Source organism: Enterococcus sp. AZ067 (assembly GCF_051715005.1).
Classification (GTDB): Bacteria; Bacillota; Bacilli; order Lactobacillales; family Enterococcaceae; genus Enterococcus_D; species Enterococcus_D casseliflavus.
The window spans coordinates 2,466,030-2,523,700 of sequence record NZ_JBIOSY010000001.1 but is presented as its reverse complement, the minus strand read 5'-3'; the positions used below and the strand labels follow the sequence as shown (position 1 = coordinate 2,523,700).

The 57,671-nt window shown below is 38.1% G+C and carries 48 protein-coding genes (1 of these 48 only partly in view); 44 read left to right on the top strand and 4 right to left on the bottom strand.

Features of this window, described 5'->3' with window-relative positions:
- The 20 genes from IGI82_RS11890 to IGI82_RS11795 form a co-directional block, all read left to right on the top strand.
- Positions 1–327: the final stretch of a helicase C-terminal domain-containing protein gene (locus tag IGI82_RS11890; protein WP_438842266.1), read on the top strand. 2,430 nt of this gene lie to the left of the window's left edge; the window shows 327 of its 2,757 coding nt (coding positions 2,431–2,757); its start codon lies off the left edge, out of view; its stop codon occupies positions 325–327.
- A 48-nt stretch (positions 328–375) separates the two neighbouring features.
- Entirely contained in the window at positions 376–876 is a 501-nt protein-coding gene (locus IGI82_RS11885) for a cell wall elongation regulator TseB-like domain-containing protein (protein WP_010749344.1), read from the top strand.
- A 50-nt stretch (positions 877–926) separates the two neighbouring features.
- The gene (locus IGI82_RS11880; protein WP_005229502.1) at positions 927–2,120 is read left to right on the top strand and encodes a pyridoxal phosphate-dependent aminotransferase; all 1,194 of its coding nucleotides are present in this window, start codon (positions 927–929) and stop codon (positions 2,118–2,120) included.
- 43 nt (positions 2,121–2,163) lie between these two features.
- The gene (asnS, locus tag IGI82_RS11875; RefSeq protein WP_005229504.1) at positions 2,164–3,462 is read left to right on the top strand and encodes an asparagine--tRNA ligase; all 1,299 of its coding nucleotides are present in this window, start codon (positions 2,164–2,166) and stop codon (positions 3,460–3,462) included.
- 201 nt (positions 3,463–3,663) lie between these two features.
- Positions 3,664–4,827: a CDP-glycerol glycerophosphotransferase family protein gene (locus IGI82_RS11870; protein ID WP_081116199.1), complete on the top strand. Its 1,164-nt coding sequence runs from the start codon at positions 3,664–3,666 to the stop codon at positions 4,825–4,827.
- The gene (locus IGI82_RS11865) at positions 4,817–5,563 is read left to right on the top strand and encodes a WecB/TagA/CpsF family glycosyltransferase (RefSeq protein ID WP_181409176.1); all 747 of its coding nucleotides are present in this window, start codon (positions 4,817–4,819) and stop codon (positions 5,561–5,563) included. The genes IGI82_RS11870 and IGI82_RS11865 overlap by 11 nt, the downstream gene beginning before the upstream one ends.
- The gene (locus IGI82_RS11860) at positions 5,544–6,743 is read left to right on the top strand and encodes a CDP-glycerol glycerophosphotransferase family protein (RefSeq protein WP_115232549.1); all 1,200 of its coding nucleotides are present in this window, start codon (positions 5,544–5,546) and stop codon (positions 6,741–6,743) included. Before IGI82_RS11865 ends, IGI82_RS11860 begins: the two co-directional genes overlap by 20 nt.
- Positions 6,744–6,746: 3 nt before the next feature.
- Complete coding sequence (locus IGI82_RS11855; RefSeq protein ID WP_438842265.1) at positions 6,747–10,052, top strand: CDP-glycerol glycerophosphotransferase family protein; 3,306 nt, start codon at positions 6,747–6,749, stop codon at positions 10,050–10,052.
- A 134-nt stretch (positions 10,053–10,186) separates the two neighbouring features.
- Positions 10,187–13,087 (top strand): CDP-glycerol glycerophosphotransferase family protein, encoded by a 2,901-nt coding sequence (locus tag IGI82_RS11850; RefSeq protein WP_438842264.1) that lies wholly within the window; start codon positions 10,187–10,189, stop codon positions 13,085–13,087.
- Positions 13,084–16,437, top strand: coding sequence for a CDP-glycerol glycerophosphotransferase family protein (locus IGI82_RS11845; protein WP_438842263.1), 3,354 nt, complete (start codon positions 13,084–13,086; stop codon positions 16,435–16,437). The genes IGI82_RS11850 and IGI82_RS11845 overlap by 4 nt, the downstream gene beginning before the upstream one ends.
- A complete protein-coding gene (locus IGI82_RS11840) occupies positions 16,434–17,579 on the top strand; it encodes a glycosyltransferase family 4 protein (protein ID WP_438842262.1) in 1,146 nt (381 codons plus the stop codon). Before IGI82_RS11845 ends, IGI82_RS11840 begins: the two co-directional genes overlap by 4 nt.
- Positions 17,580–17,611: 32 nt before the next feature.
- Entirely contained in the window at positions 17,612–19,555 is a 1,944-nt protein-coding gene (locus tag IGI82_RS11835; RefSeq protein ID WP_438842261.1) for a DUF5776 domain-containing protein, read from the top strand.
- A 96-nt stretch (positions 19,556–19,651) separates the two neighbouring features.
- On the top strand, positions 19,652–20,995 hold the full coding sequence (mltG, locus tag IGI82_RS11830; protein WP_332282987.1) for an endolytic transglycosylase MltG: 1,344 nt from the start codon (positions 19,652–19,654) through the stop codon (positions 20,993–20,995).
- A gap of 115 nt (positions 20,996–21,110) precedes the next feature.
- Positions 21,111–21,590, top strand: coding sequence for a transcription elongation factor GreA (gene greA / locus IGI82_RS11825; protein WP_005229556.1), 480 nt, complete (start codon positions 21,111–21,113; stop codon positions 21,588–21,590).
- A 152-nt stretch (positions 21,591–21,742) separates the two neighbouring features.
- Complete coding sequence (gene liaF, locus IGI82_RS11820) at positions 21,743–22,474, top strand: cell wall-active antibiotics response protein LiaF (RefSeq protein WP_325844911.1); 732 nt, start codon at positions 21,743–21,745, stop codon at positions 22,472–22,474.
- Complete coding sequence (locus tag IGI82_RS11815) at positions 22,471–23,538, top strand: sensor histidine kinase (RefSeq protein ID WP_005229561.1); 1,068 nt, start codon at positions 22,471–22,473, stop codon at positions 23,536–23,538. Before liaF ends, IGI82_RS11815 begins: the two co-directional genes overlap by 4 nt.
- Positions 23,539–23,541: 3 nt before the next feature.
- Entirely contained in the window at positions 23,542–24,171 is a 630-nt protein-coding gene (locus IGI82_RS11810) for a response regulator transcription factor (protein ID WP_005236913.1), read from the top strand.
- Between the two features lie 86 nt (positions 24,172–24,257).
- On the top strand, positions 24,258–24,923 hold the full coding sequence (locus tag IGI82_RS11805) for a potassium channel family protein (protein ID WP_005229566.1): 666 nt from the start codon (positions 24,258–24,260) through the stop codon (positions 24,921–24,923).
- Between the two features lie 11 nt (positions 24,924–24,934).
- Positions 24,935–25,234, top strand: coding sequence for a HesB/YadR/YfhF family protein (locus IGI82_RS11800; protein ID WP_005229567.1), 300 nt, complete (start codon positions 24,935–24,937; stop codon positions 25,232–25,234).
- A 57-nt stretch (positions 25,235–25,291) separates the two neighbouring features.
- Positions 25,292–26,230, top strand: coding sequence for a glycosyltransferase family 2 protein (locus IGI82_RS11795; protein WP_176323951.1), 939 nt, complete (start codon positions 25,292–25,294; stop codon positions 26,228–26,230).
- Positions 26,231–26,300: 70 nt separating this feature from the next.
- Here IGI82_RS11795 and IGI82_RS11790 read toward each other — a convergent pair whose 3' ends face one another.
- A complete protein-coding gene (locus tag IGI82_RS11790; RefSeq protein ID WP_438842608.1) occupies positions 26,301–27,296 on the bottom strand; it encodes a phosphoglycerate dehydrogenase in 996 nt (331 codons plus the stop codon).
- A gap of 26 nt (positions 27,297–27,322) precedes the next feature.
- Positions 27,323–28,132 (bottom strand): DUF1189 family protein, encoded by an 810-nt coding sequence (locus tag IGI82_RS11785; RefSeq protein WP_438842260.1) that lies wholly within the window; start codon positions 28,130–28,132, stop codon positions 27,323–27,325.
- A 132-nt stretch (positions 28,133–28,264) separates the two neighbouring features.
- Here IGI82_RS11785 and IGI82_RS11780 point away from each other — a divergent pair, with 132 nt between their 5' ends.
- The 14 genes from IGI82_RS11780 (at position 28,265) to IGI82_RS11715 (ending at position 42,835) form a co-directional block, all read left to right on the top strand.
- Positions 28,265–28,708, top strand: a complete 444-nt coding sequence (locus IGI82_RS11780) for a GtrA family protein (protein WP_438842259.1) — start codon at positions 28,265–28,267, stop codon at positions 28,706–28,708.
- Between the two features lie 76 nt (positions 28,709–28,784).
- The gene (locus tag IGI82_RS11775) at positions 28,785–29,390 is read left to right on the top strand and encodes a superoxide dismutase (protein WP_005229576.1); all 606 of its coding nucleotides are present in this window, start codon (positions 28,785–28,787) and stop codon (positions 29,388–29,390) included.
- Between the two features lie 141 nt (positions 29,391–29,531).
- Positions 29,532–29,732: a cold-shock protein gene (locus IGI82_RS11770; RefSeq protein ID WP_005229578.1), complete on the top strand. Its 201-nt coding sequence runs from the start codon at positions 29,532–29,534 to the stop codon at positions 29,730–29,732.
- Positions 29,733–29,839: 107 nt separating this feature from the next.
- Complete coding sequence (gene tagD, locus IGI82_RS11765) at positions 29,840–30,241, top strand: glycerol-3-phosphate cytidylyltransferase (protein ID WP_115232543.1); 402 nt, start codon at positions 29,840–29,842, stop codon at positions 30,239–30,241.
- A 168-nt stretch (positions 30,242–30,409) separates the two neighbouring features.
- Positions 30,410–31,465, top strand: a complete 1,056-nt coding sequence (locus IGI82_RS11760; RefSeq protein ID WP_015510021.1) for an ABC transporter ATP-binding protein — start codon at positions 30,410–30,412, stop codon at positions 31,463–31,465.
- Positions 31,466–31,510: 45 nt separating this feature from the next.
- Positions 31,511–32,320 (top strand): ABC transporter permease, encoded by an 810-nt coding sequence (locus IGI82_RS11755; protein WP_016610774.1) that lies wholly within the window; start codon positions 31,511–31,513, stop codon positions 32,318–32,320.
- Between the two features lie 185 nt (positions 32,321–32,505).
- Positions 32,506–33,534, top strand: a complete 1,029-nt coding sequence (locus IGI82_RS11750; protein WP_115232542.1) for an LCP family glycopolymer transferase — start codon at positions 32,506–32,508, stop codon at positions 33,532–33,534.
- Between the two features lie 310 nt (positions 33,535–33,844).
- Positions 33,845–35,965 carry a peptidoglycan D,D-transpeptidase FtsI family protein gene (locus IGI82_RS11745; protein WP_005229581.1) on the top strand — a complete coding sequence of 707 codons (2,121 nt, stop codon included), beginning with the start codon at positions 33,845–33,847 and terminating at the stop codon, positions 35,963–35,965.
- 188 nt (positions 35,966–36,153) lie between these two features.
- The gene (locus IGI82_RS11740; RefSeq protein ID WP_015510017.1) at positions 36,154–36,435 is read left to right on the top strand and encodes a hypothetical protein; all 282 of its coding nucleotides are present in this window, start codon (positions 36,154–36,156) and stop codon (positions 36,433–36,435) included.
- 3 nt (positions 36,436–36,438) lie between these two features.
- On the top strand, positions 36,439–38,475 hold the full coding sequence (locus IGI82_RS11735; protein ID WP_115232541.1) for a cation:proton antiporter: 2,037 nt from the start codon (positions 36,439–36,441) through the stop codon (positions 38,473–38,475).
- A 203-nt stretch (positions 38,476–38,678) separates the two neighbouring features.
- A complete protein-coding gene (locus IGI82_RS11730) occupies positions 38,679–40,586 on the top strand; it encodes an ABC-F family ATP-binding cassette domain-containing protein (protein ID WP_438842258.1) in 1,908 nt (635 codons plus the stop codon).
- Positions 40,587–40,602: 16 nt separating this feature from the next.
- Complete coding sequence (locus IGI82_RS11725; RefSeq protein WP_074933007.1) at positions 40,603–41,550, top strand: thymidylate synthase; 948 nt, start codon at positions 40,603–40,605, stop codon at positions 41,548–41,550.
- Between the two features lie 44 nt (positions 41,551–41,594).
- A complete protein-coding gene (locus tag IGI82_RS11720) occupies positions 41,595–42,341 on the top strand; it encodes a hypothetical protein (protein ID WP_438842257.1) in 747 nt (248 codons plus the stop codon).
- A 5-nt stretch (positions 42,342–42,346) separates the two neighbouring features.
- Positions 42,347–42,835, top strand: coding sequence for a dihydrofolate reductase (locus IGI82_RS11715; RefSeq protein WP_005229592.1), 489 nt, complete (start codon positions 42,347–42,349; stop codon positions 42,833–42,835).
- 63 nt (positions 42,836–42,898) lie between these two features.
- On the opposite strand, the gene trhA is transcribed toward IGI82_RS11715, so the two are convergent.
- Entirely contained in the window at positions 42,899–43,552 is a 654-nt protein-coding gene (trhA, locus tag IGI82_RS11710) for a PAQR family membrane homeostasis protein TrhA (RefSeq protein WP_005229593.1), read from the bottom strand.
- Positions 43,553–43,678: 126 nt separating this feature from the next.
- On the opposite strand from trhA, the gene IGI82_RS11705 reads away from it, so the two are divergent.
- The 7 genes from IGI82_RS11705 (at position 43,679) to lepB (ending at position 49,181) form a co-directional block, all read left to right on the top strand.
- The gene (locus tag IGI82_RS11705; protein ID WP_026008095.1) at positions 43,679–44,521 is read left to right on the top strand and encodes a DegV family protein; all 843 of its coding nucleotides are present in this window, start codon (positions 43,679–43,681) and stop codon (positions 44,519–44,521) included.
- A gap of 212 nt (positions 44,522–44,733) precedes the next feature.
- A complete protein-coding gene (locus IGI82_RS11700; RefSeq protein ID WP_266167315.1) occupies positions 44,734–45,720 on the top strand; it encodes an SGNH/GDSL hydrolase family protein in 987 nt (328 codons plus the stop codon).
- Positions 45,717–46,367 (top strand): YpmS family protein, encoded by a 651-nt coding sequence (locus IGI82_RS11695; RefSeq protein WP_010749381.1) that lies wholly within the window; start codon positions 45,717–45,719, stop codon positions 46,365–46,367. The genes IGI82_RS11700 and IGI82_RS11695 overlap by 4 nt, the downstream gene beginning before the upstream one ends.
- Positions 46,367–46,888 carry a peptide-methionine (S)-S-oxide reductase MsrA gene (msrA, locus tag IGI82_RS11690; RefSeq protein ID WP_438842255.1) on the top strand — a complete coding sequence of 174 codons (522 nt, stop codon included), beginning with the start codon at positions 46,367–46,369 and terminating at the stop codon, positions 46,886–46,888. Before IGI82_RS11695 ends, msrA begins: the two co-directional genes overlap by 1 nt.
- On the top strand, positions 46,881–47,102 hold the full coding sequence (locus tag IGI82_RS11685; protein ID WP_005229600.1) for a YozE family protein: 222 nt from the start codon (positions 46,881–46,883) through the stop codon (positions 47,100–47,102). The genes msrA and IGI82_RS11685 overlap by 8 nt, the downstream gene beginning before the upstream one ends.
- Before the next feature lie 68 nt (positions 47,103–47,170).
- Entirely contained in the window at positions 47,171–48,601 is a 1,431-nt protein-coding gene (locus IGI82_RS11680) for a S41 family peptidase (protein WP_087627710.1), read from the top strand.
- 31 nt (positions 48,602–48,632) lie between these two features.
- On the top strand, positions 48,633–49,181 hold the full coding sequence (gene lepB / locus IGI82_RS11675; protein WP_005229602.1) for a signal peptidase I: 549 nt from the start codon (positions 48,633–48,635) through the stop codon (positions 49,179–49,181).
- Positions 49,182–49,309: 128 nt separating this feature from the next.
- Here lepB and IGI82_RS11670 read toward each other — a convergent pair whose 3' ends face one another.
- Positions 49,310–50,803, bottom strand: a complete 1,494-nt coding sequence (locus IGI82_RS11670) for a helix-turn-helix domain-containing protein (protein WP_438842254.1) — start codon at positions 50,801–50,803, stop codon at positions 49,310–49,312.
- Positions 50,804–51,146: 343 nt separating this feature from the next.
- Between IGI82_RS11670 and IGI82_RS11665 the strand changes: the two genes are divergently transcribed.
- The 3 genes from IGI82_RS11665 to IGI82_RS11655 all read left to right on the top strand — a co-directional run bounded on the left by IGI82_RS11665 (position 51,147) and on the right by IGI82_RS11655 (position 57,574).
- Positions 51,147–54,722 carry a SpaA isopeptide-forming pilin-related protein gene (locus IGI82_RS11665; RefSeq protein ID WP_438842253.1) on the top strand — a complete coding sequence of 1,192 codons (3,576 nt, stop codon included), beginning with the start codon at positions 51,147–51,149 and terminating at the stop codon, positions 54,720–54,722.
- A 64-nt stretch (positions 54,723–54,786) separates the two neighbouring features.
- Positions 54,787–56,655, top strand: coding sequence for a SpaH/EbpB family LPXTG-anchored major pilin (locus IGI82_RS11660; protein WP_115232533.1), 1,869 nt, complete (start codon positions 54,787–54,789; stop codon positions 56,653–56,655).
- A 22-nt stretch (positions 56,656–56,677) separates the two neighbouring features.
- Positions 56,678–57,574: a class C sortase gene (locus IGI82_RS11655; protein ID WP_438842252.1), complete on the top strand. Its 897-nt coding sequence runs from the start codon at positions 56,678–56,680 to the stop codon at positions 57,572–57,574.
- Positions 57,575–57,671 lie beyond the last annotated feature (97 nt).

Genomic DNA, 57,671 nt, shown 5'->3' with positions numbered 1-57,671 from the left:
CCTTTTGAGAACCCTAAACAACCCATGGTCCAAGCACGGCACGCCTTTTTGGAAGCAGAAGGCATTGATTCTTTTAAAGAAGATGCCTTACCTAAAGCGATTTTACGGCTGCGCCAAGCATTGGGGCGCTTGATCCGTTCCGAGGAGGATACCGGCGTGATGGTCGTCCTTGATCGACGCTTGCTATCGACAAAGTATGGCAAACGAATGGTCAAAGGCTTACCCAAAAACTTACCTCTGATTGAAGCAAGTCCAACCGAGATCGCCGAAGACATCCAACATTTTTTTGCGCAAGAGGAAAAAGCAGCAGCCGATTTTGAAAAATGAGTTGAACATCTGATATAATGGATTTTATTTAAGATTGGAGTACGAAGTGTGAAAACAAAAGACAAAGAACATCGGCGTGTGGTTATTTTGCTGAGTGCGATCACAGTCTTACTGGTCGTTATTCTCTTCGCTTCTATTTTCTATCTCCGTTCTTCTCGTCCAATGCGACAAGCAAGAAACGAAGCAATCGAAATAGCAGAAAGATACACCGATTTAGCAGAGGTCGAACAATTTTATTGGTTTACCCGTGAGGAAACCTCCTTTAGCATTGTTGGAAAGGATACGAATAACAATGAGATCGTTGTGATCATCCCAAAAAGCGGTGAGAAGGTTTCTGTTTTTAATCAAGCGGATGGGCTGACGGAAGCACAAGCTAAGGCATTTGTTCGCGACAATCATCAAGGTCAGGAAATCCAAAAGGCCGCATTGGGTATTTTTGAAGGCGAGCCAACTTGGGAAGTCATGACGAAAGATGGCGATGGTCGTTTGAACTATTATTTGATTGGTTTCAAAGATGGCGAAGAAATCAAAGCGATCACTGAACTATAGGAAGACGCTTATGATAGAATGAATTTTGGATCGTAGAAAGGATGATAAACATGGTACTTTCAAAAAGAGCAGAAAAATTGGAACCCTCCGCAACGTTAGCGGCATCTGCTAAGGCAAAAGCGTTAGCGGACCAAGGTGTAGACGTATTAAGTCTAACTGTCGGTGAACCCGACTTTATTACCCCGAAAAACATTCGCCAAGCAGCGATCGCAGCGATTGAGAGCGGCAAGGCCAGTTTTTACACAGCAACTGCGGGGATTCCTGAGTTAAAACAGGCGATTCTTGCTTATATGAAAGAGTTTTATGGTGCTGACTATGATTCAAACCAAGTGATCGTGACAGATGGCGCGAAGTTTGCCCTTTATACGCTGTTTCAAGCGCTCCTTGATGAAGAGGATGAAGTACTCATTCCAGTGCCTTATTGGGTCAGCTATGCGGAACAAGTCCGTTTAGCGCAAGGGACACCTGTGTTTGTTGAAGCCAAGCAAGAAGCCGATTTTAAAGTTTCTGTGGCTCAATTAGAAGCTGCTCGTACAGAGAAAACGAAAGCCATCATTTTAAACTCGCCTGCCAACCCTACAGGGGCGATTTACTCAAAAGAAGCGTTAACGGCAATCGGCAACTGGGCAGTGGAAAATAATATTTGGATCATTGCCGATGATATCTATGGTCGTTTGGTTTATAACGGCAATACCTTTACATCGATCGCAAGCTTATCAGAAGAGATCCGCAAACAAACCATCGTGATCAATGGCGTTTCTAAAACCTATTCTATGACTGGGTGGCGGATCGGATTTGCTGTCGGCGATGCAAAAATCATCAAAGCGATGATCGATATCGCTTCCCAAGCTACTAGCAACCCGCCGGCTGCTAGCCAATACGCAGCAGTTGAGGCACTGACTGGGAATCAAGAATCGATTGAAGTGATGCGTCAGGCCTTTGAAGAGCGCTTGAACAAACTATATCCGCTAATTGCCGCTATTCCTGGTTTTCAGGTGACGAAACCCCAAGGCGCGTTTTACTTGTTCCCAAATGTCAAAGAAGCCATGACGATGTGCGGCTATCAAACCATTGATGCCTTCGTGGAGGCCTTGCTGATGGAAGCCCACGTGGCAGTAGTGACTGGTGCTGGTTTTGGTACACCAGATTATTTACGCATCAGCTATGCAACTGATTGGGACACGTTAGCGGAAGCTACCAAACGAATCCATGATTTTGTTGAAAAGAAACGCCAAAAAGCTTAAAATGCTCTATGGTGCCTTTATTAATTAGATAGGAGAGAATCAAGTGGAATCTATTCAAATTTTAGATGCAAAAAAACACGTTGGCGAAACCGTTCAAATCGGAGCATGGGTTGCTAACAAACGTTCTAGCGGCAAGATCGCCTTTTTACAACTTCGTGACGGAACAGCGTATTTTCAAGGAATCGTTGTAAAAAGTGAAGTAGGGGAAGAAGTTTTCCAATTAGCGAAAAATCTAAATCAGGAAACTGCCGTACTGGTCACTGGGGAAATCAGAGAAGACAGCCGCTCAAAATTCGGCTATGAAATTGGTATCTCTGGTTTAGAGGTTGTTGGGGAAAGCCATGATTACCCAATCACACCAAAAGAACACGGAACAGATTTCTTGATGGACCATCGTCATTTATGGTTGCGTTCCTCAAAACAACACGCCATCATGCAAATCCGAAACGAAATCATTCGGGCAACGTATGAATTTTTCAACAAGAATGGCTTCATCAAAATCGATCCACCGATCCTAACCGGATCAGCACCAGAAGGAACGACTGATTTATTCGAAACCAACTATTTCGATCAAAAAGCATATTTGTCTCAGTCTGGTCAATTGTACATGGAAGCTGCCGCTATGGCGTTTGGCAAAGTCTTTTCTTTTGGACCAACTTTCCGTGCCGAAAAATCAAAGACACGTCGTCACTTGATTGAATTTTGGATGATTGAACCAGAAATGGCCTTTATGCACCAAGAAGAAAGCTTGGAAGTCCAAGAGCAATACGTGGCATTCTTAGTGCAAAATGTGCTCGATAACTGTGACTATGCATTAGACGTCTTAGGCCGTGACCGTGAAGTCTTGAAAAAATACACCAAATTACCATTCCCACGAATCTCTTACGATGATGCAGTGGCATTATTACAAAAGAACGGCTTTGATGATATTCAATGGGGCGATGACTTTGGCTCACCACATGAGACCTTTATTGCCAATTCATTCGATCAGCCCGTCTTTATCTTAAATTATCCAAAAGCCATCAAACCTTTCTATATGAAGCCACATCCAACGAGAGAAGATGTCGTGATCTGTGCCGATATGATCGCACCAGAAGGCTATGGCGAGATCATAGGCGGTTCTGAACGTGCCATCGATCATGAATACCTGCTAGAACAAATCCGCGCCCACGGCTTGGACGAAAATGAATATTCATGGTATTTAGATCTACGCAAGTACGGCTCAGTTCCTCACACCGGCTTTGGCCTTGGATTAGAACGGACCGTTACCTGGTTATCAGGAATCGAGCACGTAAGAGAATCCATTCCATTTCCACGGTTGTTGAATCGGATTTATCCGTAAAAAAGATAAAAAGTCAGCTTGATTTGAAGCTGACTTTTTTTGTTTTCTTAAATGTGATGAATAAGATTACTGCTAATTGACTGATGCTAATGAAAGAAAAGCTCAAAAACAGTTAGAGTAATATAACGGTTTTGTTACAATTATTTTCTTTTCACTAATAATCATGTAAAATAAGAACTAATGTGAAAATAGAGGGTAATTATGAAAAAAAATTTTTTTGTTTCATTATCAAAAGAAGTATATTTATTTTTAGTTCGTCTTTGTTCCTTAGGGAAAAGGCGTAAAAATGATAAAATCATTTTTCTTGTCAGTTTTCCTTCAACAAGCAACTACGTTTTGGAAGCTCTGGCTGAAGCCTATGGTGATCGACTGATAATTTGTTACACCAGAAATGCGCGACAAATGGTTTCAGTATTTGAGAAACAAGGATTTAAGAGCTATCTTGTGGATTCCTTTGCAATCCTTTGTTTAAAAATCATACCGATACTAAAGAAGTCAAAATTGATCATTTGTGATAATTACTTTGCTTTTTTGGGTGGTATGATATTAGATAAACAAACGAATGTTGTTCAAATTTGGCATGCCAATGGAGCAATTAAAAAGTTTGGTCTTCAAGCACAGTATGCAAAAAATGCTGCTCCTGCGGATCGTCGGCGCTATCAGAAAGTTTATAATAAATTTACTCATTTTGTAGTAAGTTCACCCACAATGGCAACGATTTTCAAGGATAGTTATAATATTGATCCGATCTTTCTAAAGTTCGGCTATCCATTAACTGATTATTACTATCAATTAGATGATGAAACAATAACTTATCAAAAAAACGCTTTGCTAGAGGATATGAACAAGAAAATCGCTCTTTACTTACCTACCTACAGAGAGAATACCGATGATAATAATCCCTTAGATTTTGATTCTATATCAAATCAATTGAATGAAGATTGGGCATTATTCATTCATCCACATCCACATGATAAAAAGATGATAGAATTAGCAAACCAATACCCAGAATATTTTATTAAAGATGATAAGGACTACGATTTAAAAAATTTAATAGCAATGGCGGACTGTTTGATTACAGATTATTCTTCAGTACCTTTTGAATATTCTTTAGTAAACCCTCGTGGGAAGATCATTTATTTCTGTTATGATTTTGAACTGTACGATGAAATTGTCGGAATTCAAGAAGAGTTTAAGAAAGATATAGGTTCTTCCATTGTGAAATCCTCCGAGGAACTTTTTTCCAGTATAGAGACGATGGGAAATGAGGATTTGTCAGATTTTAACCAAACTTGGAATACGTATGTTTCCGGGCGCGCCATTGACTCTTTTTTAGAATGGATTGATAAGCAATATGAAATCTGAAAATATAATGGGCGTTTTAGTTGATCCAATCACCTATGGAGAAGTGATGGACGATTTACCTCACTATATCGATAGTGATAAAAAAATGACTATCATTAGTGTAAACCCGCAAATTATTACTGAAAGCAGAAAACATCCAGATATCGTAACGTTTATCAATCAGAGTACCCATCGGATACCTGATGGAGTCGGAGTGGTTCTTGTTTCAAGATTAACTGGAGGAAAGATAAAAGAAAGAGTTACTGGTTATGATTTAATGGTAAGATTGCTAGGTTACGCAAATGAAAATAAGATGAGTGCTTTTTTTTATGGCGCTAAACCTGAAGTGCTGTCTGATGCGATAAAAAATATTAATGATCAGTACCCCAACCTAGGGATTGCGGGTGCTATAGACGGTTATACGACTCTTGATAATGAGTCAATTGTAAATAAAATAAACGCTGTAAAGCCAGATTTTGTATTTGTTGCGTTAGGATTTCCCAGACAAGAACGGTGGCTTGCCCAAAATATGAATGCGATACACGCTTCTGTTTTTCAAGATGTTGGTGGGAGCTTTGATGTTTTGAGTGGTCATGTAAAAAGAGCCCCTAATTTTTTTATAAACCTTCACTTAGAATGGTTGTATCGCTCGTTAAGTAATCCGACCAGATTAGGAAGAATTGCGCAATTGCCTGTTTTTTTAGTTAAAAGTATCTATTGGAAGCTGGTGAATAGAAGTGATCAAAAGAATAATTAGTTTTTTTTATCGAATACTATTTAATTTTATAGCATCTATTTTTCCAGTAAAAAAACAAATGGTTATATTCGAAAGTTTTAACGGGAAAATTCCTTCTGATAATCCTTTAGCGATCTATCAAGAGATGATACAATCGACTGATTTTGCAGATTGGACTTTCTACTGGAGTATAAAAAAAGAAAGTTTGTCAGAAGCGAAAAAAAAATATCCTGAAATATTTTTTATCTCACGTTTTTCCTTTAAATGGCTTTTGTTAATGCCAAGGGCTGGTTTTTGGATCTTTAACTCCCGTTTATCTGAATGGCTTAAAAAAAATAAGCAGACAATTTATTTGCAAACGTGGCATGGTACGCCCCTAAAAAAATTAGGAGCAGATATTGATAACGTGGTTATGCCAAATACTGATACGCAAAAATACAAAGCTGGCTTCTACAAAGAAAGTAATCGGTGGGATTACTTGATTGCCCCAAATGAGTATTCAAAAAATATCTTCAAGACGGCGTTTGGTTTTGAAAATACTTTCTTAGATATTGGTTATCCAAGAAATGATGTTTTAGTACGTTTCAAAGATGATGATAATACAATTAGTCAGCTTAAGAAAAAAATTATTGGAGATAGAAAAGGGCATGTTCTATTATATGCACCGACCTGGCGAGACGATTATTTTATTTCAAAAGGAAACTACAAGTTCTTTATGCCATTTGAATTGAGTCAACTTACTTCTAGAATGAATAAAGACGATACATTGATAATTCGACCGCACTATTTAGTCAAAGAATCTATTGTAATAGATGGCTATGAAGACCAAATCAAAATATGTTCGGATGAGGATATTAATGAGTTATATTTAATTAGTGACTGTCTCATAACGGATTATTCTTCTGTAATGTTCGATTATTTGATATTAAAAAAACCGTTGATTTTCTATCCATATGATTTAAATCATTATGAAAATGGGATCCGAGGATTTTACTTCGATTATAGTGAAGTACCAGGATCTATCTGTTTAGATGAACAGTCATTCTACCAGGTTATAGAAAAATTTTGTCGTCAAACTATTGATTCAGAATGTTCGGATACGAAATATCTAGAATTCTATAATAAATTTTGTTCTTGGGAAAATGGTGATGCTGCTAATAAGGTAGCTGAACTGATCAAAGAATGCAATATAAGGGGATAACACATGAGTGCTTTAAGTAATGTGAAAACGATATTAAGTAAAGTAGTGACTAGTTTTGTTTCAGAAAATGGCAAAATAGCATCATACTATATAAAAGCGAGTAAAAAGAAAATACAAAAGAACACGATCCTTTATGAAGTTCGAGATGGGCAATCGATTGTAGATTCTCCCTACGCAATGTTTATGCATTTAGTAAAAGATCCCGAATATGCTCATTTTCATCATATCTGGGTTATCAACGACTTAAATTATCCCACAGTAAAACGTATTAAGGCAGAGTTCGACAATGTTGAATTTGTAGAAAGAAACTCAAAAAGATATTTGCTTTGGCTGGCAACAGCAGAGTATTTAATTAACAATGCTACTTTCCAGTCATTTTTCTTAAAGAGAGAAGGTCAAACATACATAAATACTTGGCACGGAACGCCTTTGAAATATATGGGATTTGACATTCCTGGTAATCCAGCCCATTCTCAAAATGTTGTACGAAATTTTTTAATGGCTGATTACATCTTGTCACCTAACTCACATACAACAGAGATTTTCTCAAAAAGCTATCGTTTAGATGGATTGTTTCCTGGAACGATTTTAGAAGGCGGATATCCAAGGATTGATAGGACGAATAAAACGGAACGGCTGAACACTCAAAAAGAGTTTGACTTATTAGGTCTGGATTACAATGACCAATTACCTACGATTTTATATACACCTACATGGAAGGGAGCTTCTATTCTAAACCCTTCAAATGATAAGCAGCAAATTATCAATGAAACAATATTTTTAAAACAATATTTCCAAGGACGATACAATGTTTTGGTCAAAGTACATCCGTACGTTTATAAATCACTAAGCAAAAATGATCAAATTAGAACAATATTAGTTCCTGATTATTTTGATCCAAATGAAGTCTTATCGGTGGTAGATTTACTAATTACGGATTATTCTAGTATATTTTTTGACTATTTAGTTACAGATAAGCCAGTTATTTTTTATGTATGGGATAGAGATTTATATGAAGTAAATCGAGGGATGTATATTAAAGAAAGAGATCTTCCAGGTCCTGTAGCTGAAACGATAGAAGATCTTATAGATTTAATAGAAAATAAAGAAACTTTTATTACTGAATCTTATGAACGTTATGTTGCTATGAAAAATAGTATCAATTATTACCAAGATGGACAGGTAACACAACGTTATATTGAGAGGATATTTCACAATGTAGCTTCTACCAAAATTAAAGAGATATCTCTTAGAACACAATTGAAGAAAATAGTTATATATCCTGGAGGAATGAGAAATAATGGGATAACCACTAGTTTTATCAATTTGTCTAATACAATAGATCATCAGCAATATGATGTTTCGATTATTCTTAATAAACCAATTTCAGATGAAGAAGTAAAAAACTTGAAGAAAATCAATCATAATGTACGTATGCTTTTTAGACCTGGGAAACCTCTATATACAAGAGGTGAATTACTAAGAGATGTTTTTTTTCAAATGTTTACAGTGAAAAAATTTTTAAGAACAATTTTACCAAGCAAAGCATATGAAAGAGAAGCTGCGAGAGCTGTAGGTAATGTATATTTTGATGTGGCTATTGATTTTAGTGGCTATAGTTTTTTTTGGTCAAAATTAATAGCATTCATGAAATGTAGAAAAAAAATAATATTTCAGCATAATGATTTATTGAGCGATTCAAAAAAAATCATTAATGGAAAAGCACCGCACAAAAAAAATCTACCAGCAGTTTTTTCGATTTATTACTTGTTTGATCGTATTTTAAGTGTTTCAAAAGAAACAATGGAAGTAAATAAAGTGAATTTGAGTAAGTATATTCAAGATGATCAAATTGGATATACAACTAATACAATTGATATTGAAAAGATATTAACAAATAAATCCCCTTCGTTTAATTTTTCTGATGGAGAGGATATAAAAATATATGATTATAGATTTAGTGGCAAAATTATTAAGTCAGGCAATTATAAGCTAGCTAAAAATTTGTCTGCTGTAGTTAAAAAGACTTTCTCTAGTATGAATATTACGGAGGATGATAATCTTTATGTAATAGCATCCGCTTTTTATGACAACCACGAATATGTAAAAGTAACAATAAATGGAATATATAGAGGTTGGATGCAAAAAAAGTATATCTATGTTGTTAATGAAACAGAGACGTCATCGAATGAATTGGTAGAAAGATGCTCGTTAATTGCCACTGTCAATTGTATTAATGATGATTTAATCTACCATTCATTAGATGATTTCGAAAAAGCTAGATCTCCACTCAGGTATTTAAATAATACTTATGTATATCTAAGCAAAACTAAAAAAATCAATGATTATGATTATTACTATATCGAAAATCGTTTAGGCGCTATTGGATGGGTTAAAACTGATTATTTATCAAACTTTCATCGTATTTTTCATTTAGGGCTGCTAAAAAAATATTTTTTAAATAAAATATCAGAACGCAAATCACTTGTTTTGGACAACTTTGAATCTATTTCTATCCTAGGAAAATTTAAAAAAGATATTTCTGTGGCTTGGTCTGAACCTGAACAAATTTTAGGAAGTGAGCCTGTTTTCGTAGATTTTAAAAAAAACGATAAATTATTATTCATTAAAAAAGGTGCTATGAATAACGTAGAATATTATTGTAGTAATGTGATGGATGGGAAATTATTGTGGTTCAAAGCTGATAATGTTGTTGAGATAACGACGGAAACTAAGCAGAAGCCTCCTATAGATTTTGAAATAAAGAAAGATTTAATACAAAATTTAAGGTTACCTGAAATAAAAAATGAATGTATTAATCTAGTTAATATGGGAAGACTTTCACCAGAGAAGAACCAACTGAATTTGATTAAAGCAATAGGTATGTTGATTAATAAGTACCCAAAATTGTGTTTGTATATTCTGGGGGAAGGTCCATTAAAATTGGAAATGCAACAATTGATCCAAGAGTTAGACCTAAAACACAATGTGTTTTTATTGGGGCATCAGGACAATCCGTTTGATATAATGAAGCAATGTGATTTCTTTGTTTTTCCTTCTATTTATGAAGGACAACCGATGGTACTACTTGAAGCACTAACGTTAAAATTGCCAGTCTTGGCATCTGAAATACCTGCCAATATCTCTGTTTTAAAAGGGCAATCTTCTCAGTATATCAAAGGTTTTACACCTATGGAAATAGCAGAAGCGATTCAAAAATGCTTAGAGACAAATAAAAAAGAAGTTTCTTTTGATCCCTATGCTTACAATGAAAGAGCAATAAGAAATCTATATTTAGAATTAGAATAATTTGAAATATAAAATAGGATAATTTATATATACATGGAGACGATTCTATATAAAAGAGCAATAACCATTGCTCTTTTTCAAAAAAACAATCATATATGTGAAAAAATCTACGCTTAATAAAGTGAGGAAATGAAATGGCTTCTGAAAAAAACACACTTATGTCTGAATTTAGTTCAGAAGAAAACAAGTTAGAAAGAATTTATTTAAATTTTGGTAACTATTCAGAATTGAATATGGGGGATATTTTATGTCTCAAAGATATTCATGAAGAATGTTTCCAATTTCCAATAATTACAGACGGTCAAAGTTCATTTATTTCTGTTAATCAAAATGATTTTGAAAATCTAGTGGGAAAACCATTATATATTGTTAGCAGCAACAATAATGAATCTAAATTCCCATCAATATTAACAAAATATATAAAGTTATCTGGCAAGTTTACACAGCCAGAACAAATAAATGAATCTTTCTGGTGGGTCCTCCAAAAAGATAAAACTGATTTCTTGATATATATTGATTCTAAGCAAAATGTGCTTAACTATGTAGCTCAAAAGATTATCTCAGCAAACATAATCTCTTTCAAAGAACTAGTTTATTCAGAAAAAGTTGAATTAACAGCTGAGTATAATTCAAATGAGTTTGAATTTTCTGGCGTTCATTTTCATCAAGGTGGAATGAATAATTGGGACAGCTTTATTCCTTGTTCAGCAGAAAATAATCGATTTTCTATAATAATAAATTTTAATGATATATTAAGGGAACCTGATAGATATGAAATGTATTTAAGATTTACGTATGAAAAGCATTTGTTTTTTGTGCCATTGAATTCATTATTTCAAAAATATCTAAAATATTCCCTAGAAGAAAATGAACGTATAGCAATAACTTTTGAAAAAAATAGACCATTTAGTGTAAGATGGTATTTTGAAAATTATAATTTATCGATAACTAATTTTCATTTTGACTCAAATAAATATAAATTTAAATTGGTAGAAAGAGTTAGTGTTGGTGAAACAACAAAACAAATTAGAATCAAAAAGAGGAAAACAAATCAGTTTTATTATGTAACTTTATTTAAGGAAAATGATTATTATTGCTTTTCTGCTGAAGAATTGTCGACTATTAAAGTTGATGAATTATTTCGAGGGGATCTCCAGCTTCCTGTGATTTATCCCTCTGGTAGAGTGGATTATTATTATTTGAAAGAACAAAATAAATTGATTGGAAAGTACATTAATATAGATGCCTGTAATCATTCTGATTTTTTGAGTCAGTCGTTTTACATCGCTCAAAATGGAAGGGTATCTTATGTTATAGGAACGCATCAGCGAGTTCTTAATGAGTCATACTCATGGATCAATCCGCTTTTGAACAGAATCTCGGTAAAAAAAAATCACTTTATTGTAGAAGTAGATACCAGAACTACAGAGTTTAAGGCATCATGTCTTCATATCCATTTTCGTAAAGGTGAGGATTGGAATGAAAAACAAATAGTTCCTAACTCTGAGAGGCTCTCAAAAGATGGAAATATTATTCAGCTTTTTTTTATTGATGTACAAAAATATGATTGGGAGCAATTTTATCAAGATTTATATTTAAAATATGAAGCAAATTCGGGAATTACTTTTTTCAGAAAAATTAAAAATGAATCCAGAGTTACAAAATGGAAATTAAGATATAGCTTAAACAGTAACCAATTTCTTTTTCCTTATGATTCAGAAATAGATGGACGTTATCTTATATATCCATACATCACCAGAAGCAATGAATTAAGCCTAAATTATCGGATTCAAGGTAAATTCGAGACAAGAAAGTATAAATGGAATGAAAAGTTAGCGGTTCTTCAATTTCTATTCACATGGTGGCGTCCAGATTTGAAAAACCTTTGGTTGACGCATGAAAAGTATGGAGAAACTGCTCAAGATAATTCTTATTATTTTTTTAAGTTTATGTATGATCATCATCCAGAAAAAAAACTGTTTTATGTGATTGATGATACATCTAGTGACTTTAAGCGATTGAGCGGTATGGAGGATCGAGTTCTTTCATTTATGAGTAGAAAACATTTATATTATTTGCTTTTCGCCAGTCTGATAGTTGCATCAGAATCTAAAGGTCATGGTTTTTCATGGAGAACATCTAAAGGACTTGTAAGGCAAGCATTGGATTTAAAACCTTTTGTTTTTTTACAGCATGGTGTATTGGGACTTAAGCAAATTGATGATACATTCTCTGCTTCGGGACTTAATAAAGCTGAAATGTTCACTACTAGTTCAGAGTTCGAAAAACATATAGTCATTGATTATTTGGGGTATAAGGAAGATGCAGTTGTGGTAACTGGACTACCAAGATGGGATAATTTGAATCAAGGAGAATGTAAAAAAAATAAGTCAATTCTTATTATGCCCACATGGAGAAACTGGCTGGAGGAAGTGGAAGACAAAGTTTTTCTACAATCTCAATATTTCATTACTTATAACAATCTGATAAATTCTCAAGAATTTGCAGCTTTTCTAAAAAAATATGATTTAACCGCTAATTTTTACCTACATCCTAAATTTAACCAATATAGCCATCTATTTAAGAATGTAAATCCAAATTTACACATTATTTACTTTGGGGAAGCTCCGGTAAATGAATTAATAAAGCAGTCTTCAATTTTAGTAACTGATTATTCAAGTGTCGCCTGGGAAGCCTTATATCAAAAAATTCCAACGATATTTTATCAATTTGATCAAGAAAAATATTTAGAAGAGCAAGGTGCATATATGGATCTTAATAAAGATTTATTTGGACCTGTAAGTATTACTGAAAAGGATCTTTTGAATGACCTTTCTCTATCAATTGAAAATGGACTGGATGAAAATACAATTAGTGATATACAAAAAAAATACTTTTCATTTGTTGATCAGAATAACGCTAAGCGAGTCTATAGAGAGATTTTGAAGAGAGAAAAGAATATCGAAGTCTCAACTGTAGATCTGATTATCCAAAGAATTAAATCAAGATTGTTATTCTGGAGGAGGAAATTATGAATATAGAGTTCAAAGAGAGTCAGGATACAATTGTAATAGACGCTTTTGGTAGTATCATTCTTAAAGAAAATGATGAAAATAATAAAAAAGCTCTTGTTTTAACCCATCTAGAAAGAAATATAACTAAAAAAATTCATGTAGATAAAAATAGTGTGAGTAAGGAAGAACTTTTAGAACAGATAGCACTACTCGATAAAGGGGAATGGCTGTTACAATTCATTATAGAGTGCCAAAATAAAATAGAGGTGTACAATGTAAAAGCTGAGTTTTTCAGTGAAATTATTAGTAGTCCTTTTTATCGAATATTATATCGAAATAATGAGTGCATTTTGAACGTGCTCACAAAAAAATTAACATTTTCTTTCATAGAACTTAATACTCATATTATTACACTTTCTTCTGAAATATTGAAAAAAGTTGAAATAAAGAAAGTGATCAATAAAACTAATAGCAAGTTTGAAACGAAATTTGAAGTGATAAATGATAAACTGCTAATCGATTTGGAAACTATTACTTCGCATAAATATTATGGTGAAATTAATTTAGAACTTGAGTATTGCGATGGAGTCACACTAAATACATCTGCAATTACTTGCATAAACGTAGAGAATGAAGAAAAAAAATATAAATTAGAGACAAAAGATATATCGGAAGATTGGGTGAAAATTAGTTCGAAGGGAACTCTTTCGATTGTCAATTCAAAATTTGGCAAAGAGTTATTGCAATTAGAAAAGTTATCAAGCTTAAAAGAAGAATTTACATTGTTTATACAAAATGAAAACGGAAACTCTTTTTCTTTTGCATTATCTTCAAGAATGAGTGATGAACAGCAGATTGCGAATGAAATTAATAATATTATTTCTGAGATGCCATATTCAAAAAAATGGCAAATGCTTGCCGTGGACTCAAAAGGACATGTGCATCAAATTATGTATGATAATTTTTTTGCAGAAAAAGTGAATGTATTTTATAAGGAACAATTTATATTGGTATCTGACGAAAGGAATTCAATGGTATGTATTAATCAAAGATTGGCAAAAGAATATCCTATTTTTGGTATTAAAGAATTGTTCAAAAATGGAAGCCATGATTTAATACTTACATTGCTAAATTCAAAGAATTTTTCAAATCTTAGATTTTATTTTATTCATAGAAGAACAAAGAATAAGACTAGTGAAATACTTTATTCTCAGAATGGATTCGAAATTTCGATTGACCTGTCACAGTTAAATCAATCAATCTATAAGTTAAGAGGGCTGTATGATTTATATTGTGAATATGATTTTCAAGGTAATAGCTTTACATTAAAAGTTACAGATTCAATAAAAGATTCCACTTTTTTAGTAGAAAAGAATATTTTCTCTGAAGATTTTTCAGTTTATCAAAAAGTCTATTTATCAAAGGAACGATGTATCACAATTTACGGTTCTTCACTTAATGCAAGAATTAAGTATCTTTATGAAAATGAGGAGCATATAGTACTGGCATACCAATTCTTACTTAATAGTTTGAATTTAGATGAGGTGAAAAATGAGTCGGTCAGTCTAACAAACATAACTACTGAAGAAAAGCACCTGTTAGAAAAAAGTTTTGTTAAAAAAGAGACGAATGAATTTCTTATTTTTTTAGATAAAAAAGAAATGCTTCATATTGTTAATGAGATCTCAAACCTTAAGTTCTATATTGATGTAGATCTTTCGTATAACGACACTATTTATTCTATAAGGATGAATGAGAACAAATTTGAAAAATTTTCTCCTCAGAAATATAAAAGATATCCTGAATTCAATATATCTGATGTGTATAAAATTCAGTTTTTATTTGCGAAGAATGAACTAATATTTACTATATCTTCTCAAACAAAAACAGAAGTACTTAGCATAAGAAAAAATACGATAGTTATAAAAGATATTTTCAGAACAGATGTAAGACTTGTTGGTATAAAAGGAAACGAAATTTTTGACATTGCAAAGGGTGTTAGAAGAAAGCACGGGCTAACTTTCGAAATCGATTCATTATTTTTAGAGTCACTAAAAATGAATAATAGTTACTTTAAGTTGCTTATTATGGATGATGAGAATAATTTATTTAATATATTAAAAGGAAAGATGAACCAGAAGAAAATTTGCTATAAAAGCTACAAAGATGGTGCATATAAAATTTCATGGCATACTAAAAGCGAAGAACTGTATCTTGATTTTTTATATTTAGTTAATCCGATTACAAAATCTTATCTTTTGAAAAATAGGTTAGCTTATATAGGAGCATCTGTCTCTCGCCTATTTAATAAAAATCCAACTTGGTTAGTTGGTGAAAATTTTGGAATTTCACATCAAGATAATGGTTATTTGTTTTTTAGTAGCTCATTAAAATCATCAGTACCAGAGAAAACATATTTTGTAACTAGACAACTGTCAGAATTTAGTAATCAAGATAATTTGTTGGTTTATGATAGTTTTAAACATCTTTACAAGTATCATTTATCCTCAAAATTGATCGTGTCCCATGGAGTAAGAGATGCTATTCCTTCTTTATATCATTATGATAGAAATAATGATAAATCCATTTATCACCTGCAGCACGGGATAATAGCAATGAAAAAAGTTTATTTTAATCCAAATTCTTATAGAGGTAAAATGAGAAAAATGGTTGTGAGTTCACAAAAGGAAGCTGATATTTTAATCAAAAATATGGATTTTAGACCAGTAAATATCATGGTGACTGGACTTACGAGGTATGATTATTTAGTCAACTCAAGCTATTTAGACAAGAATAAGGAGATTTTTGTAATGCCAACATGGAGAGATTGGCTTGTACAAGATGAAGATAATTTTAAACATAGTGACTTTTTTAAATATTACTATAAACTTTTGAATGATAAAGACTTATCCGATTTTCTTATTAGTCATAACATAGTACTTAAATTTCTACCTCACATAGAAATGCTTCGAAGATATGGTGATTATTTTAAAAGTGAACTTCCGAATATAGAGATAGTTGATAGTCATACAGAATCAATACAAGATTTAATTAAATCTTCAAGCTTATTAGTCACAGATTATTCTAGTGTTGCATTTGATTTTGCTTATCTAAATAAACCGATTATATTTTTCCAATTTGATGTGGAAGAATATATGAATCAGCGTGGGGCGTTTATTAATTTTAATAAAGATTTATTTGGAGACAGATGTAAAGACTACGAAGAATTAAAAGCTTCATTGATTAAAACGGTGGAAAATAATTATTCAAACAATCCTTTTTACAAAGAAAGAGCAAATCAATTTTTTGATTTTCATGATGATGAGAATTTTTTGAGAACTTATCAAGGAATAAAGAGGGATAATGTATGAAGGTCACATTTATAGTTTATAATATATATGGAATTGGCGGAACTGTACGTACCGTTGTTAACACAGCAAATTATCTGGTTAATAATGGATATGATGTATCAATAATGAGCATTAAGAAAACTTTTGATACGCCTAAGTTTGAAATTGATAAGCAAGTCAAATTAGTGCCGCTATTGAATACTAGAAAGCAATTTTCAGATAAGTCTTTTAAATCTAAGATGGCTGCATCCATTAATAAGCTTCCAAGTTTATTCATAGATAGAAATGAACTCCTTTATAAAAATCTATCTTTGTACACGGATATTTTATTAATTAAAGCATTAAAAAATTTAAAATCAGATGTTGTTATTTCTACATTTCCATCACTAAATTTTTTTAACGCTAAGTATGTTAACAAGAATGTCGTAAAAATTGGACAAGAGCATGCACAGCTTTCTGCACATCACAATACGATTAAAAGAAAAATAAAGAGATATTATAATGAGTTGGATTGTTTAACTGTTTTGACACCGAAAGAACAAGAAGATTATGAAGCATTTCTAGACCAATCGATCGACATTAAGGTAATTCCAAACGGAATTAATAATACAGAATTCAAAACAGATTACAGCAATAAAGTAATCGTATCAGCTGGAAGATTTGTTTTTGAAAAAGGTTATGAGAGATTAATATCCTTATATGAGCCTATTGCAAAAAAATATCCTGATTGGGAACTGAGAATATATGGTTCTGGAAATGATTTTAATTTGATGCTAGATACTATTTTTGAAAAGGGAATTTATAATAATGTTTTTCTCTATCCTAATACACCATTAATTATGGAAGAGCTCTCGAAATCTTCAATATTTGTATTACCATCTAGATTTGAATCTTTCGGAATGGTTGTCATCGAGGCTATGTCAGTCGGATTGCCTGTCATATCTTATGATACGTATGGACCGACCAATATTATAGAAGACTCAATTGATGGATTTGTTGTTCCTATGGATGATGAAAAAGAATTTCAAGAAAAACTTGAACAACTTATAGAAAACCATGATCTTTTGGAACAGATGGGAGAAAATGCGAAAGTAAAGTCAAAATCATATTTATTTGAAAATATAGGGAGCTTATGGGACAATCTTTTAAAATCTTTCAGATAAATGATGTCTTATAGAACAAAGAAGGAGATCAAATGAAAATAAAAAGTTGTTTACCTATAATTTGTTTTCTTTTAGTACTTGTATCTATTAATGAGCGTGTTATTTCAGATGAAATAATCACCTCTACTGAGTCCACTGAATCAATAGATGGTTTTAGAGGAAAGAATTCGGGAGATGAAGAAACTCTTATATCGACATTTCCAAGTACAAATGAGAATTTAGTAAGTGAAAATGAGACCACTAATTCCTCTACAGCTTATTCTAATATTGAAAAAGTAGAGGAGAGCATTACTGCTGAAACAGAAGAAGGTATTTCTGTTTCAAACGAATATGCAATACCTTCTGGACGTTCTGACTTGTATGAAACAACGAATGAAAATTCAGTAAGAAGATCGACAAGAGCAGCTGTTTTAAATCCTCCAATCGTTAAAGCGGAGGACTTGAATACTCCGAGGAAAGATTTTATTGATGTGTCGTCGCACAATGGTGAAATATCTATAGATAATTATCTAATGATGAAGCAATACGGTGTTAAAGGTGTAGTGGTTAAACTAACAGAATATACTACTTATAAAAATCCTTATGCAAAAAAGCAAATTGAAAATGCGCAACAAGCGGGCTTGAAAGTTTCAGTGTATCATTATAGTTGGTTCACCAATGAATCTGAGGCTATCGCAGAAGCAAATTATTTTGCAGCTTTCGCACAGGAATTAGGACTTTCTAAGACTACTCTAATGGTAAATGATATTGAGGAACCAAAAATTGTAGATAAAGGGAATCATACGCAAAATTCACTTTCATTTAAAAAACGTTTAAATGAACTTGGATATGGAAATGTTATTCATTATAGCGGCTTGTACTGGATTACAGAAGGGTTAATGGATGCTTCAATTCTAGGAGTAAAAAATATTTGGGTTGCTGCTTATCCATACTCTTTATCCAATGTTCAGATGTATTCTCAATATGGAGCATGGCAATGGTCCTCGTTAGTAACATTTCCTAACCTTAGTACATCATTTGATATGTCTTCTGATTATTTAGGAATATTTACCAATAATGAAAATAATACAGTTGATTTATCTAAATACTATACAAGCAACCCTAATTATATCATTATGAAAAAAAATGATTACATTTATAGCAAACTATCATTTGGGACTGCTAACCGTTTAAGAAAAGTGAGTGAAAACCAAGTTATTAAGATAAAAGGAATTGCATATGATAACAAAACACCTAGATTAATTACTGATGATGGGTATTTAACGGCGAATAAATCTTATGTACAGAAAATTTTAAGCAGCTACAAGAACTATATGTATGTCTTACCATCTTCTGGCTATGTCTATACAAAAAAAGATGATTATTCGTATTCAAATGTAACTTTTACTTCTCGAAAAACAAAATATCCAAAGGGCTCTGTTATTAAAGTAAAAGGGATTGCATATGCACCAGATGGGTGTCCGAGATTAATCTTATCGGATGGTTCATATTTTACAGCGAATTTATCTAGAGTATCAACAGTGACTTCTTCGTACAATTCTTATTTATTGTCTAAACCCCAATTTGTTATTTTTAATAAAGATGACTATTTTTATAAAGATGTAAATTTTAAAAACAGGGGCGCTAAAATTAAGAAAAATCAAGTTTTGAAGGTCAATGACGTTGTTTTCACTTCATCAGGAGTACCAAGGCTAAAAGTTAATAACGGATATGTGACCGCTAATAAGAAATATGTTTCTAAACTTATAGCTAGTTACTCAAACTATTACTACAAAGATATCTCAAATGTCATTTTACAGAAAAATGATTATTTTTACTCTTCTGTAAATTTTAGTAATGGAGCCAGAAAGAAAAAAGCAACAAAAGGTATGGTTGTAAAAGTTCAAGGAATCGAGTTTGATGCTAATGGTACACCACGGCTTAGAACAAACCAAGGGTATCTATCAGCGAAAAAAACAATTGTAAAAGCTAAGTAGCTCTTGAAGGGACTATTAATCTTTTTCTATTCCACTCCTCCTAACTTTCGTGTATAATGGTACAAGCCAGTATTACGAAAGTTAGGAGGAGTTGTTTTGAGTAAACAACATCCAGAGGATAAGTCCTTTAAAGACGAAGTATTAGGAGCTTTAAAGCAACCTCAATCAGATCAAACCCAAGAAAGCAATGGTTTGAACGAGCGTCCTATTCAACAACCTCAAGAAGAGGTGGGTTCGCGAACTGCAAGTGGAAAGACCAAAAATAAACAAGCAAAGCAAGCTGCTACAAGTCGTAGGGCAGCAGAAGAAGAAGTGCCCATAGCTGAAGGTGGGGAAACGCAATTGCGCAAGCAGCAACGCAAAAAAGAAGATCGGATTGTCAATCGGATCGTTTTGATCGTAGTCCTTGCTCTGCTCGTCATCGGTGGTGTTTTAGGATTTTCAATGTATCGTTATGTGACATCAGGATTGCAGCCGTTGAATCCAGAAGATACAGAAACGGTGGCGGTTGAGATTCCTAGTGGATCGTCCAACAAAGCAATTGGAGAAATTTTGGAAGAAGACAATATCATTAAAAGTGGTATGATTTTTAACTATTATACGAAATTCAATAATTTAACTGGATTTCAAGCAGGAAATTATCATTTTTCTCCTAGTATGACATTGGATCAAATCTCAAAGATGCTGCAAAATGGCGAAGGCTCGGTCACCTCTGATGCAAAAGTGACGATTCCAGAAGGATTTGATGTTGATCAAATCGGTGATGCTCTAGCGGAAGCAACGAATATCTCGAAAGACGATTTCTTAGCTTTGATGGAAAGCGATGAGTTCTTTGAAAAAATGAAAGAAACCTATCCTGAGCTTTTAGCAAGTGCCGGCGATGCGCAAGGCGTGCGTTACCGACTAGAAGGATACTTGTTCCCAGCAACTTACGACTACTATACAGGGAATACCCTAGAAGAAGTCGTTACCCAAATGGTGGACAAATCAAATTCAGTCTTGTCAAAATATTTCGATCAAATCGCTCAAAAAGAAATGACGGTTCAAGAAGTCCTTACTTTGGCATCACTTGTTGAAAAAGAGGGCAGTAAGCTAGAAGATCGTAAAAATATCGCACAGGTATTCTTCAATCGTTTAGCGATTGATATGCCGCTGCAATCGGATATTTCGATTCTATACGCGTTAGGTGAGCACAAAGAGCTAGTTACTTATGAGGACACTCAAGTTGACTCTCCTTATAATCTCTATGTGCATACTGGCTACGGACCTGGACCATTCAACAATCCAAGTGAAGCAGCGATCCAAGCGGTCTTAGATCCAACACCGAACAACTACTATTATTTCGTTGCTGACATTCAAACCCAAGAAGTTTACTTTGCGGAAACCTATGAACAGCATATGCAATTAGTGGAACAATATGTAAACAATACCTCAAATTAAATTTTCATAGGTTTATAGTTTACATTTAAAAAAAAGCATGGTAATCTTTTGTGGACTCATCGCAAAAGATTACCTTTTGCGATTTATTAGAAGTTACTAAAAGGAGAAAAGAACTATGGTAGAAAAAGTTTACCCAATGACACTTGAAGGAAAAGAAAAGCTAGAACAAGAATTAGAAGAATTGAAAACGGTAAAACGCGGCGAAATCATTGAACGTATCAAGGTAGCCCGCAGTTTTGGCGATTTATCCGAAAACTCAGAGTATGAGTCTGCTAAAGATGAACAAGCGTTTGTCGAAGGCCGAATCACTACTTTAGAAAATATGATTCGTTTTGCAGAGATCATTGATAATGAGGGTGTAGACTCTGATGAAGTTTCCATCGGGAAAACAGTGATTTTTGTTGAGTTGCCTGATGGTGACGAAGAAGAGTACATGATCGTCGGTAGTGCTGAAGCAGATCCGTTTTCTGGTAAAATTTCCAATGATTCACCAATCGCTCGTGCCTTGATTGGGAAAAAAGTCAATGATGAAGTGACGATCTCAACGCCAGGCGGAGATATGCAAGTAAGAATCACAGAAGTAAAGAAAAGCTAATTGCTTGATCACTCGATCAATCTAGTTGACCCTGTTGTTCATTCTCCTTTAGGGAATTTGATCAAACAGGGTCTTTTTTCGGACCAGCGACGGATGGACAAACCATTTTTTTCAGGTATGATAGAGTAGAATTACTAGGAGGAGGAGCTTGAATGAAAAGTCCTTGGCGTTTTTTCTTTATTGTTGAAGCGCTCTTACTGCTTTTTGCGGTATGGCAAATTTTATCTAATCCGCCATTATTATTTTTATTAATACTTGGTGTGACGTGCTTGGTCCTTGTGAACCGAAGTGAGCGCAAGAGCAATTTTAAAAATTTCTTGATGGTCTCAAGTTCCATTGCTATTTTGATCAGTTTGTTAAATAGTCCAGCACTGTGGCTGATGCTGATTTTTGCGATTTTATTTATTGGTTTAAAAGGAGTCGAGATTACCGGAATCGACTTAACTAAAAATTCATTCTGGCGCAAAAAACAAATGATTATCGTTGAAACTGAAGAACCCAAAGCTGATCATCCACTGAAACAAAAGCAGCAATGGTTAGGTAATGAACGGATCGGCAGTCAAGTCTATGAATGGGACGATATCAATTTAGATATCTTGACGGGAGACACTTTCATCGATCTAGGCAACACTTTATTGCCTAAGAAAGAAAACGTCGTGATCGTACGAAAAGGCTTTGGCAGAACTCGTATTTTAGTGCCTGCTGGTATAGCAATCAAATTAGAGCACAGTACTTTTATTGGCTCCGTTATCTTTGAAGGCGAAGAAACGAGCTTGAAAAATGAAAAATTGACGATCTACAGCCCGGATTATGGCGAAAATAGTCGGCGTTTGAAAATCTTGACGAATACCCTTGTTGGTGATGTTGAGGTGATTCGGGTATGATCGGGAAATTTTCAAGAGGCATGATCGCTTTTTATGCAGGATTAGCAAGTTTTTTCACCATGATTTTGATGCTGTTTTCCTATTTGTATGCCAGTGGGAAAAATAATTGGCTGATAGAAGTCTTTCAAATCAAGCTCTTCTTTATCCCAATCGTCTTTCACTTACTTGTAATATCTGCATTGATTGCTTTAGCTGTCTTTTTACTGATTTCTTTTTTTCGCAACCGTCAATACGGTCCGGTGGAAGAAAAGTTAAGACTGTTAGCCAGCGGCTATATCGATAGCCCTTTATTGGAAACAAAAATCCCCCATGCGTCTGAAAACCACTTGATTGCGAATGTGGATCGTGACATTGCCAGTATCCAATCGAAGATGAAACAGATGTCGATGGAATTACAGCAATTGAATGCGAAACCGCAGTTTGTTGATGGTCAGACGAAAGAAGAGATTTTAGAAGCAGAAAGGCAGCGTCTGGCTCGTGAATTGCACGACTCTGTTTCTCAACAGCTGTTTGCCGCCATGATGATGATGTCTGCACTAAATGAGCAAGCGATTCGAACAGATGCGCCAGAAAGCCAAAAGAAACAGTTAGCTATGGTCACAGACATTATCAATGCTTCGCAATCTGAAATGCGGGCGCTCTTGCTTCATCTACGACCTGTTACTTTGGAAGGGAAGAGTCTAAAGCAAGGAATCGAGCAATTGTTAAAAGAATTAGAGACCAAAATCAAAATTCTATTGACTTGGGATATTGAAGACTTTACAATGCCTAGTTCGATTGAAGATCAACTCTTTCGTGTGATCCAAGAACTCTTATCTAATACACTGCGTCACGCCAAGGCCAATGAGTTGGAAGTTTACTTGCATCGCATTGATAATAACGTGTTGTTGCGGGTGATCGATGACGGTGTTGGCTTTGATCCACAAGATCAAAAGGCCGGCAGCTATGGTTTGATGAATATCCGAGAACGGGTAAGTGCCGTTGGCGGAACGTTGAAAATTATTAGTTTTAAAAATCAAGGAACCAGTATTGAAATTAAAGTTCCACTGTTGAAGGAGGCATAAGGTATGATTAAAGTGTTGTTAGTTGATGACCATGAAATGGTTCGTCTGGGGGTTTCTTCTTATCTATCGATTCAAGACGATATAGAAGTAATTGGGGAAGCGGAAAATGGTCGAGTCGGGTATGAAAAGGCATTGGAATTACGTCCAGATGTGATTTTGATGGATTTGGTGATGGATGAAATGGATGGGATCGAATCTACGAAATTGATTTTAAATGATTGGCCCGAAGCAAAAATCATTATTGTCACTAGTTTTATTGATGACGAAAAAGTCTATCCTGCTATTGAAGCGGGTGCGGCAGGTTACCTGTTAAAGACGTCTACTGCTCATGAGATTGCGGAAGCCATTCGTGCAACCCAGCGAGGAGAGCGGGTCTTAGAACCCGAAGTCACCACGAAAATGATGGATCGTTTGACGAATCGGACACCGATCCTACATGAAGATTTGACCAATCGGGAACAAGAAGTGTTACTGTTGATCGCCGAAGGAAAGAGCAACCAAGAGATTGCGGATTCACTCTTCATTACGCTGAAAACAGTGAAGACACATGTGTCAAATATCTTATCAAAATTAGAAGTAGAAGATCGTACACAAGCTACGATATATGCTTTTAAACATGGTTTGATAAAATAAAGTCTTAATAATCATACCTCCTCATGGCAAGCAGAGGAGGTTTTTGTTATACTAAATTATGATCTGGTAAAAAAGGAGCGTTTGTGGTGAAGCAAAATTATGCAATAATCGGTCTGGGCCGTTTTGGTGGCAGTATTTGTCGCACGTTGATTGAATCTGGACAAGAAGTACTGGCGATTGATAGCAACGAAGATCGTGTCAATGAGTATATGAATATCGCCACCCATGCGGTGGTTGGTAACGCACAAGATGAGATGACGTTACGCTCATTGGGTATCCGTAACTTTGACCATGTCATTGTTGCGATTGGTGAGGATATTCAAGCTAGTATTTTGGTGACCTTGATGGTCAAAGAAATGGGTGTTCCTAATATCTTAGCGAAAGCCCAAAACGAATACCATGCCCGTGTACTGGAAAAACTCGGCGCAGACCGTGTCGTTCATCCCGAACGTGACATGGGGATTCGCATCGCCCATAATCTAGTTTCCAAAAATATTTTAGATTATATTGAACTATCTGACGAATTTTCTCTAGCAGAGATTCGCGTGTCCAATCCACGCTTTTTCAATAAATCCCTGATTGAGCTGAATTTTCGACAAAAATATGGTCTGACAGTCGTTGCGATTCGTCGGGGACCAGGACAAGTGATCGTTTCGCCTGATGCAGAGGCGATCGTGCGTGAAAATGACAATTTACTCGTGATCGGCAATACAGATGATGTAGATATACTTGATGAACATATGAATGATTAGGAGTGAAGAAAATGAACTTAACAATAAGTCCTGAAGCAATGCAATGGTTTAAAAAAGAATTGGTGGTAGACCAAGGAAGCGGGATTCGTTTTTTCGGAAAAATTTATGGCAAAACACAAGTGCATGACGGATTTTCCGTGGGAATGTCAGTCGATAAACCAGAACGTCCGATCGTCGAACAAACCATTGATGGCTTGCTTTTTTTTATTGATGAAGCAGACGAATGGTTTTTCAAAGGCTATGATCTAACTGTGGACTATGATGAAACGTTAGATGAACCGAAATATGATTTTAGCGAAGATAAAAAATAATGTGGATTCGGTCCCAACTGACCGATTTCCTACGACTGGCTCTAGGAGATGAAACCGATGTTATCAATTGTTGTACCTTGTTTTAATGAAGAGGCAAGCTTGCCGATTTTCTTTGAAGAAACAGAAAAAGTGAAGAAACACTTAAATATGCCTTTTGAATATATTTTTGTTAATGACGGGTCTTCAGATCAAACTCTGTCTGTTTTAAGAGACTTGTATCACGCCCACCCTGAAAGTGTTCGCTATCTATCTTTTTCGAGAAACTTTGGCAAAGAAGCTGCTCTTTATGCGGGGCTACAAGCTGCTAGAGGCGATTTTGTCACTGTAATGGATGCAGATTTACAAGATCCGCCGTCATTACTACCTGAAATGTTTGCTTTGCTAAGAAGTAAACCAGAGCTTGACTGTGTGGGGACGAGACGTGCCGATAGAAAAGGTGAGCCAAAGATTCGCAGTTTTTTTTCGAACTCGTTCTATAACATCATCAACAAAATTGCCGATACTGAGATGGTAAACGGTGCGCGAGATTTTCGCTTGATGCGCCGCAATATGGTTGATGCAGTTTTACAGCTGTCAGAGTACAATCGCTTTTCAAAAGGGATCTTCAGCTGGGTTGGGTTTGATACAGAATACATCGCCTATGAGAATCGAGAAAGAGTAGCGGGTGAGACGTCCTGGTCATTCTGGAAGCTATTCCAATATTCGATCGATGGCATCGTCAATTTTTCAGATACACCTTTGAATATCGCCTCGTTTATTGGTGCGCTTTCCTGTTTTGGTTCTCTGATTGCTTTGATCTTTATTGTGATAAGAACCTTTATTTTTGGAGATCCGACATCAGGGTGGCCTTCAATGGTCAGTATCTTCTTATTTGTTGGTGGATTGCAATTGCTTTGTTTAGGGATCATCGGCAAGTATATCGGAAAAATTTTCTTAGAGACTAAAAATAGACCCTTGTACTTCTTGAAAGAAACCGAAAAAGACCAAGAAAAATAATGATAAAATAAAAGTGTACAATTTGAAGAGAGTGCCTTCAACTGTACACTTTTTTTGCGGAAAGAATTTGTTAGTATCCCTTATCCAAGTTTATCTCATTTTTAACAACTTCTTGTTTTGTTAAAAATTGTTGGAAATTCGCTAAGAAAATATCCATAAATGCCTTTTGAAAATGGGGCGTGTGTCCTGAGATATGAGGAGTAATCAACAAGTTTTCGGTATGCCATAGCGGATCATTTTCTGGTAGAGGTTCCTCTTCAAAAACATCTAGTGCGGCAAATGCCAGCTGCTTTTTCTCTAATGCCTTTGTTAATGCGGCAGTATTCACGCTAGGACCACGACCGACATTATAAAATGAAGCAGAAGGCTTCATTTGTGCAAAAAAGGCTTCATCATACAAATGTGTGGTTTCTTCTGTCAGTGGAAGAATATTGATGATGCAATCGGCGGTTTTTGCGCAAGTGTGTAAGTCAGATAACGCAAACGTTTTTTCAAAACCCGCCACCTCATGGCCGCTTGTATTAATGCCGATCGGATGTACACCAAAAAAGGTTAATGCTTTGGCTAATCTTTGGCCGATTTGTCCCGTACCAACGATCAAAATCTCTTGATCCGATAGCTTTGCATAAGGAATCGTATCCGGTGCCCATTGCTGTTTTCTTTGTTGTTGGATTGCTTGGAAAATCCCGCGGTTTTCCATAAAGAGCAAAGCCAATAAATGGTCTGTAATCGATTCTGCGTGGATGCCACTGCCATTTGATAAGAGAATGTCGTATTTTGCAAACTCTTTTAATGGCAAGGTGTCCACACCAGCCGAAATCGCTTGGACCCATTTCAAATTTGTTTTTTCGGTTAACAGGTGTTCGTTCCATGCTGGCTTCCAACCGATAGTGATTTCCACTTGTGACCAATCAATTGCTTGGTCCTTTGAGTACACGAGAAATTGATAGTCTTTTTCCATTTGTTCCACATAAGTGTCGCGAAAGTTGCGAGTGGCTAAGATTATTTTTTTCATTGCCAAGCCTCCTTGTATCTTAAGTGTAGCAAAGAATGAGAAAAAAGCCATGTTCAATGAATTGAACATGGCATAGATCATTTTTTTAATTGTATTTTTGGGGAATCTTTGACACCTTGTGTAAATAAGAATAGGGAACCAAACAAAATAAAGGTTGTAGAATCAAAGGAAGGCAGCGCTAGTTGTACAATAACACTAATGAGTGTAGGCAATGCAGCACAGACAATGAGAATCTTTAAATTTTCGAAAAAGGTATAAGAGAATAGCTTCAATTTCGTATAGATCGTTGCAATAAAGGTTCCCATGATTAAGGTGATCAGTAAGCTGACAAACGTGGGATATAAGGCGACAAAAAAGACAATGATTTTTATCAGCCATGGGATCGCTTGGTTGGATAAGGTTTCTCGAATCGCCTGACCGTTAAGATTGCGCAGTGCTGGTTCACTATAATCAAACTCTAATTGGTTTGAATCGAACATAGACGTTGAGAAACCAGAAGAAGGGATACGAATGACCAGCTGATCTTTTAACAAACCTACTGCGATCACCGAGCCGGTGACATCAGATGCAATATCTGCTGGTGTACGATTGCCATCAGGATCAAAAGTAAAGATGATCGAATCGGTTTGATAGATGAACCCTTGCGTATTGGGAGCGACAGAAAGCTGTCCATTTTCGATCGTGAAATCAGGAATCGTTTCTCCGATTTTTTGTCCATCTGCTTGCACATCACGAAAGACGCCTAAGACATTGATGGTAATTGGCAAAGCCATCATCACGGCTGCACCTAATAGAAAAACGATCACTTTGGAAAACTCTGCTTTTTTGACGAATTTTAGTTCGGGTATTCGAAAAAAAGCAATTTTAAATAGTTGGACGATAGTCATTTGCTGATAAACTCCTTTGTGGTATAACTAGAGTAATTGTAACGAAGGGTTCTTAGGATTACAAGGAATTCACAAAAAAAGAGCCAAATATCTATTGAATAAGTAAATAAAGTAATGAAAGTAGGCATATATATGCAAAAGTTTATTGAATACAAACAAATCTTACAACAAAAAAAACTGTGGGAGCCACTCACGTATTTATTTTTTGGTGGTTTGACCACCGTAGTCAATATTGTCGTCTATCTTATTTTTAGTGAAGGGTTTGGTTTTTATTATCAGACAGCGAATGTGATTTCTTGGATCGCTTCTGTTTTATTCGCTTACTTTACAAATAAGTTATGGGTCTTTGAAGCAAAAACAAAAACGAAGCAAGAGTCTTGGGCGGCATTTGGAAAGTTCATTTTTTTTCGCGTTTTATCATTAGGCTTGGACATGCTCTGTATGTATTTCTTTATCTCAGTTTTAGCTACCTGCGATCTTGTTGCCAAGCTGGTCACCCAAGTCGTTGTTGTTTTGGCAAATTATGTGTTTAGTAAATTTTTGATTTTCAATACGAAAAAAAGTGAGAAAAAGTAAGCATATTTTTTGAACAAAGTCTGATAGTCTGATAATGTTACTTATGTAAACATTATCATTGAGGAGGATTTTTTTTATGACTTACACATTACCAGATTTACCTTACGCATACGATGCATTGGAACCATATATTGATGAAGAAACGATGCATTTGCATCATGATAAACACCACAACACTTATGTAACAAACTTAAATGCAGCGATTGAAAAACATCCTGAATTAGGTGAAAAAACAGTTGAAGAATTATTAGCAGACTTTTCTTCTGTACCTGAAGATATTCAAACAGCGGTTCGCAACAATGGCGGCGGCCATGCTAACCACACATTCTTCTGGGAAATCTTAGGCCCAAATGCCGGTGGCGAACCTACTGGGGCAATCAAAGAGGCAATTGAAGAAACTTTTGGCAGCTTTGAAGACTTTAAAGAAGAATTTAAAACTGCTGCAACTGGACGTTTTGGTTCAGGTTGGGCATGGTTAGTCGTTAAAGACGGTAAACTAGCAATCACTTCAACCGCGAATCAAGATTCACCATTGATGGATGGTCAAACACCTGTATTAGGTTTAGATGTTTGGGAACATGCGTATTACTTGAAATACAAAAATGTTCGTCCAGATTACATCAATGCTTTCTGGAGTGTTGTTAACTGGGACAAAGTAAACGAATATTTCGCAAAAGCTTAAACAAACTATTAGGAAGAAGCCTGACTAAGGGCTTCTTTTTTGTTGATGGAAAGAAATTTCGTTATTGCTAACGCTTACATATTCAGCTATAATGAAATCGACGGAATCGTCGGATTATAATTATTGGAGGCTTTACACACTATGGAACATGGGAAAGTAAAATGGTTCAACAACGAAAAAGGGTTTGGTTTTATTACAGTTGACGGTGGAGATGATGTATTTGTTCACTTCTCTGCCATTCAAGGAGATGGTTTTAAATCGCTTGAAGAAGGACAAGAAGTTGAATTTACGATCGTTGAAGGTGCCCGCGGACCGCAGGCAGCGGAAGTAACCAAAGTCTAAATCAGAACAAAAAAGCTGAGTAACCTCTCAGCTTTTTTAATTTGCTATTTCCTGCCATTTTTGGTATCTTCAATACATTAAAGACTAGAAAACGAAGAGGTACAAGAATGAAACGAGTAATTACTTATGGAACATTTGACTTGTTACACTATGGACATATTAATCTTTTACGTCGTGCAAAAGAGCAAGGCGATTATTTAATCGTGGCACTATCAACGGATGAATTTAATTGGAATGAAAAACAAAAAAAATGCTACTTTTCCTATGAGAAAAGAAAGCAATTATTAGAAGCGATTCGTTATGTTGATTTAGTTATTCCCGAGAAAGAATGGGCACAAAAAGTTTCTGATGTCAAAGAGTATCATGTTGATACCTTTGTTATGGGAGATGATTGGGCAGGAAAATTTGATTTTATTCAAGAAGAAACCGATGCTGAAGTGATTTATCTAGCGAGGACGCCAGAAATATCAACCACTCAAATTAAAAAAGAGTTGAAACTAAATAATTGAACAATTCTAATAGAAAAAGCATCTTTCACAGATGTTTTTTTTATTGAAACCAACTCCAAGAACTTAAGAATTTATTACTAGTTTTTCATTGATTATTTGTTCAGAACTCAAAATATGGTATGATGTTTTGTGAGTTGACTTGATCAATTAGAAATTCTATGAGAATGGATGAAGAAAGTGGAAAAAGAAATCAAAGTCCGTGCAACTTTAGTGACGAAAGAATACGACTTATATAAAAAGAAAGCTGATAAAGTAAAAGCGCTATTCAAGTTCTATCATCGCAATGTTCCCCGATTTTGGGCATTAAAAGGAGTCAGCTTCGATGTGAAAGCTGGTGAATCAGTGGGGATCATTGGGATCAATGGCTCTGGAAAATCAACTTTATCGAACGTAATCAGTGGCATCATTCCACCGACATCCGGTACGATGGAAGTAAATGGTGATACCTCAATCATCGCAATCGGTGCCGGGTTAAAATATCAGCTGACAGGGTTAGAAAATATTCGGCTTAAAGCATTGATGTCTGGAATGACTAATAAAGAAATTGATGAAAAAATGCCTGAGATCGTAGCCTTTGCTGATTTAGGTGACTTTATCAATCAACCCGTTAAAAGCTATTCCAGTGGGATGAAATCACGATTAGGCTTTGCTATTGCGGTTCATAATGATCCAGATATTTTAGTCATTGATGAGGCGTTATCTGTCGGAGACGAAACGTTTTATCAAAAATGTGTGGATAAGATCATGGAATTTAAAGAAGCAGGAAAAACGATCTTTTTTGTTAGTCATGCTTTAGGACAGGTAGAAAAACTTTGTGACCGAACGATTTGGATGCACTATGGTGATTTACGGATGTTTGGTCCTACTGAAGAAGTAATGGCTGAATACCGCAAATTTATCGATTGGTTCAAAAAACAACCAAAGAAAGAGCAAAAAGCCTATCAAGATAACTATAAAGAAGAACAAAAAGCATTTAACTTGGACAAACTAGCAGAAAAAAGCCGTGAAGATCATTTTTTGCAACAACAAAATCTTTCCGACCAAATGATTCAAAAAAACTTGAAGCGCACGCCATTAGGAGAAAAAATGAGCTGGCCGACAAAAGGGATCTTAGGTTTGGTCGTAGTCGCAACGATATTCTGTTCGCTGGTTTCTTTTAGTGGGCGTTCGATTACTTACGCAATTAAAAATCCTGTTGAAACGATTAGTCAAGTTTTCAAATAAAGAAGATGTTTCTTTGTTTAGTTCAAATAGAAAAGGAAGAAGTTTGTGAAAGAGATTGCTGCAGTTATAAAAGAACAATTTAAACATGCGGGAATTATATTCCGGATGTCTCGATACGAAGATAAGGCTACTTATCAGAGCCATTATTTGGGATTAGCTTGGCAAATATTAAACCCTGCGATTCAAATCGGTATTTATTATTTAGTTTTCGGATTAGGAGTGAACGGGAATAGAAAAGTTGATGGCGTTCCTTTTATTATTTGGATGCTGATTGGGATCACGGCATGGTTTTATATTAATGCATCTGTGTTAGGTGCCTCCAACAGTATTCATCGACAAGTAGGAATGGTAGCGAAAATGAAGTTCCCAGTAAGCATTTTACCATCGATCAATATTATAAGTAATCTTTCATCGTACATCCCTATGGTGGCAATAGTGATAGGTTCGTTATTCATAGCGGGTGTAACACCAAGCATCTATTGGTTACAATTTATTTATTACTTTCTTGCGATGGTCATCTTCTTATTTGCATTTGGCCTTTTGAATGCAACCATAACGGTACTGATTCGTGACTATCACATTTTTCTGCAGTCTGTTTTGAGATTATTATTTTATGTTTCTGGTCCAATATGGGATATTAATAATCGAAACATGCCTGTTTGGTTGATTAAAATCCTTCGCTTAAACCCATTTTACTATTTAATCGAAGGATTTCGGGATGCTTTCCTTTCTCGAGCATGGGTTTGGGAAAAAACGACCTACACACTTATATTCTGGTGTCTAACTTTGATGCTTCTTATTTTAGGAAGCCATTTGCATATGAAGTTCCGTGCTCGTTTTGTTGATTACATTTAAAAATGATGTTTTGACGTGTGCTCTCTAACTTAGAGAGCGCACTTTATTTGTTTGTAATTTTTTCTTTATTTCAAATAAGTTACGGAAGCGTTACGGATGAAAGTTATTCTTGATAGCGGTTGCTGAACGTTGTATTTTGTGGGAAAATTTACTCGATAAGTGATTTTTTATTGGCGAGGTGCAGGATGCGGAGTTATCAAAAAGTAATAGTCAGTATTTTAGTCGTGTTAGTAGTTGGAATCATTGGGTTAACGATTTATGGCATGCAGATCTATCAAGAGACGAATGCTACATTCAACCAAATCTCAAAGTCTGTTGATCGTAAAACAGACAAACGAGAAACAGCGATCAGCATTGAAGAGCGCGATCCATTTTCCATTCTGTTAATGGGGATTGATACAGGGGCGCTGGGACGAACCGAGCAAGGCCGTTCAGATAGCATGATGGTGGTAACAGTCAATCCTGAGAAAAAGCAGTCAACGATCGTTAGTCTTGACCGTGATATCTATACGCAAATCGTTGGCTTTAATACGATCGATAAGTTGAATCATGCCTATGCTTTCGGTGGTGAAGCGATGGCAATGGATTCAGTTGAAAATCTTTTAGACATTCCTATCGACCATTATGTGACGATCAATATGCAAGGGATGCGGGATTTGATTGATGCAGTAGGTGGTATCGAAGTGACAAATACCATCGATTTTACGTTAGAAGGTGTCCATGTCCCTAAAGGACAAATCACTTTAGATGGGAAAACAGGCTTGGCCTACGCAAGAATGCGTAAACAAGATCCAGAGGGAGATATAGGTCGACAAAGAAGGCAAAGAGAAGTGGTGACGAAAATCCTTCAAAAAGTCATGAGTTTGGAGGGAATAGGAAATTACCGCAACATCCTTAAAGCAGTTGAAAAAAATTCGAAGACGGATCTTACCTGGAATGACATGATGGATATCGGTACGAATTACATGCCAGCTTTTGCGACCATTGAGCAAGAGCAGCTGCAAGGGGAAGGACAACTGATTGGTGGAGTGTATTATCAGTTATTGGGGACGAATCAGTTGTTGCATACGCAAAATTTGTTAAAGGAGCAGTTGCAACTTCCGACGAACGAGGGGTTGACCCAAGGCGATGAATATACTAACGGATCGCCTAATTATCAGTTATACGACGACAGTTTGACCTTCTCAGAAGAAAATTCAACAACTGGGGAGTAGCTAGTTTCTTTAGAAGCCTAAAAAGCAGGGTGACCGAAAGTCCTCCTGCTTTTAGTTTTCCACAATAACATCAATCAATTTCTTGTTTCACGAAATCAACAAATGAAAAAACATAAGAAAGCTTAAAAAAACAATTTTTTCATGAAAGAGTGAAAATGAAACAATCTATCTGTGAAACATTCAGGCAGATATCGTTGAGTTTTTATAGTTTTTTCTAAGGATTAATGGATATTTTTTGTTTTTTCTGTTTCAGATCGAATTTTTTGGTAAAATAGGACAGTAGTCATTATAGATTGGAAGGATAGATGAGATGAAGAATTTGAAAGATAAAGTTGTCCAAGGGATACGTAAGGGGCCAGAAGAACCAAAGGCCAAATCGTATCGCAAATCTCATGTTCCATTTCGATTGAACTTTTTGTTTTTTATTATTTTTGCTTTGTTTGTATCATTGATTGTCCAATTAGGCTATCTACAGATCGTCAATGGCGACAATATTGAGCAGCAATTGAAAGCTTCATCTGTAGTGGAAGTAAAAGGAAGTGCCCCTCGGGGGATGATTTACGATGCTTCTGGGAAAGCTTTAGTGGAAAATCAAGCCAATGCAGCAATCACTTTTACCCGGGGAAACAAAATGACCGCTCAAGATCTTTTAGAAACAGCCAAAAAATTGAGCGAGTTGATCGAAATGCCAGTCGACAAAAACTTGTCTGATCGAGATCTTAAGGACTTTTGGTTGGCAGATGAAGACAATCTTGAAAAAGCAACTGAACGATTGAGTGATGAAGAGCGTTCTTTAGGTACTTCTGAACAATATACGGCAACCGTTGAGAAAGTGACCGAGGAAGAAATCAACTTCTCCGATGCCGAATTAGAAGCAGCCACGATTTTCAAGCGGATGAACAGCGCACAATCCTTGAGTACGGTCTTTATAAAGACGTCGGATGTGTCTGACCAAGAATTGGCAGTTGTTGCTGAAAACATGGTCGATTTACCAGGAATCTCCACCGGGACCGATTGGACACGAAAGATCGTTGAAGGGAGTTCTCTGGCTAGTTTGATCGGAACGGTGACTAGTGAAGAACAAGGAATACCTGAAGAAGTTCTAGACGAATTCTTAGAAAAAGGTTACGCACGTAATGATCGCGTTGGCCGTAGTTATTTGGAACAACAATATGAAGAAGTTTTACAAGGAACAAAATCCATCTCTGAAATATCGCTTGACAACAACAACAATATTGAAAGTCAAAAAGAAACCTTTGCAGGTGCAAAGGGGGATAATCTGGTTTTAACACTCGATGCTGAATTTCAAGCGAAAGTTGACAAGATTTTGCAAGACAATTTTCAAAAACTGATTGATTCTGGTGCTGCAGAGTATTCCCCAGGGGTATACGCAGTGGCGTTAAATCCGAAAACCGGCGGTGTCCTTTCCATGTCCGGGTATCATCATGACACGGGATCAAATGAAATGCAGGAAAATGCCATTGGTACCTTTATTAATTCCTTTGTACCAGGGTCCGTCGTCAAAGCAGGAACCTTGGCTGCCGGTTGGGAAAACGGCGTCTTAAACGGCAACGAAGTGCTGCTGGATCAACCAATCAGAATCGGCTCCGATGTAAAAGCTTCTATTTTCAACCCAACTGGGGCAAATAATCGCAATCTTTCTGCAGAGCAGTCGTTAGAAGTTTCTTCTAACTCCTATATGATGCAAGTCGCTTTACGTTTGATGGGCATCAATTATCAGTCAGGCATCTCGATTCCAACAGTGGATCGTCAAGGGGATGTCTACGAAAAACTCCGTTCCTCTTTTGCCTCTTTTGGTATGGGAACTGAAACAGGTATCGATTTACCAGGAGAAGCAACTGGTATCAGCACATCCATTGAGAACATGGACCCTGTCAGTGATGGCGGAAAGATCCTCGACTTGGCATTCGGCCAGTTTGATACTTATACGACACTGCAACTGGCACAATATGCAGCAACTGTTGCTAATGGTGGCAAAAGATTGCAGCCTCACATCGTTGACGGAATCTACGACAATGATGAAACAGGCGGACTAGGTTCGCTGATTGAGGACATCGAACCAACGGTATTGAACGAGGTTGGTTTATCAGATGCCCAAATGCAAATTATCCAAAATGGCTTTTACGATGCGGTTCATGGAACGGATGCTTGGGCAACTGCCAAAGGCTTGGCTTCGGCGAAAATGGAAGTCTCTGCCAAAACAGGTACTGCCGAAACACCCATCGTGGATAGTAATGGCAATACCATCAGCTTAGTTAACTTAAACATCGTTGCCTACGGGCCAAGCAGTGATGCGGATATTGCGATTGCGATCGTGATGCCTCAATTAAAAGGAGACACCGATACGCATCCCAATATTCAGATCGCGAAAGAGATCATGGATGCTTATTACGACTTGTATATGAAATAAACAAAAAATCGCAGTGAAAGCTGCGGTTTTTTTAGTTTATAAGAATGCGGATAGAAAACCATCTTTTAGTGAGAAAGACTTGCTATTTTTGAATGATTGGCTTAGAATACTAGCGGTCAAGAGATAATTTTGATTTATACGATAAATAAAAAGATAAACTGATAATAAAAGGGGCCCAAAGCACAATCATGAACAAGGAATGTTTAAGCAAACAAGAACTGATGAAACAGTTGGGACAATTTACACCAGCTGAAAAAAAAGAGATTCGTGAGTACTTGCAACGGAAAAATCCATTGCTTTTTCGTAAATTTGAGCGAATGAAACACGATCTTTACCGCTTGGAATCACGGCGTGTCCAATGCGAAATTGAAAATAACGAAAAGGAGTTAGGTCTTCTAAACGATAAGATCCTTTTGAAAAAAGAAGATTTTCTTGAGCTGTTATTAGCTATTCGAAAGAAAAGAGGGTAATGGATGGAATTTATTGAACTCGTCATTATCATTGCAATTCTCGTCACGTTATCAAATGTGGCGAGCAAAATATTACCCTCGGTACCGATCTTTTTTATTCAAATCATCTTAGGGATTTTACTAGGTTTAACAGAAATGGGACAGGAAATCGCTTTTGAACCGGAAATGTTTTTAGTAATGATCATTGGACCATTGCTGTTTCGTGAAGGAGAACGAGCAGATGTACCTGAAATCCTCAAAAACAGCAAGATCGTGTTGTTTTTGGCTTTTGGCGGCGTTTTAATGACACTGTTTGCTGTCGGCGGAACGCTCCATTGGTTGATGCCCACGATTCCTCTGGCTGCTTGTTTCGCTTTTGGTGCTGCGTTAGGACCAACTGATGCAGTGGCAGTCTCCTCATTAGCAAAACGTTTGAAAATTTCCAAAAACATTATGCACATTCTGGAAGGCGAGGGCTTACTGAACGATGCTTCAGGGGTTACCGCATTGCAGTTTGCTATCGTAGCTTTGACCACCGGGAGCTTTTCAGCAGCCAACGCAGGGTTCCAGCTCCTATTCTCTAGTATCGGCGGCGGGCTTGTCGGTTACTTGATCGTGTGGCTGAAACGTCGAATTTTGCGCTTTATTGAAAAAATCTCGGCACAAGATGTCACAGTATACTTATTGATCGAACTGCTCTTGCCATTTGCTGCCTATTTGCTGGCCGAAATGATCGGGGTCTCAGGGATCATTGCAGCCGTTGTGGCAGGTGTAGCCCAAGCCCAAAGAAAACGACGGATCTCGTTGTTTGATGCAGAGCTGGCGAACATTTCAGAAAGTACTTGGTCGACCATTGTCTTTACATTGAATGCATTGGTGTTTCTTTTTCTAGGAATCGAGTTGTCACAAGTATTTTCACCAATCTGGGAGAGCAATAATTATGCAAACTGGCATCTAGTGATTACGATTTTGGTGATCACGGCGGTGATCTTCCTTGTTCGTTTTCTCTTTTTGTTGTTTTACTATTGGTTTTTACAGTCAAAAAAACAAGTATCAATGAATCAAGTCGCCTTGTTGACTTTTGGCGGAGTCAAGGGAACAGTCAGTTTGGCAGCCATCTTTATTTTGCCTGTGATGGTGCATGATGCACCCTTTCATGAAAGAGGCTTGCTTCTGTTTTTGACCGCTTGTGTGATCTTACTGACATTGATCATCAGCGTGATGGTCTTGCCATACTTGGCAGATGGGGAAGCTGCCGAAAGCGTCGACTTCAATCACTTGCTGATCTTAGAAGACGTCATCGAACAATTGGAAGCAGAAGAAAAGCAAGAACTCTCGGATAAAGGCCGTTTAGCGGTCGATGCTGTCATCAATTCCTATGAAAATCGGCGCTGGGAGTTGTATCGCAATAGTTTGACTGATTCAGAAAAACAAGAAATCCAAGAAATTCAAGGATTGATCCTATCGATCGAACAAGACGGCTTGGATGAAGCTTATCGAAATGGGAAAGTCAGCTTAAATGGCTACCGTTTTTATTCACGGTTTATTTCTCAGCAACAGCATTCCCTCGCAAAACAAATTCTCTCATTCTTTAGTTTTTGGCTCTTCTTTATTCAGCGATTTATCCGTATTTTGATTCATCCTCGCTTGTTTTTACAGCGACAGCAGCAGCTAAAAGCTGCCTTGAAGCAACGAGACATTTCTGAAGTACAAAAAATTTACTTAAAGAACAGTGAATATATTTTTCATAGTTTGAGCAATTTAGAAGATGTCTATGATTCCTCGCTGATCAATTTTTTTATTCGTCAACGAGAAATGAGCATCAAACGATTTGAACACAGCAATTTCATTGAAACGATCATGATCGAGCAAGACCCGATTTTTGTTAAGAAAGTCCTTTGGGGCTATTACCTTGAGCGCAAAACGATCGATGAATATGAAGTGGCTGAGAAAATCTCAACGATTTCGGCAAATGAATACCGACGCAATGTCAATCTGTTAGAATCGTATGCGATGTCTCGAGCAGAAGAACAGCCGAAGCAGCGAATGTTTCGCCGATAATACGTCTCAAGAGGCGCACAACTTAAGGCACGTTTTATGGAGTGTCTTCGTCAGGTTATTCCTAAACGATGATCAACATCGATGATCCGAGGGAGTAGACTGACGAAGGCATTCTTTTTTTGCAAAAATTGATTTTTTTCTCTCATCGTTTCCGCTGATGAAATGTGGTACAATGAGCGAAGAAAAAACTCAGGAGGGATTCTGTGAAAGAATTAAAAGTAAGTGAATTAACCAAAACATATGGTGAAAAAACACTGTTTGATCAGCTTTCTTTTCTGATACATGAAAAAGATCGAATCGGTTTGATCGGTGTCAATGGCACGGGTAAATCGAGTTTGTTACGGATCTTGGCCGGTTTGGATCGCGGTGATGGCGATCGCCAAACGGTATTTGCCGCCCAAGATTATCGCATCGGTTTCTTGACTCAAGACAATCAGTTACGAGAAGAATTATCTGTTGTAGATGCTGTTTTTCAAGGCACCAGTCCGCTGATTCGCGTTGTTCGTGACTATGAAAAAGCGCTGATTGCCTTAGAGAATAATGGCTTGGATCAACAAACGCAACGGAATTATCAGTTGGCAGAAGAAGCGATGAATAAAGCCGATGCTTGGAATACAGATACAACTGCCAAGATCATTTTACAAAAACTTGGGATCAATGAGTTAGAAAAAAAGGTCAGTGAGTTATCTGGAGGTCAAAAGAAACGAGTGGCTATGGCTCAAGTATTGATCGATGAACCAGACTTGTTGTTATTGGATGAACCGACTAACCACTTAGATTATGATGCGATCCAATGGTTGGAAGGCTATCTAAAAAATTATCGGGGTGCATTATTGATGGTGACCCACGATCGCTACTTTTTGGATCGAGTCGTTAATCGGATCTTTGAATTGTCTTTTGGCAAGCTACATGAATATCAGGGCAATTACGAGACGTACCTTCATGCTCGAGCAGAAAGAGAACGTGTGGAGGAGACGCAAGAAGACAAGCGCAAGCAGTTGTACAAACATGAGTTGGCTTGGATTCGCACTGGAGCGAAGGCCCGTACAACGAAACAACAGGCACGGATCGATCGTTTCGATGATTTAAAAGAAAACCTACATCAAGTAAAACGAAACGGCGAAGTGGCCATTGATGTTGCTACGACACGCTTAGGCAAGCAAGTCTTAGAGCTAAAAGATGCGAGTTTCAAGATTGAAAACAAAACGATTTTGTCTCACTTTGATTTGTTGATTCAATCAAGAGAACGCTTAGGGATCACAGGAGAAAACGGTGCGGGCAAATCGACGTTGCTCAATATTTTAGCTGGTCGCCTGCCTTTAGAAGAAGGGGAGCGTACGATGGGCGTGACTGTGAAAATGGCTTATTATACGCAAACGATTGAAGCGATGAACCCTGATCAGCGAATGATTGCTTATTTGCAAGAAGCAGCCGAGGAAGTGCAAAAAGTGGATGGCTCCCAAGTCAGTGTCGCCGAAATGCTGGAACAGTTTTTATTTCCGCGATCCATGCATGGCACCAAGATCGGCAAGCTGTCTGGTGGGGAAAAACGACGACTATTTTTACTCAAGCTATTGATTGGACAGCCAAATGTTCTCTTGTTAGATGAACCGACCAACGATTTGGATATTGATACCTTGACGATTTTGGAAAGTTATTTGGAAACATTTCCAGGTGCAGTCATCACTGTTTCCCATGACCGCTACTTTTTAGATAAAGTTGCCCAAAAATTGCTGATCTTCGAAGGAAATGGCAGAATTACGTCCTACTTTGGTTCCATCAATGAATATCTAGCAGCCAATTCCAATAAAGCTAGTTCGAGTGTACTAGAGCCAAAAGAAACAAAAACCGATTCACTTTCTGCTGAAAGTGAGGCGTCTGCTGCAGCGCCTGTCAAAAAGAAATTGAGTTATATGGAACAAAAAGAGTGGGCGACGATTGAAGATGATATCGCGGCATTAGAAGAAAAAGCAGCCGCTTTGACCGAAGAAATGAATCATCAAGGCGCGGACTTTACTAAGCTGCAAAAATTACAGCAAGAAATCAGCGAGGTTGAAACGCAACTGGCAGAAAAAATGGATCGCTGGGAATATTTGAGCGAATTTGTATAGAGTAAAGGAGAGAACGATGGAACAAGCATATTTAGATCTAGGAAGAAAAATATTAGCAGAAGGCAATGATAAAAGTGATCGTACAGGAACGGGAACACGCAGTGTCTTTGGTCATCAAATGCGTTTTGATCTGTCCCAAGGCTTTCCTTTGCTGACAACAAAAAGAGTTCCTTTTGGCTTGATCAAGAGCGAATTATTGTGGTTTCTAAAGGGAGATACCAATATCCGCTACCTGCTGGAACATAATAACCACATTTGGGATGAATGGGCGTTTGAACGCTATATTAAAAGTGAGGCTTATACAGGTCCTGATATGACAGACTTTGGTCGCCGTTCATTAGTGGATGAAGCTTTCAATGAACAGTATCAACATGAGTTGAAACTATTTTGTGAAAAAATCTTAGCCGATGATGCTTTCGCTGAAACTTTCGGCGATTTGGGCCATGTATATGGGTATCAATGGCGCCATTGGGAAAAAAGTACCGGCGGGTTTATCGATCAAATCAAAGAAGTGATCGACATGATCAAAACGACGCCGGATTCTCGCCGTCTGATCGTCTCCGCATGGAATCCTGAAGATGTACCGACGATGGCGTTGCCACCTTGTCACACAATGTTTCAATTTTATGTTCATGAGGGTCGCTTAAGCTGTCAGCTGTATCAACGCAGTGCCGATGTCTTTTTAGGCGTTCCCTTCAATATTGCTAGTTATGCGCTATTAACGCACCTGATTGCTCATGAAACTGGACTAGAAGTCGGGGATTTTGTCCATACATTAGGCGATGCTCATCTGTACAGCAATCATATGGAACAAATGAAGGAACAGTTGACTCGTTCGGTACGTCCGGCGCCAACCTTACAGTTAAATCCTGAAAAACAGTCGATTTTTGATTTTGAAATGGAAGATATTACCTTGGCAGGGTATGATCCGCATCCAACGATCAAAGCACCGATAGCAGTTTAAGTGGTTGTTTGGGTTTCATTTCATAAAGAAAGGAATGAGGCGTAATGGTAAATACCCACAAGCGAGGCTTTGCGGCGACCTTTCATCAGAGACATGCTGGATCGATTACTGCAGCGCTCATTGAGCAAGTCATCGATTTCTTGCATCAGCACTATGATGCAGTTTGGCTATCCGTATCCGAAGAAACAGTGCCAGAGCTAAAGGAAGCCATTCGATCAAATCAGCAGTGTACTGCCATTTTTATACCAGCAAAAGGAGCAGCGGATGCTCGCAGAAGGCTTGTTTTTGCTGCCCAGCACCACCTGCCAGCTTTGGATTCGCTGCATATTTGTGATTTTGATCGCGTGGTGACGTGGATGAAGACCTATCCCGAAGAACTAGTGGCAATAAGCAAAAAGCTTTTATCTGCGAATACGTATTGTATCCTAGGACGAACTGCAAGGGCGTTTGCGAGTCATCCGCAAACGTGGCAAAGAACGGAGCGCTTGATCAACGAGATCGCTGCTGACTTCTTTCAAATAGAAGAAGTTGATATCGCAGCTGGCAGTGCTCTCTTTCCAATCTCCCTGATACCGACCTTACTGAAAAACAACAACGCGCATTTAAACGATGGGGAATGGCCGCGAAATGTCCAAAGAAGCGGCGGCACAATTGTTTACCAAGCCTGTGATGGCTTGCGCTTTGAGGAGCGCAACAAAGATCCATTTGAGCATGAATCAGCTTTTCAGCTGATGCAGCGGCTGCAGGTTGCTGCTATTATTTCGGAATCATTTTATACAGAAGGGATGTAATTTTTATGTTGATCGCACTTTGGGCACAAGATCAAAAAGGGTTGATCGGAGCGGATGGTACACTGCCGTGGCATTTGCCGAATGATTTGAAATTTTTTAAAGAGCAAACCATCAATAATACGATTATAATGGGACGCAAAACCTTTGAAGGCATGGGAAAAAGATTACTGCCACAGCGTACGACGATCGTTTTGACGAGTGATCGGGATTATCAAGCCAACGGCGCCTTAGTGATGCATGACCGTGAGGAAATTTTGGCGTATGTGAAGCAGCAAGAGCATCCCGTTTTTTTAACTGGTGGAGCAGGTGTTTTTGAAGCGATGATTGACGATTGCGATCAATTGTACCGTACAGTGATCGCTGCGGAATTTAACGGAGATGTGTATTTCCCAGAGATTGATTGGACGCAATGGAAACTTGATCATGTGATTGATGGGATCGTCGATGAAAAGAACCATTATCCCCATCAATTTGAATTTTATCGTAGAAAATAAAAGAACAGGAAGCTTTCTGCAGCGAAAGTTTCCTGTTCTTTTTTTATAAGCAGTGCTTCATTTTTAGGTATACAACAAGACGGAAAAGTACATCAGTCCAGCACCTAACATAACGAATAAGTGCCAAACCACATGCATGAACCGAACGGATTTTAAACTATAGAATAGCGCACCTACAGTATAAGAAACACCACCGCTTGCTAGTAAAAATGTTCCCCAGTAGCCTAAATGTTCGATCAGAGGTTTAAAGGCAATAACACATAACCAGCCCATGATGATGTAGATCAGGGTGGAGATTTTTGAGACGGTCTCTTTTTTATGAAGAGTCAGTGACTTATAAACGATGCCGCTAATTGCTAGTAGCCAAATCAAGACAAAGAGTGACCAGCCAAGCCAGCCTTGGATACTAAGCAAGCAAAAAGGTGTATAACTTCCAGCGATCAGCAAGAAAATGGAGGCATGATCAAAGACTTGGAAGACCTTTTTTGCTTTGGTAAAAATCAAACTGTGAAATAAGGTAGAAAAGAGGAAGAGCAAAATCATCATCGACCCATAAATGGCATAGGAAACGATGTGGATAGGTGACCCTAGATTTGCCCCCTTGATTAAGAGGATGACCAGTCCTGCGATACTCAGTCCTAATCCGATCCCGTGGGTTACTGCATTTAATACTTCATTGACGATCAAATATCTGCGACTAAACTTCATGTGCTGCATTCGGCACCGTCCTTTCGAATCGAAATTAGATGAAAAAAAATTTTCTCTCTGTTATACTTAGTATAAATGGTCTGTGGTTATTTTACCACGAAAAAAGACTTGATTTAAAGAGAGAGTGAATATATGATGGCAAATCTTAAAATTGTGACAGATTCTTCCAGTACGATGGAACCAAGTGTCCGTGATGCTTTGGCTATCCATGTCGTGCCTTTATCTGTAATGATCGATGGTGTCGTTTATCCAGATGATGAAACGCTGCCGGGAGAAAAATTTATGCAAATGATGGCGCAAGCCAAAGAATTACCTAAAACTAGTCAGCCGCCGATTGGTCATTTTGTAGAACTGTATGACGAATTAGGCAAAGATGGCAGTGAAATACTATCGATCCATATGACCAAAGGTCTTAGTGGAACTGTGGAAGCGGCTCGTCAAGCCAGTCATTTATCAAAAGCCAAAGTCACCGTGATCGATAGCGACACGACAGACCAAGCGTTGGCTTTTCAAGTGATTCGGGCAGCAGAATTGGCTAAAGCCGGTAAGACACTAGAAGAAGTTTTACCAGAAGTGGATCTGGTGCGTGAGCATACGAAATTATTTATCGGCGTTTCAACGTTAGAAAACTTAGTAAAAGGTGGGCGCATCAGTCGTGCCAAAGGTCTTTTATCGAGCTTACTGAACATGAAAGTGATCATGGATTTTGATCATTCAGAACTGATTCCAGTCGTCAAAGGACGCGGCGTCAAGACGTTCAATAAATGGTTTGAGGAATTAAAAGCAGAATTGAAGAATATGCCAAAAGTGACGAAAATTGGTATTTCTCATGCAGAAGGGTTAGAAATCACGGAACGTTTCCAAAAAGAACTAGCAGAATTGTTTCCTGACTTGGAGATCCCATTGCTTCACACAACACCGATCATCGCTACTCATACAGGTAGAGGTGCGTTTGCGATCACTTACAGTACGGAATAAAAAAGGTGCTTCCTTTCAGCGATTCGTTTGACGACGAATCGCTTTTTGGTGTATGAAAAGCTGAAAGGAAGAAAAAGCAGAATGAAGCTGCGATTCTTTGTCTATTCAGAGAGTAGGGAGCTGTTTTCTTTCTTAAGTTTGAAGGATTGCGACTAGGAATTTTATGAGAATTTTGTTAAAATAGCAAAGATTACAAAGGAGTTTGAATACCTGTGAAATGGAAGAAATTAGTAACTTATTTGATCGTTGTGGGACTGATAGCCGTTGGAACGGGTGTACTGTTTCATTTAGCTGTTCCCAAAGCGCAACCACTGCTGACCCCTGTGGATAAGCTAGCAGCCAATGATTCGAAAAAATCCGCCATTGAATACCTCGCACTTGGGGATTCATTGACAGAGGGTGTTGGGGATGAAACAGCTCGGGGCGGCTTTGTGCCTATTTTGGCAGGAGATCTAGAGGACCGCTATGATCTGAGCAATTTAGTAACCAAAAATTATGGGGTCGCTGGTGAACGAAGCGACCAGATTTTAAAACGAGTCAAAAATGATGAAGACTTGCGCCAAGACCTTAGTCAAGCGGACCTGATTACTTTGACCGTCGGCGGAAATGACGTCTTAAAAGTGATCCAAAGCAATTTCTTCGGTCTGAGTATCGAGACGTTTACGGAACCGATGGCAGAATATAATGAACGCTTAAAAGATTTATTCGCTCAAATCCGTGAACTAAATAGCGATGCCCCAATCTATGTTTTGGGTATTTACAATCCATTTTATCTGAACTTTCCAGAGATCACCGACATGCAGACGATCATTGATAACTGGAATAAACAGACGGAAACGTTCGTCAATCAGCAAGAAAATGCCTTTTTTATTCCTATCAACGATTTGCTCTATAAAGGGTTAAGTGATGAGGTCGGTATTGCGGATACAGAAGAAGACGCAACTGAGGAAACAACACAAACAACCGACACTGGAAGTGTACCTGAGTCATCGGCGCCAAATGCTGATGAGACACAAAGCAGCACGTCGGCGACTACCGACTCATCGCAAGCTGTCGGGAATAATATCACCAACAATGTTTTGTATGAAGGCGATCGCTTCCATCCCAATAATCTTGGGTATCAACTGATGGCGAATGCCGTTCGCGATGAAGTGATCAAAACACAAAACTATTGGTTGCTAGAGGAGGAAGCAAAATGAAACCAAGCGAATCAACGAAGCAGCCGGAAAAAACAGCTGCAAGCACTAAAAAATCGATCAACTACTGGAAAATTGCTTTTCTAGTTCTGGTCGGCATCCTTTTGGGGACAACGGTTTTCTTTGCTTCAAGAATTTTTCAGCAGCGAGAAACTGGCTTAAATGAAAGTGCTGAACTTGTTCAACGGGAGGGCAGTCCTGTTCTGACCGTTAACAGCAACAAAAGCCAAGTCAATCAATTGATTGATTTTTATCTATCTGATTTTCAAAAGGATCAAGAGGTAAAATATAATTTTGAGCTGAGAAACGAAGCACTCTTAACAGGCGAGTTTCAAGTATTAGGGTTTCCTATCACGTTTTATCTCTATTTTGATCCTTATGTGACAGAAGAAGGCAATGTCCAATTAAAAGCCAAAAGTTTATCGATTGGCACCTTGGATTTGCCCACCAGTGAAGTAATGAAAATGATCAAACGTAGTTTTAAATTTCCCGAATGGATCGATGTCAATGCCGATGAACAAATTATACTGATACGATTGGATCAATTCCGCATGCAAAACGGATTGTTCATCAAGGCAAACAAAATCAATCTTGTAGATGATGAAATTCAAATGAGCTTATATTTACCAGCTGAAACGGAGGATGAATAATGGAACGAGCAATTTTTGCAGGTGGGTGTTTCTGGTGTATGATCCAGCCCTTTGATGAACTCGAAGGGGTGCATTCGATTTTTTCTGGCTATACCGCAGGACATACCGAAAATCCAACCTATGAAGAAGTCAAAAGCCATCAAACAGGGCATACCGAAGCAGTAGAAATCATTTTCGACCCAGAAAAAATCAGTTTTGAGGAGCTCTTGACGATTTATTGGCAGCAAACAGATCCAACCGATGCTTTTGGCCAATTTGAAGATCGCGGCGACAATTATCGTCCGGTCATCTTCTATTTTAACGAAGAGCAACGAAAAAAAGCCGAAGCCAGCAAAGCAGCACTTCAGGCTTCCGGTCGCTTTACCGATTCGATCGTGACTACGATCGAACCAGCGCAACCCTTTTATTTAGCGGAAGAAGAACATCAAGAGTACTACAAAAAGAATCCTGAAAATTTTGCTCGCAATCATGCCCGTCGAGCAGCCTTTTTAGAAGATCATTGGGAGCAAGAACATGCGTAAAAGTTTTTATAGCTATTTAATGGCAGTCAAAGGTCCGAGTCATACAGATGAGGCTCAGATCTTTGCCACTCATGCGAGTCATGATATTCAGTTTCCAAAGCACAGTGATGATTATGATGAAGTCTCTTCTTATCTGGAACTAAACGTTGATTATTTGCCATCCATGGATATTTTTGATCGTATCTGGGCAGAGTATCTCGAAAATAACAAATAAAAACGTCCTTCGTTTTGCCTGCATAAATGCTCAGAACGAAGTTGTTTTTTCTCAGAGAGGTGTTGTGAATGAAAAATGTAACGACAAGCCGATATATCGTTTCTCTTGTCTGTGTCGCGATTTTGTCGGGAGGCGGTGTCTACTTATGGCAAACAGCCCAGCAAAATCAGCAGACGACACAGCCGGCGACAGAAACGACGACAGAAGCCAGCGGGATGGAGAAAATCCAGTCGTTGTATGACCAGATCCTTGCGAATTATTACCAAGAAGTCGATGAGGATGCATTGATTGAGGGTGCTCTTCAAGGGATGACCGATGCGCTTGACGATCCTTACACGACGTATCTAAACCAATCAGATGCGGATAACTTGGATCAGTCCCTCTCAGGAAGTTTTGAAGGGATCGGTGCTACTTTGTCGATCGTGGAAGACTATCCCGAGGTCGCACAAGCGCCAATCAAAAACACCCCTGCAGAAAAAAGTGGTCTGCGCATGAATGATCGAATCGTCAAAGTCGATGGGGAAGATACGCAAGGACAGGAATTGTCTGAAGTCGTGAGTAAGATTCGAGGGGAAAAAGGCACGCAGGTGACCTTAACGATTCAGCGTGGAGCAGATACCTTTGATGTGGAAATCACTCGGGACGTGATCCCAATCGAAACGGTCCATGGTGAACTGGTTGAAAATGATGATACGATCGGTCGAATTGATATTACCTCCTTTGCCGAAAACACAGCAGCTGAGTTGAAAGAAACGATCACCGAGTTGCGGGAAGACGGTGCGAAGTCGTTTGTTCTTGATCTAAGACAAAATCCTGGTGGATTGCTGGATCAAGTCCAGATCATGGCAAGTATGTTTTTAGAAAACGGTCAAACGATCGTGAAGTTTGCCAACAATCAAGGGGTTGTCAGTGAGACCAAAGCGAGCGAAGCATTGGATGAAGGATTCAAAGTCACAGAGCCAGTCGTTGTTTTAGTCGACGGCGGCAGTGCCTCCGCAGCTGAGATTTTTGCCGCAGCCTTGCAAGAATCAGCGGATATCCCAGTCGTTGGTACGGAAACCTTTGGTAAGGGGACCGTTCAAAATGTGAAAGATCTGGGGGATAATAGTGAATTAAAAATGACGGTCATGAAATGGCTGACACCGAATGAAAATTGGGTCAACGATCAAGGTGTGATGCCGGACTATGAAGAGGATTATCCAGAATATGCGTATTTCCCGCCATTACCTCGTGATAATGCCTTAAAAGCTGGACAATCGTCAACGGCTGTCAACAATCTGAATCAATTTCTTAAAGCGTTAGGGTATGCCACGAGCGGCGATACCTTCAATGATGAGACGACTGCAGCTGTGAAAGCCTTCCAAGAAGCACATGACCTAAAGGCAACTGGTGAAGTCGATGCCGACACTGCCCAAGCAATTGAAAAAGAAGTAGCAGAAAAACTCAAAGCAGAGGACCCAGCGTACTTAAAAGCACTGTCTTTGCTTTCAGAAAAATAAGTAAGGAATAAATCGGAGAGGAGGTAGATTTGTGAATGCCAAGAAACAGTGGATTGATCGTTTTTGGCTAGTTGTGAAATATGCCTTGATCGCCTTTGCAACAGCCTTCTTGATTCGGGCATTTTTACTGATTCCGGTTCCTGTTGAAGGGAACTCCATGGAAGGAACGTTGCAACAAGGAGATATGGTAGTCATCGAAAAGATTTCACCGATCCAGCGTTTTGATGTCGTTGTTTTCCAGCTGCCAGATGGTTCGACCTATATCAAGCGGGTGATTGGCTTGCCGGGTGAGTCGGTGAAATATGTCAATGATCAGCTTTACATTGATGATGAACCGGTAGATGAAGATTTTCTAGTGAAAAACCGCAGCAACGATCATGAGTCTGCCTCTTATACCAATGATTTTGATTTGGAATCTTTATTGGGCGTGGAGAAATTAGGCAAAGACAGTTATTTTGTCATTGGTGATAATCGACGTGCCTCTAAAGATAGCCGCTCCTTTGGTCCTATATCAGGCGATGCGATTTTAGGCAATGCCCGCTTTGTTTATTATCCATTGACTCATATTCGGCTGATTTAGACTGAGAAAAATAGAATATTCTTAATAAACATCCCCCCTTGGAATTATCTGTTGATTCCAAGGGGGGATTTTGTATAGCAATGATCCTTTTTCAAAAGGATGTGGTTTGTATCGAGAAAAGGGTGGACTTAGGCGCTATTGGCAGTTATTCTTTGTATTTTTTCATTAAAAGCAGCCAAGAGTTTCTGACATAGATTCGTTTCAAAATCACGGTAGCGGCAAAAATCAATGATCGCAGTGTTTTCCTCGGTTGTAAAAGGAGGTAAAAGCTGTGGGGAACTCAGAATATAAAAGTCAAAGGGTTCCTCTGTGGGCAGCGTGATCCGTTCAATTTCAACATAGGGCAATCGTTCACATATATTAAACACTTCCATTGAGACCAAGTAATTGGATACATAGACAAAAGCAACTTTAAGCTTATATTTCTGTTCCTTTTCGATGTAAATGGGGTAAAGCAAACACGCTTGATAAAAAGCAAGATCCGTATAACAGGCTTTTAACCACTCGTAGCCTTTGCGATTTGCTATTTTACGCCAAAAACTCTGAATCGTATTTGTCAAAATCGTATGTAATGGGTACTTATCTTTGATTATAGTAGCTTCAAAAAAATTTAAAAGAGGGACTTTTTGCTTGAATATGCAGAACTTCAGCAATGTAAGATATGTATTCATATAAAGAAACGATTGATGGTCGAAATCAAAATCACAGAGAAATTTTTGGCAGTGTGCTTCAAATTCAGCCATCAGTTCCTTTAACTCCGATTTTTCATGCTTGTAACAGTCTTGAATGATCGGAAGGCGCACGTCTGCTGCTGAAGTTAGCATCGGCCAGTAATAAAAAAGGAAAAACAAAGCATTGATCTCAAGAATATCTATCGCTGAATCAATGATTTCAAAAAAAGCTGAAAAGAAATCAAGATTTTCACCACTGGGAATAAAGGACTGGTTCGTTAACTGATAAAGATTTGTCGCGTGGCCATTCTTGATACGAAATAGACAGATTTTGCAATGAAGCAAGGCTTCTTTTTTGCCAATCTCATACTTGCTTTTGTACTTCGTTCCTTCGTAAGTCACAAAAAGCTCTTCGATCTCTTGATCAAATGCCCTCGCCAAACTATCTCCTAAAGAAATGTGCCAGATAAAATTAAACAATAAGATGCGAATCACCATCTCCGAACCTGAAAGTGCCATAGCGGACTGATTTAACGTCACGTTGAATTCTTTCAAATGGTCTTGCAGCTTCTTTGTTTGCCGAAAGCAAGTCGAACGACTGATATAGTTTCTTTGGCAAAATGCCAGTAAATTTTCATCTTGATTGGTCAAGATGCTTAACAATAATTTGTAAGAAATACTTTCTTGCGCTAAAAATTGCTGATATTGGTTGTATTCAATCAAATTTTTAGGAAGATTCAGGGTGTTTTTATGTAATGAAAGATTTACTGGGGAGAGGTTTTGCAAGTCGAGTTGGATCGAGGAAAGTAAACTTTTCAATCGTGTTGTACTTAAGTGGGTCAGATTTTTCACGAACTCTAGGTTGTATTCACCCGGAGCAATTGATAATAGTTTTCCGTAGAGTCCGATTTTGTCTAACGCTCGGGTATCTAAGAGTATTTTTTCAATCAAATGATCACCTTCTTGTTTTATTAATAACGTATTTATATAACGGTGTAAAGACACGTCTCAAAACTTTTGCTTTTTTTTAGAAAAATTGAGACAAATTTTTCATAGAACTGTCTCATAAAGAACAAAAATAGAAATCGCAGGTGAAAAACGATAGTTTTTTTACATTATTAAATAACATATAGATAATGAATTAACTTTAAAATAACCAACTTTTTTTTCTTATGAATAACTACAGGTGTGCCAATTAGTTCTATTTTTCAGAAAATAAAAAAAAGAGGTGTCTTTTGCTTCTTTCTTGTATGATCAGCTTGTAATTTTTGATTCTTTGAAAGGAGGTCTTTTTATGTTTTTGACAAAGAGACACCACTGGTTCTCTTTCATTTTCTGTATGTTAGGGGGAATATTATTTTTCATTTATTCGAGTTTGCAAATAAATGGGACTGCAAGTGCACAAGAAGAACATACGATCACTATTGCTGAAACGAAGCAGATCAAACTGACTAGTCACCAAGAGGGCACTCAATTTTCTTTATGCTATCAGCTACCACAAAAAAACAAACAGCAGCGTCTCTGGGTACAACTATACGCGATCGATGAAACGAAGGAACAGTTGTTACTAAAAACAAGCAATGAAGAGATGACTCAAGTCAAGGATGATTCCGCACAGTCTTGGCTTACAACCCAAGATTTCTTGCAAACACCAACGGAACAAGAACTAATCTTTCAGCTGCCTGAAGAAACGAAAAAGCTAAAATTGATGATTCAGATCGAAGAATATGACAAGGAAGGTGAAGAATCGTACAACCTACTGTCTTTGAATGAATCAGTTTTTGAAATCCCACTTGCCACAAATTCTGCTTCTTCAGAAACATCAGAAGTCAATTCTGGCACTGGATCCTCTTCAGAAGCCGTGAGTGAGTCGACCTCGGAGCAAGCGGCGACTGAAAGTTCAAAAGAAGTTTCGAACGAAGAAACGAAGGTAGAGACAAACGAGACAGGAACGGCGACAAGTGCTTCTGAAGAGGAAACGCTCATTGAACCATTTAAACAAGAACGTCTTTATCAAAAAACGACTGTTTCACAAACTTTTGCTTCGATTGAACCAGATTATACGACAGACCAAAGCGGGACGTATCCTGCGGCGAACTGGAAAACTGATGAAAACAGTAACGTCTTAAATCATCAGGGGAACAAGGATGCAGGCGAAACGTGGGACGGCATAACTACATGGAATGGCGATCCAGCAAATTTGACCCATTCATATATTGAATATGGTGGTGTAGGAGACGAAGCAGATTTCGCGCTACGAAAATTTGCCAAAGAGACGAATACCCCGGGACTATTTGATGTCTACCTAAATGTACGAGGGAATGTTCAACGTCAAATTGATCCCATTGATGTCGTGTTGGTAGTGGATTGGTCAGGCAGTATGAATGAGATGGGACGGATCGCAGAAGTGAAAAAAGGCGTGGATCGCTTTTTGAATCAAATTGAAGGAAGCGGCATTCAGGATAGTGTCTACATGGGCTATGTCGGTTATTCCAGTGATGGCAGCAATTATCAAAACAAAACCTGCCAATTAGGAAAATTTTCTGAAGTCAATGAGACGATCCGATCGATGACGCCAGAAACAGCAGCTGGGGGAACCTTTACACAAAGGGGGCTACGTCAAGCAGGGGATATGCTATCGACGCAAAATGGACATAAGAAAGTCATCGTTTTGCTAACGGATGGCGTTCCTACTTACAGTTATCATGTGTCTAAAGTGCATACACAGGCAGACGGCAGTTATTATGGAACCGACTTTTCTCTTACTCAAGACCAGCCGATGAATACATCGTTTCTCTACAATGGCTATTTTGCGTTTGATCAACAGAACAATTATAAATGGATCAACAATACCTTTATCGCCACGATTGGTGAAGCGATGGCGTTAAAAGAACGTGGTATCGAGATTCATGGGTTGGGGATTCAACTGCAAGGAGATCAAACGGCTGGGTATACAAAGGCCGATGTCGAGAAAAAAATGAGACAGATGGTTTCTGCTGATGAAGATGGCCATCTTTATTATGAGTCAGCCAATGAAGCAGCGGATATTGCCGACTATCTCGAGAAAAAAGCCCTTCACATTTCGGCAACAGTCACCGATGGCGAGATTACTGACCCCATTTCGCAGCCATTTGTCTACGAAGAAAATAGCTTGTCCGTCAAAAGTGTCGGGTCTGCTGCTCTAACGGTGCAGCCTGACATTTCGATGTCTGACAATACAATCCATGCTTCAGGTCTTTATTTAGGCGAAGGGCAAGAACTGCAAATTCATTATCAAGTGCGGATTCAAACAGAAGCAGCGGATTTTAAACCAGATACTTGGTATCAAATGAATGGCGAAACGGTATTTTATCCGAATCATCAGTCCGATCAAAAGGCATTGTTTGGTGTGCCATCCGCCAAAGCACCTGGGAAGGAGGTGACGATCAAAAAGCACTGGGAAGAATACGATGGCGATACCTCCAGTCGTCCTGAAACGATCTATTTTGAAATAAGCAGGAGTCCTGTCAGCAATGAGAAAAGCTGGCAAAAAGGGTATCTCAAACTTACTGAGACCGATGCCCAAGACCAGACAACTTGGGAACGAAGCAAGGTTTACGCGCTTTCTGAAAAGGATGGGCCGGAGTACGAAGAAACCCGTTTACTGCCGCTGTATAACAATCAAGGAGAAACTTTTGATTATCAAGTCACAAATGAGCGAGCAGTGGCAGGTTATGAAGCGACAAAAGTGGACGCTTATACATGGAAAAACACAAAGGCGTTTGTGCCCTTGGCATTAAACCTGATCAAAAAATCCGCTGTAGGAGAGGTGAAGCTGACAGGTGCCGTTTTTGAATTAACGGGGGCAGGAGAGACAGTGACCCTTGTGGACCAAGGGGATGGAACGTATGAGCTGCCAGCAGATACTGTGTTGCAAAAAGATCAGACCTATCGTTTGGAGGAAGTAACTGCACCGGCGGGACATCATTTGTCTAAGCAGACAGAGTGGCTAATTCATATCGATGCGCAAGGGAATACGACGATCGATGGGCAACCCGTCACAGTGGACGATCATACGATTACGCTGGAGATCACCAATCCGTTTACAGAAATTCCAGTTGCTATTCGAAAATATACGGTACAAAAAGAGCAGCAAGTACTGTTAGCTGGGGCTGTCTTTTCTCTGCAACAAAAAACAGCAGCGGGGGATTATCAAGAAATTGCCTCAGAAACATCGAATGACGTGGGGATGGCTGAATTTACGATCCTTGAGCCGGGCGCTTATCGCATCTCAGAAACAGCTGGTCCGCTTGGATACGATACGATTGCTGGTGATTATGAGTTTGTCGTTGGTTCAGACGGAAAGATCCAGTATCAAGGGGAAAACGTCGCTGCAGATGCCAACTGTTGGACTCTTACCCATGGCAATCAGTTAAAACCTTTTGATTTGGTTGTCAATAAACAGGATGAAGTGGGACAAGCGCTTGAGGGAGCCAAATTCCGCTTAAGCGGAAACGGTCAGACGATAGAATTACCAGAATCCCAAGAATCGTTAGCGGTATTTCATTTCCATGATCTAACACCGGGTAGCTATACCTTAGAAGAAATTGTTACGCCTGCAGGCTATGCTGGTTTAACAGCACCTGTGAAAATCAGGATCGAAGAGGATGGCAGTGTCTTGATTGACGAAAAATTGCAGCCGAATCTTCTTGTTTCTGGAGAAAAGAACAATCAAATAGAATTGATCGTCACCAATCAAGTAAAAGTGTCTCTTCCTGAAACAGGAGGGAATTGGCATGGGTGGCTGGCGATTCTTTCAGCAGGTCTACTAGTCCTTTTAACAGGTAGCTATCTGTACGTTACGCGCAAAGATAAGCCCTCATTAAAGTAATTTGACCATTCGTGAAATAAACAAAAATATCAAACATATCAAACATAGAAGAGAGGAAAGAACAATGAAAAAGATTTTTAATCATACGAAAATGGTTTGTCTCCTATTTTTACTTCTGCCATTTGTCTTTTTTGGAACGAAAAATCAGCAAGTATCCGCAGAGAGCAATTTGGCACAGGTCCATCTGCATAAAAAGAAAATGGTCAATTTGCCAGGTTCATTGATTCAAAATAGTGGGACTGAGATGGCAGAGTTTGATCAATACCAAGGCTTAGCCGATGTCACTTTTTCTGTCTATGATGTGACCACAGCATTTTATGAAAAACGATCTGCAGGGGCATCCGTTGAAGAAGCCAAGCGTCAAGTCCAAACCTTGACGCCTGGTTCCCCTGTAGCTAGCGGGAAAACAGATGCAGCCGGTGATTTGGTTTTTGAATTGCCGAAAAAACAAGCCGATCGGGATGCAGTTTACACCATTGTAGAAGACCCTAAAGACGGTGTTACCACTGCTGAGAACATGGTGATCGCCTTTCCTGTTTACGAAATGATCCAACAAGCAGACGGGTCGTATGCTTACGGGGAAGAAGAATTAGACACGATTCATCTTTATCCTAAAAATACTGTCACAAATGAAGGAACGCTCCTTGTGAATAAACGAGGAACGGGGGAAAACGAACCACTGAATGATGCGGAATTTGTCATCTCAAAGCAAGAAGGAAACGCACAGACCAAGAAATATATTTTAAGTGCAGCCGATGGACTTTATACGTGGACGACTGACAAACAAGCAGCGTACCGCTTTTTAACAGGTAAACAATATGCTGCTGGAGAAACGACCATCGATGTTGAAGAAAACCAAAAAGGACAGTTAAAAGTTGAGCAGTTAGAAGCAGGCACCTATCAATTAGAGGAAACGAAAGCCCCAAGTCAAGCCGCCTTGATCGAGCAAGAAACCATCAAGGATTTTTCGATCGCAGCAGGCAATGACGTCACGGTTGAGTTAACAGTCAAGAATGACACGACAAATGTTACCAAAACAACACCACAATTAGACGGCAAAGACGTGGGAATCGGCGAAAGAATTCAATATCACCTAACGGTCAATATCCCATTAGGTATCCAAGACAAAGTAGGAGCAGAAAACAAATACAAACATTTCCAATTGATCGATGCGCACGATCCAGCGTTGACTTTTGAAAATACAGCAGAGGGAGAAACTGGCTATGCGTTGTATGATGGAGAAAAGAAAATCGATTCAACGAACTATCAAGTAACGGAAAAAGAGCATGGCTTTACGGTAACCATCAATCCAGAATTTGTGCCGCAACTAACGCCGGGAAATCAATTGCGCTTTGTGTATTATATGTATTTAAATGAACAGGCTATGCCTATCAATGGCTTTACGAATGAAGCAAATGTAGAAACAGATTTCATGACGGATCAAACGCCCCCAAGCGCGGAAGTTTTGACAGGGGGCAAACGCTTCTTAAAAGTCGATGGGGCTGTGACCGCTACCGAAGCGCTGGCAGATGCAGTTTTTGTTGTACGAGATCAAGACCGTGATGATGCCAACTACTTGAAAATCGAAGAGGGAACCAAACAGGTATGTTGGGTGCAAACAGCGGATGAAGCGACGAAATTTACCACAGGTACAGATGGATTGGTCGATATCATCGGGTTGAAATTTGGCACGTACTATTTGGAAGAAGTAAAAGCACCGAAAAATTACGTGCTGCTAACAAATCGCATCGCTTTTGATGTCCATGAAACGTCTTATGGAACGAAAGAGCAATTGGGAGAGCCCGAAAAAGTTCCTAACCGCCGCAAAGGAACCTTACCAGCAACTGGTGGTGTCGGCACGTATTTAATGGGCGCAATCGGAGTGGTGATCGTTGGTTTAGCAGGGGGTTATTTTGTAAAACGGAAAGGGTAAGTAAATGAGATGAAAAAGCACGATGAGTATCAGACGAAGAAATGGCGTAAAAGCATCAACTAGAAAAGTAACTTTATTGGATTTTTTGATGGGTGTTCTGCTGCTGCTAGGGGTTTTGATCATCAGTTATCCTTTTGTAAGTAATCAGCTCAACACGATTTTGGATCAACAGTTGATCAGTTACTACCAAAGCCAAGCCAAAAAAATGAGTGAAATAGAAAAACAACAAAAAAGGAACCAGTTGGAACGAGCAAATCAAGAGCTGGCACAGCAGCCAAGCAATCCTGGAATCAAAGAAACGCAAGATTTATCAGAAACAAGGGACTCAGAATCAGTTGATACACCTGATTACTATGAACGACATACGATCGGCGTCTTAAAGATCCCCGTGATTGGTGTCGCTCTCCCGATTTTTGATCAAACCACCGATACGTTGTTAAAAAGAGGCGCAACATTATTGGAGGGCGCTTCGTATCCAATAGGTGGTGAAGATACCCATGCGGTTCTTTGTGGGCACCGTGGGTTAACGAGTGCAACGCTCTTTACTGATCTGCCTAAGTTGCAGATCGGTGATGAGTTTTATATCGAAACGTTTGATGATACATTGGCGTATCAAGTAGATCAGATAAAAACGGTCGACCCTGATGATACTCAGGCATTAAAAATTGTGAAAGGCAGCGATTACGTCACGCTGTTGACCTGTACCCCCTATATGGTCAATAGCCATCGTTTATTGGTACGGGGCAAAAGAATTCCTTATGTTGAAGAAAAAGAAACAGCCGCCGCCAAAAAAGCACAGCAGCAAAAAGTAGGATTGATGCTAGGCGTGATCACTGTTCTTATCCTCCTCTTGTTGATTAGTAACAGGATTCAGCGGAAAAAACGTCTTCATTCGAATACTTCCATTGATGAAAAGTAAGGATCGTTCGTTTTTCTCACTAAGTAGAAGAAAATGACTTTTTAACCTTAGTCAGAATGAAACATGTCGTGTGAAATATGGTACAATAACTAAGATA

Coding starts and splice junctions, on each gene's coding strand:
- IGI82_RS11780 (WP_438842259.1), top strand. CDS start 28,265: ATGCAAAAGTTTATTGAATACAAACAAATCTTACAACAAAAAAAACTG.
- IGI82_RS11815 (WP_005229561.1), top strand. CDS start 22,471: ATGATCGGGAAATTTTCAAGAGGCATGATCGCTTTTTATGCAGGATTA.
- IGI82_RS11745 (WP_005229581.1), top strand. CDS start 33,845: ATGAAGAATTTGAAAGATAAAGTTGTCCAAGGGATACGTAAGGGGCCA.
- IGI82_RS11735 (WP_115232541.1), top strand. CDS start 36,439: ATGGAATTTATTGAACTCGTCATTATCATTGCAATTCTCGTCACGTTA.
- IGI82_RS11770 (WP_005229578.1), top strand. CDS start 29,532: ATGGAACATGGGAAAGTAAAATGGTTCAACAACGAAAAAGGGTTTGGT.
- IGI82_RS11720 (WP_438842257.1), top strand. CDS start 41,595: ATGGTAAATACCCACAAGCGAGGCTTTGCGGCGACCTTTCATCAGAGA.
- IGI82_RS11680 (WP_087627710.1), top strand. CDS start 47,171: ATGAAAAATGTAACGACAAGCCGATATATCGTTTCTCTTGTCTGTGTC.
- IGI82_RS11790 (WP_438842608.1), bottom strand. CDS start 27,296: ATGGCTTTTTTCTCATTCTTTGCTACACTTAAGATACAAGGAGGCTTG.
- IGI82_RS11810 (WP_005236913.1), top strand. CDS start 23,542: ATGATTAAAGTGTTGTTAGTTGATGACCATGAAATGGTTCGTCTGGGG.
- IGI82_RS11795 (WP_176323951.1), top strand. CDS start 25,292: ATGTTATCAATTGTTGTACCTTGTTTTAATGAAGAGGCAAGCTTGCCG.
- IGI82_RS11785 (WP_438842260.1), bottom strand. CDS start 28,132: ATGACTATCGTCCAACTATTTAAAATTGCTTTTTTTCGAATACCCGAA.
- IGI82_RS11725 (WP_074933007.1), top strand. CDS start 40,603: ATGGAACAAGCATATTTAGATCTAGGAAGAAAAATATTAGCAGAAGGC.
- IGI82_RS11705 (WP_026008095.1), top strand. CDS start 43,679: ATGGCAAATCTTAAAATTGTGACAGATTCTTCCAGTACGATGGAACCA.
- IGI82_RS11775 (WP_005229576.1), top strand. CDS start 28,785: ATGACTTACACATTACCAGATTTACCTTACGCATACGATGCATTGGAA.
- IGI82_RS11880 (WP_005229502.1), top strand. CDS start 927: ATGGTACTTTCAAAAAGAGCAGAAAAATTGGAACCCTCCGCAACGTTA.
- IGI82_RS11840 (WP_438842262.1), top strand. CDS start 16,434: ATGAAGGTCACATTTATAGTTTATAATATATATGGAATTGGCGGAACT.
- IGI82_RS11870 (WP_081116199.1), top strand. CDS start 3,664: ATGAAAAAAAATTTTTTTGTTTCATTATCAAAAGAAGTATATTTATTT.
- IGI82_RS11835 (WP_438842261.1), top strand. CDS start 17,612: ATGAAAATAAAAAGTTGTTTACCTATAATTTGTTTTCTTTTAGTACTT.
- IGI82_RS11865 (WP_181409176.1), top strand. CDS start 4,817: ATGAAATCTGAAAATATAATGGGCGTTTTAGTTGATCCAATCACCTAT.
- IGI82_RS11660 (WP_115232533.1), top strand. CDS start 54,787: ATGAAAAAGATTTTTAATCATACGAAAATGGTTTGTCTCCTATTTTTA.
- IGI82_RS11740 (WP_015510017.1), top strand. CDS start 36,154: ATGAACAAGGAATGTTTAAGCAAACAAGAACTGATGAAACAGTTGGGA.
- liaF (WP_325844911.1), top strand. CDS start 21,743: ATGAAAAGTCCTTGGCGTTTTTTCTTTATTGTTGAAGCGCTCTTACTG.
- IGI82_RS11850 (WP_438842264.1), top strand. CDS start 10,187: ATGGCTTCTGAAAAAAACACACTTATGTCTGAATTTAGTTCAGAAGAA.
- tagD (WP_115232543.1), top strand. CDS start 29,840: ATGAAACGAGTAATTACTTATGGAACATTTGACTTGTTACACTATGGA.
- IGI82_RS11665 (WP_438842253.1), top strand. CDS start 51,147: ATGTTTTTGACAAAGAGACACCACTGGTTCTCTTTCATTTTCTGTATG.
- IGI82_RS11750 (WP_115232542.1), top strand. CDS start 32,506: ATGCGGAGTTATCAAAAAGTAATAGTCAGTATTTTAGTCGTGTTAGTA.
- msrA (WP_438842255.1), top strand. CDS start 46,367: ATGGAACGAGCAATTTTTGCAGGTGGGTGTTTCTGGTGTATGATCCAG.
- trhA (WP_005229593.1), bottom strand. CDS start 43,552: ATGCAGCACATGAAGTTTAGTCGCAGATATTTGATCGTCAATGAAGTA.
- IGI82_RS11800 (WP_005229567.1), top strand. CDS start 24,935: ATGAACTTAACAATAAGTCCTGAAGCAATGCAATGGTTTAAAAAAGAA.
- greA (WP_005229556.1), top strand. CDS start 21,111: ATGGTAGAAAAAGTTTACCCAATGACACTTGAAGGAAAAGAAAAGCTA.
- IGI82_RS11845 (WP_438842263.1), top strand. CDS start 13,084: ATGAATATAGAGTTCAAAGAGAGTCAGGATACAATTGTAATAGACGCT.
- IGI82_RS11655 (WP_438842252.1), top strand. CDS start 56,678: ATGAGTATCAGACGAAGAAATGGCGTAAAAGCATCAACTAGAAAAGTA.
- IGI82_RS11760 (WP_015510021.1), top strand. CDS start 30,410: ATGAAGAAAGTGGAAAAAGAAATCAAAGTCCGTGCAACTTTAGTGACG.
- IGI82_RS11715 (WP_005229592.1), top strand. CDS start 42,347: ATGTTGATCGCACTTTGGGCACAAGATCAAAAAGGGTTGATCGGAGCG.
- IGI82_RS11685 (WP_005229600.1), top strand. CDS start 46,881: ATGCGTAAAAGTTTTTATAGCTATTTAATGGCAGTCAAAGGTCCGAGT.
- IGI82_RS11855 (WP_438842265.1), top strand. CDS start 6,747: ATGAGTGCTTTAAGTAATGTGAAAACGATATTAAGTAAAGTAGTGACT.
- IGI82_RS11695 (WP_010749381.1), top strand. CDS start 45,717: ATGAAACCAAGCGAATCAACGAAGCAGCCGGAAAAAACAGCTGCAAGC.